General features: G+C 63.8%; 48 protein-coding genes. 33 read left to right on the top strand and 15 right to left on the bottom strand.

The features are described 5' to 3' along the window. Positions 1-443: outer membrane protein (locus tag AC0L20_RS36330; protein ID WP_473295169.1), on the bottom strand; the 443-nt coding region annotated here is incomplete at its 3' end. Positions 444-809: 366 nt separating this feature from the next. Between AC0L20_RS36330 and AC0L20_RS36335 the strand changes: the two genes are divergently transcribed. Together AC0L20_RS36335 and AC0L20_RS36340 are read left to right on the top strand one after the other, a co-directional pair. Further along, on the top strand, positions 810-1,328 hold the full coding sequence (locus AC0L20_RS36335) for a P-loop nucleotide/nucleoside kinase family protein (protein WP_456767333.1): 519 nt from the start codon (positions 810-812) through the stop codon (positions 1,326-1,328). Positions 1,329-2,173: 845 nt separating this feature from the next. After that, complete coding sequence (locus AC0L20_RS36340) at positions 2,174-2,356, top strand: hypothetical protein (protein ID WP_140479936.1); 183 nt, start codon at positions 2,174-2,176, stop codon at positions 2,354-2,356. A gap of 162 nt (positions 2,357-2,518) precedes the next feature. Here the strand turns inward: AC0L20_RS36340 and AC0L20_RS36345 are convergent, their stop codons facing one another. Then, positions 2,519-2,998 (bottom strand): GNAT family N-acetyltransferase, encoded by a 480-nt coding sequence (locus AC0L20_RS36345; protein ID WP_473295170.1) that lies wholly within the window; start codon positions 2,996-2,998, stop codon positions 2,519-2,521. Between the two features lie 332 nt (positions 2,999-3,330). Here AC0L20_RS36345 and hisN point away from each other — a divergent pair, with 332 nt between their 5' ends. The 3 genes from hisN (at position 3,331) to AC0L20_RS36360 (ending at position 5,646) form a co-directional block, all read left to right on the top strand. Beyond that, positions 3,331-4,119 (top strand): histidinol-phosphatase, encoded by a 789-nt coding sequence (gene hisN / locus AC0L20_RS36350; protein ID WP_473295171.1) that lies wholly within the window; start codon positions 3,331-3,333, stop codon positions 4,117-4,119. Positions 4,120-4,188: 69 nt separating this feature from the next. Next, the gene (locus tag AC0L20_RS36355; RefSeq protein WP_473295172.1) at positions 4,189-4,638 is read left to right on the top strand and encodes a GNAT family N-acetyltransferase; all 450 of its coding nucleotides are present in this window, start codon (positions 4,189-4,191) and stop codon (positions 4,636-4,638) included. 615 nt (positions 4,639-5,253) lie between these two features. Further along, the gene (locus AC0L20_RS36360) at positions 5,254-5,646 is read left to right on the top strand and encodes a hypothetical protein (RefSeq protein ID WP_473295173.1); all 393 of its coding nucleotides are present in this window, start codon (positions 5,254-5,256) and stop codon (positions 5,644-5,646) included. Positions 5,647-6,084: 438 nt separating this feature from the next. On the opposite strand, the gene AC0L20_RS36365 is transcribed toward AC0L20_RS36360, so the two are convergent. Together AC0L20_RS36365 and AC0L20_RS36370 are read right to left on the bottom strand one after the other, a co-directional pair. Beyond that, positions 6,085-6,477 (bottom strand): hypothetical protein, encoded by a 393-nt coding sequence (locus AC0L20_RS36365; RefSeq protein ID WP_473295174.1) that lies wholly within the window; start codon positions 6,475-6,477, stop codon positions 6,085-6,087. 647 nt (positions 6,478-7,124) lie between these two features. Beyond that, positions 7,125-7,295 (bottom strand): RNA polymerase sigma factor region1.1 domain-containing protein, encoded by a 171-nt coding sequence (locus AC0L20_RS36370; RefSeq protein ID WP_473295175.1) that lies wholly within the window; start codon positions 7,293-7,295, stop codon positions 7,125-7,127. Positions 7,296-7,607: 312 nt separating this feature from the next. Here AC0L20_RS36370 and AC0L20_RS36375 point away from each other — a divergent pair, with 312 nt between their 5' ends. Then, a complete protein-coding gene (locus AC0L20_RS36375) occupies positions 7,608-8,840 on the top strand; it encodes an MFS transporter (protein ID WP_473295176.1) in 1,233 nt (410 codons plus the stop codon). 230 nt (positions 8,841-9,070) lie between these two features. On the opposite strand, the gene AC0L20_RS36380 is transcribed toward AC0L20_RS36375, so the two are convergent. Then, positions 9,071-11,092, bottom strand: a complete 2,022-nt coding sequence (locus tag AC0L20_RS36380) for a YgiQ family radical SAM protein (protein ID WP_473295177.1) — start codon at positions 11,090-11,092, stop codon at positions 9,071-9,073. 267 nt (positions 11,093-11,359) lie between these two features. On the opposite strand from AC0L20_RS36380, the gene AC0L20_RS36385 reads away from it, so the two are divergent. Then, positions 11,360-11,524: a hypothetical protein gene (locus AC0L20_RS36385; RefSeq protein ID WP_007597654.1), complete on the top strand. Its 165-nt coding sequence runs from the start codon at positions 11,360-11,362 to the stop codon at positions 11,522-11,524. 6 nt (positions 11,525-11,530) lie between these two features. Here the strand turns inward: AC0L20_RS36385 and AC0L20_RS36390 are convergent, their stop codons facing one another. Both AC0L20_RS36390 and AC0L20_RS36395 read right to left on the bottom strand, forming a co-directional pair. Further along, entirely contained in the window at positions 11,531-12,196 is a 666-nt protein-coding gene (locus AC0L20_RS36390) for a GntR family transcriptional regulator (RefSeq protein WP_473295178.1), read from the bottom strand. 8 nt (positions 12,197-12,204) lie between these two features. Next, a complete protein-coding gene (locus AC0L20_RS36395) occupies positions 12,205-13,617 on the bottom strand; it encodes an FAD-binding oxidoreductase (RefSeq protein ID WP_473295179.1) in 1,413 nt (470 codons plus the stop codon). Positions 13,618-13,735: 118 nt separating this feature from the next. Here AC0L20_RS36395 and AC0L20_RS36400 point away from each other — a divergent pair, with 118 nt between their 5' ends. The 7 genes from AC0L20_RS36400 (at position 13,736) to AC0L20_RS36430 (ending at position 24,547) form a co-directional block, all read left to right on the top strand. Beyond that, positions 13,736-14,620, top strand: a complete 885-nt coding sequence (locus AC0L20_RS36400; protein ID WP_473295180.1) for a dihydrodipicolinate synthase family protein — start codon at positions 13,736-13,738, stop codon at positions 14,618-14,620. A gap of 206 nt (positions 14,621-14,826) precedes the next feature. Next, positions 14,827-17,154: a TonB-dependent siderophore receptor gene (locus AC0L20_RS36405; protein WP_473295181.1), complete on the top strand. Its 2,328-nt coding sequence runs from the start codon at positions 14,827-14,829 to the stop codon at positions 17,152-17,154. A 63-nt stretch (positions 17,155-17,217) separates the two neighbouring features. Further along, a complete protein-coding gene (locus AC0L20_RS36410) occupies positions 17,218-18,411 on the top strand; it encodes a PepSY-associated TM helix domain-containing protein (RefSeq protein ID WP_473295182.1) in 1,194 nt (397 codons plus the stop codon). 138 nt (positions 18,412-18,549) lie between these two features. After that, the gene (locus AC0L20_RS36415; protein ID WP_473295183.1) at positions 18,550-19,839 is read left to right on the top strand and encodes a DUF1963 domain-containing protein; all 1,290 of its coding nucleotides are present in this window, start codon (positions 18,550-18,552) and stop codon (positions 19,837-19,839) included. Between the two features lie 174 nt (positions 19,840-20,013). Then, positions 20,014-21,246 carry a rhodanese-like domain-containing protein gene (locus tag AC0L20_RS36420; RefSeq protein WP_473295184.1) on the top strand — a complete coding sequence of 411 codons (1,233 nt, stop codon included), beginning with the start codon at positions 20,014-20,016 and terminating at the stop codon, positions 21,244-21,246. A 312-nt stretch (positions 21,247-21,558) separates the two neighbouring features. Further along, the gene (gene serA / locus AC0L20_RS36425) at positions 21,559-22,803 is read left to right on the top strand and encodes a phosphoglycerate dehydrogenase (RefSeq protein ID WP_473295185.1); all 1,245 of its coding nucleotides are present in this window, start codon (positions 21,559-21,561) and stop codon (positions 22,801-22,803) included. Positions 22,804-22,885: 82 nt separating this feature from the next. Then, positions 22,886-24,547, top strand: a complete 1,662-nt coding sequence (locus AC0L20_RS36430) for a tannase/feruloyl esterase family alpha/beta hydrolase (protein ID WP_473295186.1) — start codon at positions 22,886-22,888, stop codon at positions 24,545-24,547. A gap of 25 nt (positions 24,548-24,572) precedes the next feature. On the opposite strand, the gene AC0L20_RS36435 is transcribed toward AC0L20_RS36430, so the two are convergent. Continuing rightward, positions 24,573-26,291, bottom strand: a complete 1,719-nt coding sequence (locus AC0L20_RS36435; protein WP_473295212.1) for an ATP-dependent Clp protease adaptor ClpS — start codon at positions 26,289-26,291, stop codon at positions 24,573-24,575. A 166-nt stretch (positions 26,292-26,457) separates the two neighbouring features. Between AC0L20_RS36435 and AC0L20_RS36440 the strand changes: the two genes are divergently transcribed. From AC0L20_RS36440 to AC0L20_RS36455, 4 genes are all read left to right on the top strand, one after another. Continuing rightward, complete coding sequence (locus tag AC0L20_RS36440) at positions 26,458-26,907, top strand: MarR family winged helix-turn-helix transcriptional regulator (RefSeq protein WP_473295187.1); 450 nt, start codon at positions 26,458-26,460, stop codon at positions 26,905-26,907. Then, positions 26,904-27,674 (top strand): enoyl-CoA hydratase, encoded by a 771-nt coding sequence (locus AC0L20_RS36445; protein ID WP_473295188.1) that lies wholly within the window; start codon positions 26,904-26,906, stop codon positions 27,672-27,674. Before AC0L20_RS36440 ends, AC0L20_RS36445 begins: the two co-directional genes overlap by 4 nt. 134 nt (positions 27,675-27,808) lie before the next feature. Next, entirely contained in the window at positions 27,809-29,890 is a 2,082-nt protein-coding gene (locus AC0L20_RS36450) for a methyl-accepting chemotaxis protein (protein WP_473295189.1), read from the top strand. Positions 29,891-30,014: 124 nt separating this feature from the next. Further along, positions 30,015-30,956 carry a dihydrodipicolinate synthase family protein gene (locus tag AC0L20_RS36455; protein WP_473295190.1) on the top strand — a complete coding sequence of 314 codons (942 nt, stop codon included), beginning with the start codon at positions 30,015-30,017 and terminating at the stop codon, positions 30,954-30,956. Positions 30,957-31,110: 154 nt separating this feature from the next. Here AC0L20_RS36455 and AC0L20_RS36460 read toward each other — a convergent pair whose 3' ends face one another. The 3 genes from AC0L20_RS36460 to AC0L20_RS36470 are packed head-to-tail and all read right to left on the bottom strand — an operon-like array spanning position 31,111 to position 33,671. Continuing rightward, on the bottom strand, positions 31,111-31,809 hold the full coding sequence (locus tag AC0L20_RS36460) for a DUF1045 domain-containing protein (RefSeq protein ID WP_473295191.1): 699 nt from the start codon (positions 31,807-31,809) through the stop codon (positions 31,111-31,113). Between the two features lie 18 nt (positions 31,810-31,827). Further along, positions 31,828-33,003 carry an alpha-D-ribose 1-methylphosphonate 5-triphosphate diphosphatase gene (locus AC0L20_RS36465; RefSeq protein ID WP_473295192.1) on the bottom strand — a complete coding sequence of 392 codons (1,176 nt, stop codon included), beginning with the start codon at positions 33,001-33,003 and terminating at the stop codon, positions 31,828-31,830. Beyond that, a complete protein-coding gene (locus tag AC0L20_RS36470; RefSeq protein WP_473295193.1) occupies positions 33,000-33,671 on the bottom strand; it encodes a transferase hexapeptide repeat family protein in 672 nt (223 codons plus the stop codon). Before AC0L20_RS36470 ends, AC0L20_RS36465 begins: the two co-directional genes overlap by 4 nt. A gap of 183 nt (positions 33,672-33,854) precedes the next feature. On the opposite strand from AC0L20_RS36470, the gene phnC reads away from it, so the two are divergent. The 4 genes from phnC (at position 33,855) to phnE (AC0L20_RS36490) (ending at position 37,469) form a co-directional block, all read left to right on the top strand. Further along, positions 33,855-34,664, top strand: a complete 810-nt coding sequence (gene phnC / locus AC0L20_RS36475) for a phosphonate ABC transporter ATP-binding protein (RefSeq protein ID WP_473295194.1) — start codon at positions 33,855-33,857, stop codon at positions 34,662-34,664. A 63-nt stretch (positions 34,665-34,727) separates the two neighbouring features. Beyond that, complete coding sequence (phnD, locus tag AC0L20_RS36480) at positions 34,728-35,663, top strand: phosphonate ABC transporter substrate-binding protein (RefSeq protein WP_473295195.1); 936 nt, start codon at positions 34,728-34,730, stop codon at positions 35,661-35,663. A gap of 76 nt (positions 35,664-35,739) precedes the next feature. After that, positions 35,740-36,624: a phosphonate ABC transporter, permease protein PhnE gene (gene phnE, locus AC0L20_RS36485; RefSeq protein ID WP_473295196.1), complete on the top strand. Its 885-nt coding sequence runs from the start codon at positions 35,740-35,742 to the stop codon at positions 36,622-36,624. Then, on the top strand, positions 36,621-37,469 hold the full coding sequence (gene phnE / locus AC0L20_RS36490; protein ID WP_473295197.1) for a phosphonate ABC transporter, permease protein PhnE: 849 nt from the start codon (positions 36,621-36,623) through the stop codon (positions 37,467-37,469). Before phnE (AC0L20_RS36485) ends, phnE (AC0L20_RS36490) begins: the two co-directional genes overlap by 4 nt. 159 nt (positions 37,470-37,628) lie before the next feature. On the opposite strand, the gene phnF is transcribed toward phnE (AC0L20_RS36490), so the two are convergent. After that, a complete protein-coding gene (gene phnF / locus AC0L20_RS36495) occupies positions 37,629-38,357 on the bottom strand; it encodes a phosphonate metabolism transcriptional regulator PhnF (RefSeq protein ID WP_473295198.1) in 729 nt (242 codons plus the stop codon). A gap of 119 nt (positions 38,358-38,476) precedes the next feature. Here phnF and phnG point away from each other — a divergent pair, with 119 nt between their 5' ends. From phnG to AC0L20_RS36550, 11 genes are all read left to right on the top strand, one after another. Then, positions 38,477-38,941 (top strand): phosphonate C-P lyase system protein PhnG, encoded by a 465-nt coding sequence (gene phnG, locus AC0L20_RS36500; protein WP_473295199.1) that lies wholly within the window; start codon positions 38,477-38,479, stop codon positions 38,939-38,941. Between the two features lie 4 nt (positions 38,942-38,945). Then, positions 38,946-39,554 (top strand): phosphonate C-P lyase system protein PhnH, encoded by a 609-nt coding sequence (gene phnH / locus AC0L20_RS36505; RefSeq protein ID WP_473295200.1) that lies wholly within the window; start codon positions 38,946-38,948, stop codon positions 39,552-39,554. Between the two features lie 2 nt (positions 39,555-39,556). After that, entirely contained in the window at positions 39,557-40,660 is a 1,104-nt protein-coding gene (locus tag AC0L20_RS36510) for a carbon-phosphorus lyase complex subunit (RefSeq protein ID WP_473295201.1), read from the top strand. Continuing rightward, positions 40,657-41,553, top strand: a complete 897-nt coding sequence (locus tag AC0L20_RS36515; protein WP_473295202.1) for an alpha-D-ribose 1-methylphosphonate 5-phosphate C-P-lyase PhnJ — start codon at positions 40,657-40,659, stop codon at positions 41,551-41,553. The genes AC0L20_RS36510 and AC0L20_RS36515 overlap by 4 nt, the downstream gene beginning before the upstream one ends. Then, positions 41,546-42,343 carry a phosphonate C-P lyase system protein PhnK gene (gene phnK / locus AC0L20_RS36520; protein ID WP_473295203.1) on the top strand — a complete coding sequence of 266 codons (798 nt, stop codon included), beginning with the start codon at positions 41,546-41,548 and terminating at the stop codon, positions 42,341-42,343. Before AC0L20_RS36515 ends, phnK begins: the two co-directional genes overlap by 8 nt. Before the next feature lie 22 nt (positions 42,344-42,365). Further along, positions 42,366-43,064 carry a phosphonate C-P lyase system protein PhnL gene (gene phnL / locus AC0L20_RS36525; protein WP_473295204.1) on the top strand — a complete coding sequence of 233 codons (699 nt, stop codon included), beginning with the start codon at positions 42,366-42,368 and terminating at the stop codon, positions 43,062-43,064. An 11-nt stretch (positions 43,065-43,075) separates the two neighbouring features. Next, positions 43,076-44,230, top strand: coding sequence for an alpha-D-ribose 1-methylphosphonate 5-triphosphate diphosphatase (locus AC0L20_RS36530; RefSeq protein ID WP_473295205.1), 1,155 nt, complete (start codon positions 43,076-43,078; stop codon positions 44,228-44,230). After that, positions 44,227-44,823, top strand: coding sequence for a phosphonate metabolism protein/1,5-bisphosphokinase (PRPP-forming) PhnN (gene phnN / locus AC0L20_RS36535; RefSeq protein ID WP_473295206.1), 597 nt, complete (start codon positions 44,227-44,229; stop codon positions 44,821-44,823). Before AC0L20_RS36530 ends, phnN begins: the two co-directional genes overlap by 4 nt. Before the next feature lie 22 nt (positions 44,824-44,845). Further along, the gene (locus AC0L20_RS36540) at positions 44,846-45,457 is read left to right on the top strand and encodes a pyridoxamine 5'-phosphate oxidase family protein (RefSeq protein ID WP_473295207.1); all 612 of its coding nucleotides are present in this window, start codon (positions 44,846-44,848) and stop codon (positions 45,455-45,457) included. Positions 45,458-45,946: 489 nt separating this feature from the next. Then, entirely contained in the window at positions 45,947-46,168 is a 222-nt protein-coding gene (locus AC0L20_RS36545; RefSeq protein ID WP_456767361.1) for a hypothetical protein, read from the top strand. Positions 46,169-46,189: 21 nt separating this feature from the next. Continuing rightward, a complete protein-coding gene (locus AC0L20_RS36550) occupies positions 46,190-47,143 on the top strand; it encodes an aliphatic sulfonate ABC transporter substrate-binding protein (protein WP_473295208.1) in 954 nt (317 codons plus the stop codon). Positions 47,144-47,155: 12 nt separating this feature from the next. Here AC0L20_RS36550 and AC0L20_RS36555 read toward each other — a convergent pair whose 3' ends face one another. The 3 genes from AC0L20_RS36555 to AC0L20_RS36565 all read right to left on the bottom strand — a co-directional run bounded on the left by AC0L20_RS36555 (position 47,156) and on the right by AC0L20_RS36565 (position 49,810). Then, positions 47,156-47,659, bottom strand: a complete 504-nt coding sequence (locus tag AC0L20_RS36555; RefSeq protein WP_473295209.1) for a DUF6496 domain-containing protein — start codon at positions 47,657-47,659, stop codon at positions 47,156-47,158. Between the two features lie 68 nt (positions 47,660-47,727). Beyond that, entirely contained in the window at positions 47,728-48,510 is a 783-nt protein-coding gene (locus tag AC0L20_RS36560; RefSeq protein WP_473295210.1) for an alpha/beta fold hydrolase, read from the bottom strand. A 4-nt stretch (positions 48,511-48,514) separates the two neighbouring features. Next, positions 48,515-49,810, bottom strand: coding sequence for an O-acetylhomoserine aminocarboxypropyltransferase (locus AC0L20_RS36565; RefSeq protein WP_473295211.1), 1,296 nt, complete (start codon positions 49,808-49,810; stop codon positions 48,515-48,517). Between the last annotated feature and the right edge of the window lie 235 nt (positions 49,811-50,045).

Consider the following 50,045-nt stretch of genomic DNA (forward strand, 5'->3'; position numbering starts at 1 on the left):
AAACCGTTCGTAAGGCGGGAGTCAGCCCAGGCATAACCGCCTTTGACGTACAGCAGCGCCGGACCCCAGGTGTAGCCGAGGCGACCGGTGACCGAACCGAGCCCACGGTTGACGAAGGCATTGTCATTGGTGTCGAGGAAGCTGTAGTTCGCTTCAATGCCCAGCACCCAGTTCGGCGAGAACTGATGGTCGTAACCGACCTGCACGCCGCCCATGAACACACCGTCGTTGCTGCTGGTGCCGGTGAAGCCGGGGGCCAGAATGTTGTTGCTGCCACCGAATGCGCCGCCGACGTGACCGCCGATGTAAAAGCCGGTCCAGTTGTAAATCGGCGAGGCCTCGATCGGTGGGGCTTTGGTGTAAGGACGCGCGGCCATATCAGCCGCAGATGCTGTACCCGCCAGGGCGGCGAAAGCGACAGTAGCGAGAAGGAACTTTTTCATTTCGAGTCTCTCAGGTTTAAATAACGTGTGCCAAACGCTAACCCAACTCACTGAATTTGCTGTAGCGCGCCAGACACACGTGGCCGATCTGCTTGAGGAGCGCTCTGGTCATTTGTTAATTGAGGAACCATGTTGCCCCGGAACCGGGCGTCTGAGCTACGAGTTCCGCGGTTCCGCCATCGCGAAGGACTTATCATTGTGCATTCCAAAGCCCCGGCATGATCCAGAACTTGTTGTGCCAGTTCATACTGGAAGCTCATCGCCCCGGGATGTCGCATCTTATCCGCTAGCTGACTTGCCGCACGCAGCCGGTGGGGACCGCTGATGACCCATTGCGGACTTCCGAATGCCGGCCGATGATGTCGCATGACAAGCCGTCCACCTGTGCTGATAGTCTTTGGCGGCCTTCCCGGCACGGGCAAGACAACAGTTTCTCGGGAGCTGACCAGACGTCTCGCGGCCACGTACCTTCGTATCGATGCCGTTGAGCAGACGCTACGAACCGCAGGTCATACTGTCGGCGCAATGGGCTATGTGGTAGCCACCGCACTTGCGGCTGAAAATCTCGAGCTTGGTCGCATCGTTGTTATAGACTGCGTTAATCCAGTCCTGGCAAGCCGTGTCGGATGGCGACAGATCGCCGCTCAGAAGGTGGCATGCGTCGTTGAGATCGAAGTGGTTTGCAGCGACCCGATCTTGCATCGACAACGAGTGGAAACGCGCACCTCAGACATCAGCGGCCTCAAGCTGCCAACGTGGGCTGAGGTAGTGAACCGAGACTATGAACCGTGGGATCGAGAACACCTGGTGCTCGATACGGCCGTTAGCTCGCTCGATCACCTGCTCGAACAGGCGGAGACGTATGTTCGCGCCCAGACTGGTTAGTCCCCTCTTGGCCCATAGCTGACCTGGCGCGAGCAGCCGGTGCAGGACCGCTTGTGACCCTTAGCTGACCTGGACACCTCACCGTCAGCTCCGTTTGGGAATGAGTCTCAGAAGGACCCAGCCAATGAAGCAAGTTCCCGCAAGTGAGCCGGTTAGCACGACACTGAATACACCCGGTTCAGCCTGATAACTCACCCAATGTAGGGGGGGAACTTATCTCCGTAAAACACTCGCTGCGAAAAAACGGCGGACAAGACCTCAGCAAGAAAAAGCAGCCATCCCGCCGCGAGCAGACTCCATGCCGCAACCGACTTGGCATTTCGCATCCTCGCATTGGCCCCGCGAGAGATTCTGACTTTCTGACCTGTCATGGGCCATCTCAGCTGGCAGCGCCTTGTAGCGCCGTGAAATGAATAAAGATGGCCTGTGTAAACGACCTTGGCGGACGAACGACAGTTTTTTGTATCACTGTAAGGTTGAGGAAATTATTTGACGCTAGTGGATCGCGGCAACCTTAGAGGTGGCGGCGATTGCGCCAGGAAACTTGTCGAATGTATTTGCTCACCTCATGTCTGATAGTGTTGGCCTTGACTGCCTTGGTGGCGTCTCGCCGGGCCAGGCGTCTGCCACGGACCCGTCAAGGACGGTTCGCAGCGATCTGGCCTGCTCTTTGCTCGGGAATTTGTGCGCTGGTACTACTCGCAATTTGGCGTTCTCAAGGTATTCAGGACGTCGAGCCCTCTTTATTGACCTGGCTCCTCATGCTGGTTGTCGCCTTCAATGCCGGCTGGTTTATCGGCGTCATGGGTGAGTGGTCGTGGCAGTGACGATAAAGGTCGATCCATATGGACACCCTCTACGTGATCCTGCTGATCACGACCTTCGTTCTCGGGTTCGTCGCGACTGTCCTATGGGGGCCGGACTTCGAATGGATTGGGCACGACGTTGAGGCCGCTTACATCTTCAAGATGGTCGCCATTGGGCTGGTCGTGTTCTTCTTGATCGCGATCACTTTCGGCCTCATCTAAGACCTGACAAGACCCGCACCGGGCGAAGCGAGCGCATGCAAACTTCTGCTTTTGGCCCATCGCTTCCGTTGACGCGGTGCATTGGCAGGTCTGGCATCGAAAGTAGAGCAGACGTCGTCGCCTGCGGTGCAGACCGCCGCCTTTGACCCAAAGCGCACAAAGCTAGCGCCCAGCTTCGTTGCGAGCGGCACGCTCCATGAGCCAGTGTATGTCTGTCTCACCGACAATTGCGAAACCATGTCGCTTGTACAGAGAGCCGACCGGATTCCACTTGAGATATTCCAGCTTGACGGGCAGAGGCGATGCATCGACAAGCTCTAGGCAGTGCCTGAGAATGCGCGTGCCGAGTCCTTGCTGTTGATGCTGCGGAAGGATGTAGAACTCGCCAAACCGGACGAAGCTGTCCTGCTTCACCAACGACAACGTGCCGATCCTCGCTTCGCTATGCTCAATCGCGAAGAAGGGCTTCTCTCGGAAGTGGCCGAGGTGAACGTTGAGCTGATACTCTTCATCCCACGTCCACTTTTGGGCTATGTGAGGGCCCATCGCCGCCTTCTTGACCCCGAACGAAAAAGCAAGGTCGTCCGCCGTATTCGCTAGGCGTTGGAAGCGGAGGTCGGCCGATAAGGTTGGGATATCCATGTTCGCAGACTAGCTATACCGATTGCGAATCTCCAGAGCCGTAGCTCGCCTAAGACATCCGCTTGTGGCCCGAAGGCGAAGGTCAATTGAGCGCGTGTCGTGTCGGCTGTCAGGGGCAAACCGGACGTCGATCCAACTTGACGTCCACCGCTGCTTTTGACCCGTTTGAGACATCGCAGCCAGCCTTGGTGATGTCCCTTCTGGTCTCTGGTTCTGGCGGGGTTCTCGGCGAACACCTTCAAAATCACCACCGGACTGTTCATGCATTTTTATCGGGTGCAATTCGAAGCCCATCCGGATACAACGTGGGCGTGCACGAAGGGAGATATTTGATGCCTCAACTGCCAAGCCCAGATTTCCTTCATCGATTGGCAGATATCGCCGATCGCGAAACCTTGCCACGCTTTCGAACCGACCTTGCCGTCGATTCCAAAACTGGGGAAGGTTACTTCGACCCGGTGACCGAGGCTGACCGGGAAGCTGAGATTGCAATTCGAGCAGCGATCGAAGCCGAATATCCCGACCATGCCATTCTGGGCGAAGAATTCGGTCTGACCGGAAGCGGTTCTTGTCGCTGGGTGTTGGACCCGGTGGATGGGACTCGTCCCTTTATCTTGGGCATTCCTGTCTGGGGCACGCTGATCGGTCTCACCGTCGATGGCCGAGCGGAACAGGGAATGATGAGCCAGCCCTTCACCAGGGAGCGCTTCTGGGCCACCGCGGATGGGGCCTGGTGCGAACATGCAGGCACGCGTCAACGACTGTCCACGCGAGACGTCGGGCCACTGTCGCGGGCCATCCTGCATACGAATTCGCCGGAGCGCTATTATCATGGTGAGCTCAAGCAGGGCTTCGATAGCCTTGCGGCTTCGGTCCGGATGACCCGCTACGGCGGCGAATGCTATGCCACGGCAATGCTAGCTGCTGGCCGTATTGACCTCGCCTTTGAACCTTCGCTCCAGCCCTACGATATTGTCGCATTGATCCCGATCATTGAAAAGGCGGGCGGAGTGGTGACGCGGATTGATGGCGGGCGCGCCGAGGAAGGTGGCCCAATCTTAGCTTCGGCAACTGCCAGTCTTCATGCACAGGCCCTTCACCTCCTCAACAACGGAGGTTAGCGCGCGGGCTTAAAGGCTGACGAAGATTCCACGTCGCTTGGATAGCCCTATGGTCCTGGGATTTATCGAATGAATGAAGCCATTGTCCGGTGTGCCACGCAAGAGGATCTGCGCGAGGTGTTGAGCCTCTACCAACACCTTCATACGCATGAGCCTCAACTGGAAGCGGCCAAAGCTGAGCGCGTTTGGATGACCTTACTTGCGTCCAACTTCGTGACCGTGATCGTGGCGCAAACAGCCGAACGACTTGTATCTTCATGCACTCTCGCGATCGTGCCTAACCTTTCTCGCGGCGGTAGATCATATGGGGTGATCGAGAATGTGGTCACTCACGCGGATTACCGTAAGTTGGGGCTTGGCCGACGGGTTCTTGCCGGTGCACTCGATATTGCCGCGCGGGCCGATTGCTACAAGGTCCATTTGGCGACGGGTTCGAAGCGAGAGACGACGCTGCGCTTCTACGAGGGCGCGGGCTTTCAGCGTGGAGCAAAAACCTACTTCGAGGTGCGCCGCCCATAGTATGCAAGGGCATGTGCCAGCTTCCGCTTGTGGCCCATCTCGGACCTCTCGACCGGTGCCGGTGATGTCCGCTCCCGGTGCTCAAGCGGAAATAGGCAGCCGGGAGCCGGAAGGCCGCTTCTGACCCGTTGCGGAAGTTCACGCCTAGCTAGTTTTCTTCCGCAGGGTGTCTAGGTATCGCAGCAGCCGCTGCACGCCGAGACCGGCAAGAACGGGGAGCGCCACGAAATCTGGTAGCAGACAAAGTGCGCAGAGCCACGGGTTCACTTGCTTGCGCGGTCGGACCGTCAGGCCATTGACGATGAGCGGTACTGAAGCAATTCGATCGTCGGTGAGCGACTTCAGTACGTCCCGCAGCGGTGGTTCAGGGCTGGGCATGACTTCAACTTACCACGAGCCATTCTAACAGCGGTTCACGACTTCACGACCAATGCTGGGATGGCTTCAGAGACGATTAACCAAAAGGCTGACGGCGACTGCCGTTGGCCGTGGCTGACCTTCGCCCAGCGCGCCGCGATGTCCGCTTCCTAGAGGTCAGCTGACCAAGTCGTGCTGGCTACCGAGGGCAGCCTTTGACCCGTTGCGGACCTCGCGGAGAGTTGGCATTGTCGTGCGATGTTCAACGACCTGCCTGCCGACATACGTACATGGTCGCTCTCGTTGGCGATCTATTGCATGACGTGTATCGGCGCGACCGCCTGCGCCATCGTGGTAGCACGAAGCATCATGTTTGAGCAGGTCCCGGCCGACATCGATGCATCCGAGATCATCGAAGCAACCATCCATGATCGCAGGCAGGTCAGCGACGCGCGAGGTTTGCAAGGGGAGCTCTTGAGCGCACGCGTTGACCGCGTCATCAAGGGATCAATCGAAACAGGCACTGTGAAGATACTTTTGCACGAAGGCTGCCCACGCGCGGCCGGAGGCCACGGCATTATTCTCGGCTATATTCAGGACGATCCGTTGCTCGGTCTCGTGCTGATACCGAAGGACCACTTAGTCCGCTGATGGCCCTAAGCAGACCATTGACCGCCGCTCCGGCGACGTCAGCAAATGACCCATAGTTGACGTCGGCCGGTGTCATACATCTAGCCTTGCGCGTTTTGTCTTCGAAGAACGCTAGTTGATCTCACGCATTCGAGCTTTGAAAACTCAATCTCGGTCACTTTCCCGACCGCGTTGCCGAAAGTGAGCCCGGGCGTATTCGAACGCCAAATAGGCAATGAACACCACTATGACCCAGAACCACAGATCGTGCGTTCTGGCCTTAAGGCTGGCGGCCGCAGCGTATAATAATAGCCAAAATGCGCCCAACGCATCTATGTCCAACAGGATAAAGGGCATGTCGCCGACCTTTTTCGCACCCTCGATTCTAGAAGCTGCCCCCAAGCCGCGGGCTACGATTGCAAGTGACCAGAAGCTGACCTTGGTGTTGCAACTGACTCGTCAAGGACGCGTTTTGCGTTCGTTAGCTTGGTCTTTTAGCCTTTGGTGAAAGGCGCGAACTTCGCCGGTGTAGTCATAATAGGCTCCTACTTGCGTCATCTTCAATGCACCATCGGCGGCTTGGTCGGCGTTGTAAGATGGGGGGATAGGATTCAGTATCTGGTGGACGGTTTCTATGAGCTTGGGTCTGACGCTGAGGCGCAAATCTGCGCACGCTTCCTGAACGATAAGCTGAGCGTGCTCCTTGGACGTTGCCTTAGCGACTTCGGCCTTGAGGCATTCCCTGTAAGGCTTGAGCAACTCAGTCATCGCTTTGCCGACCTCAACAGCCTCTTGTTGAGCTAGTGCCGTCCCGCTCAGGCCAGCAAGGAACACGATAGACAAGAGCTTCATATCAGCCTTCTCGTGAAAAAACCCAATCCCTGCCGGACGACGTTTATCGCTCCGGTTCGGCACGGCTAAGTTGTGCAGTACTAAGCCCTAACCTGGGGTAAACCGACTCCACACAAAGTCGCGTGTTGGCCGTCGCTGACCTTCGCTCGGAGAGCCGCAACGTCTGCTTCCGGGTGATGAGCCGAACAAGGTGAAGCAGCGTGCCAAGGGCAGCCTGTGACCCACTTCGGACATCTCCATCTCTAATTCCGTCAGCGACGGCGTTCACTGACCTAGCTTTTTGATGCAAATCGGTTGGCCATTAGGGACAGGGGTGCAATCCCAATCCGGACCGAAGCCGTTGTTCGGCTTAGAAGTTGGAAACCAATAGAAGCTGACAGCGATAAGGCACAGCAGAGCGACGATGAATAGAATACCCATCACATCACCGCGCCTTGGATACGGCAAAGGCCATCTCATGACAGTGTCTCAACCTCCGTCGCGCTTTTCGCATGCAATCTGCGGCGCTACGATAACAACCTTTAGGCGAGGCGCTCTTTCATGTCACTTAAACGCTTAATTCAAATCGTGCTGATTACCGGCGACAGTCGCCTGTTGGCCCGTCGCTTCCGTTGACGTGGTGCCGGTGGCCGCACCCGAGCCAGGTTTCAGTCTTCTTCAATCCAAATCCCCGCTTCGCTCAGAGCGTTGAGAACGCGTTCGATATCTTTGGGCTCAAGTGCTCTGCTGTTACACAGTTCATTCATTTCGCCGAAGGTAATCTTACCGTTTCGTTCACCGATTTCGATGGCTCGTCGAATAATTTCCAGCACGCTCATGTTCTCTCCGTTTCAGCAGCCCCTACTATACGGGGAGAGAGTCCGCTCCTGGCCCGAATGCGAAGTCTAGGCGGCGTACCCCGGTGGTCGGCTCTTGAAGGTAGACCGGAAGCAACCGGCGGCCCTTCCGAATGGCGCTTGTGACCCAGGAGAGACCTTGCCGGTAGTCGCTATAATTTGAATTCTATTCTTCATGCGGGCGAAAGCGTACTTTCGGCGCGAGCCTTCCGATCTCACGCTTCGACCGGAAGCGAACTGCGCGCCGGCAGGTCTGTGCAGAATCCCGTCGCAGAGCTCACGCGGCTGACGACGATGCGAAACGAAACGTTCTATGGATGGCGCGTTGTCGCCGCGGCCTTTGGTCTCGCCGTTTTCGGCCTGGGGTTCGGCTTCTATGGGCCGCCGATCTTCCTGAGCGCCGTTCGCGAAACTCGGGGATGGCCGCTGGCCCTGGTCTCGACGGCCGTCACCGTGCACTTCATGGCGGGCTCGATCGTGACAGCCAATCTGCCGACACTCTATCGGCGCTTCGGCATTCCGGCTGTGACAAAGGCCGGCGCGCTGTCGCTGGCCGTCGGCGTCTTTGGATGGGCGATCGCGGCGACGCCGTGGCAATTGTTCGGTGCGACGCTGTTGAGTGGTGCAGGCTGGGTGACGATGGGCGTGGCCGCGGTCAACGCCATCGTGTCGCCCTGGTTCGTCCGCCGTCGTCCCGCGGCACTCGCGGTCGCCTATAACGGCGCAAATGTCGGCGGAATCATCTTTTCCCCGCTCTGGGCAGCGGCCATTGCCATGCTTGGGTTTGCCGTTGCAGCAGCAGCCATCGGCCTGATCTTGGTCGTGGTGGTGTGGCTACTTGCGAGCACCGTGCTGTCGCGCACGCCGGAGCAGGCTGGATCGATGCCGGACGGCGCCCCGGCCGCGGAGACTGTCTCGGCGCAGACCGCACGGCCGCTCACCGGATCGCTACTCTGGCGGGACCGCAAATTCCTGACGCTCGCGGCCGGCATGGGTCTCGGGCTGTTCGCACAGATCGGCCTGACCGCGCATCTCTTCTCGCTGCTGCTGCCTGCGCTCGGTGCGCAATGGACCGGGCCGGTGGTGGGACTGATCGACGTCATGGCGATCGCCGGCCGGACGCTGCTGGGCTGGCTCATGCCAGAAAGCATCGACCGGCGGCTGGTTGCCTGCGCCAGCTACGCCGTTCAAGTCGCCGGCACGATCACCTTCATCGCCGCAGCCGGAATGAACATTCCGCTGTTGATCCTCGGTGTTGTCTTGTTCGGCCTCGGGTTCGGCAACGGGACGTTCCTTCCGCCGCTGATTGCGCAGGTCGAATTCGCTCCGGATGACGCGCCGCGTGTGGTCGCGCTGATCGTCGCGATGTCGCAAGGCGCCTATTCGTTTGCGCCGGCGGTCTTTGGTTTGATCCGCGAATGGCTTCCGGCCGGCACGGGCGCCACGCCCGGCTTTTATGTTGCCGCGGCGCTGGTGCAGGGATTGGCGATCTGCGCATTTTGGGCGGGGCGCCAGTCGCGCCGCTGAGCTGATGCGCCTTGATCCACCGCGCAATGGCCAATGCGTTCGATGATGGCATCCTGCTCCTGTTTTGCCCGACGGAGCAACGACTTTTTGTCCGGACGGATCAACGTCTCAGCAGCGCGCCTAAGCCATTGATCCCGCTCATGCCGGCTACTGTGCATGGGGTTGTTTTTCGACTTTTTTGTTTTGGAGGTCCGGAAAACGTCAATCGAAGCTGGACATCGTCCGGCCCGCTACTTCATCACCCGCAGATTCTTGGTCGTGAACCGCTGCGTCTTTTCGCCGGGACGAACCGGCCGCCGCGTGCCGGCGGCCTTGCCGGTGCCGGGTGGCTGGTGCGCGGGGACCAGCTGGTCGGGGCGCGAGCCGATCAGATCGGCGCGACCCATCTCTTTCAGGGCCTCGCGCAGCACCGGCCAATTGTCGGGGTCGTGGTAGCGCAGGAACGCCTTGTGCAGCCGGCGCTGCCGCAGGCCCTTGATCGCCTCGACCTTGTCGCTGCCGCCGCGCCGCACGCCGCGCAGCGGGTTGACGCCGGTGTGGTACATCGCGGTCGCGGTCGCCATCGGCGAGGGCAGGAAGGTCTGCACTTGATCCGCGCGGTAGCGGTTCTTCTTCAGCCACAGCGCGAGGTTCATCATGTCCTCGTCGGTCGTGCCCGGATGCGCCGCGATGAAATACGGGATCAGATAATATTTCTTGCCGGCCTGTTCGGCCGCGGCATCGAACATCCGCTTGAACTGGTTGTAGGCGCCGATGCCGGGCTTCATCATCTTGTCGAGCGGCCCGCGCTCGGTATGCTCCGGCGCGATCTTCAGATAGCCGCCGACGTGATGGGTGACGAGCTCCTTGATGTATTCGGGGCTCTCGACCGCGAGGTCGTAGCGCACGCCGGAGGCGACCATCACCTTCTTGATGCCCTTGGTCTCGCGCACCTTGCGATAGAGCCGGATCAGATCGTCATGCGAGGTGTTGAGGTTCGGGCAGATCTCCGGGAAGACGCAGGACGGCCGCCGGCACGCCGCCTCGACCTTCGGGTCCTTGCACGCCATTCGGTACATGTTGGCGGTGGGACCGCCGATGTCCGAGATCACGCCGGTGAAGCCGGGCGTCTTGTCCCGGATCTTCTCGATCTCGCGCAGGATCGAGCCCTCGGAGCGGTTCTGGATGATGCGGCCCTCGTGCTCGGTGATCGAGCAGAAGGTGCAGCCGCCAAAGCAGCCGCGCATGATGGTCACCGAGAATTTGATCATGTCCCACGCCGGGATCTTCGCATCGCCGTAGGACGGATGCGGGGCGCGCGCGTAGGGAAGATCGTAGACCGCGTCCATCTCCTCACTGGTCAGCGGGATCGGCGGCGGGTTGAGCCAGAGATCGCGATCGCCGTGCCGCTGCACCAGCGGCCGCGCATTGCCGGGATTGCTCTCCCGGTGCAGCACGCGTGACGCGCGGGCATAGGCTTCCTTGTCCTGCTCGACCTGCTCCAAAGCGGGCAGCCGGATCACGGTCAAGCCTTTGGTGCGCGAAGCGCCTTCGTCGGCGGAGTCGAGATCGTCGGCGTGCAGCTCGACATAGTCCTCAGGCACGCGGCGGAACAGCGCGACGCCCCTGATGTCGTCGAGCTCGCGCGGCGCCTCGCCGGCGGCAAGACGGTTCGCCACTTCGACGACGGCGCGCTCGGCATTGCCGTAAAGCAAGAGGTCCGCCTTGGCGTCGGCCAGCACCGAGCGGCGCACCTTGTCGGACCAGTAATCGTAATGCGCGATCCGGCGCAGCGAGGCCTCGATGCCGCCGAGCACGACCGGGACGCCCTTGAACGCTTCGCGGCAACGCTGGGCGTAGACGACGGTGCAGCGGTCCGGCCGCTTGCCGCCTTCACCGCCCGCGGTATAGGCATCGTCGCTGCGTATGCGGCGGTCCGCGGTGTAGCGGTTCACCATCGAATCCATGTTGCCGCCGGTGACGCCGAAGAACACCTTGGGCTTGCCCAACGCCTTGAACGGCTCGGCCGAATGCCAGTCCGGCTGCGAGATGATGCCGACGCGAAAACCCTGCGCCTCCAGCAGGCGGCCGATGATGGCCATGCCGAAGCTGGGATGGTCGACATAGGCATCGCCCGTCACCAGGACGATGTCGCAGGCGTCCCAGCCGAGCGCATCCATCTCGGCGCGGCTCATCGGGAGGAATGGCGCCGGCTTGTGCGGGCGTGCCTGCGCCATCAGGGGCTTTTCGGCGGCGATGATCTGGATGTCCATGGCGCATACGCATAGGACCCCGGGGCGGCGAATACAACCGACGGGCACGTGAAAGATCCGGTTCCGCGGCCGGCAGCCCGGGCGAGCGACCGCGTTAACCGTTCGCGGGCGCCGCCATCAGCTGTGTGCACCTTCTCGGGTCACGCGCAGGAACCAACTGCCCTCGCGAACATTCTGATGCAGGGTTTGCGCCGGGCCCGGCTGGCGCGCGCTCGCTTCCGGGGTCTAATATTGCCTCGATGTTCGCCTTGGGCGGATGGGGGAGCCGTGAGTACAGTCATAGAGAACTTGCTGCTTCGAAAGCAGAAGCTGGTTGAGCAGCTCGAGAAGGCGCCCACGGTCGAGGACCGCGACAAAATCGAACACCAGCTCGAACAGATCAACACCGCGCTGGATTTTCTGGACAGGCCCGGCACGAAAGGCGCGCGGTAGCAGCGCTCAATCCACCTGCAGCGCTTTTGCGTAGACCACGCCCGAATTGGTGACGTGCGTGGTCATCAGCGTCGCGAAGGCGGCGAACTCGCCGCGGGCGAACAGATCGAGCAGCTTGCGATGCTCGTCGAAGGACGTGCGCGTGCGCACGTCGATCGGCGAAGTCAAATTGGTGCGCAGTGCTGCGACGCGGCTGGATGCGAGCTGATAGGATTCGGCGAGATAGCGGTTGCCGCAATGGGCGAACAGCGCCTCGTGGAAAGCAGCATCGGCGCGCCCGTAGGCGATATTGTCTCTGGCCGCAATCGCCGGCTCCATTGCCGCGATCGCCTCGCTCATCGTCGCGGTCGCACCGGCGCGATCATGGTGGAAGGCGAGCTCGGCGGCCTTAGGCTCCAGCGCGATTCGGAATGTGCAGAGCGCGGTGATGTCTTCGGCACTTGGCGTAAAGACAAAACTGCCGACCTGCGGGCGGATCACCACGAGGCCCTGCGCCTGCAACTGGCCCATCGCCTCGCGCACCGGGGTGCGGCTGACGCCGAAGGAATTTGCCACCATCTCCTCCGAGATGGCTGCACCCAGCGCGAATTCGCCGTCGATGATGGCCTGGCGCAGCCGCTGCATCACCCGCTGCGACAGCGATTTCGGTGCATCGAGCTTCAGCGATCGCATCGGCTCTCTCAGATCACCTTGCCGGGGTTGAGCAGATGATCGGGATCGAGCGCGGCCTTCAGCGTCCGCATCAGCGCGATCTCGGCCTCGCTGCGGGCATGACCCAGCCACTTCTTCTTCAGCGTGCCGATGCCGTGCTCGGCCGAGACGCTGCCGCCCATCTCGCGCACGAGGCCGTAGATGATCGCGTCCATCTCTTCCTTCGGCTGCCGCTCGACGGCAAGGCCGGTCACCCAGGAGACGAGATGCAGATTGCCGTCGCCGATATGGCCGTAATAGACGCTCTCGCAGCCATCGATGCCGTTAGCCAGCGCCGCCTTGCAGCGCGTGACGAACTCGTCCATCCGCGCCACGGCGAGGCCGATGTCGTAGGAGATGTGCGGCCCCAGCACCTGACCGAACTCGGCGCAGATGTCGCGCACGCGCCAGAAGCTTTGCGTCTGCGCCAGCGATTGCGCCACGGCAGCGTCGGCGAGCAGCCCGCGCTCCATCAGCTCTTCGAGCCAGCTTTGGAAGCGCGGCGCGTCGAGGCTCTCGTCGGTGCCTTGCGCTTCCACCAGCACGTAGAGGCCGTGGCCCGCGGCGACCGGCGGCTTGACGCCGGCGCGAGTCGTGATGACGTCCCAGTAATCCGGCCACATCACCTCGAATGCCGACAGCAGCGGGCCGAGCCCGCTTCGCGCGGCGCCGAGCAGCGCAATCACCGCGGCATAGTCCTCGAGCGCGCAGAGCGCGGCCATGGTCGAGCGCGGCTTTGGAAACAGCCGCAGCACCACGCGGGTGATGATGCCGAGCGTGCCTTCCGAGCCGATGAACAGATGCTTCAGATCATAGCCGGCATTGTTCTTCATCAGCTTGTTGAGGCTGGTGATGATGGTGCCGTCGGGCAGCACGACTTCGAGCCCGAGCACCAGCTCGCGCGTCATGCCGTAGCGGATCACGCGGTTGCCGCCGGCATTGGTCGAGAGGTTGCCGCCGATCGCGCAGGAGCCGCGCGAGCCGAGATCGAGCGGAAAGAAGAGGCCGGCTTCGTCGGCGGCCTGCTGGATCGTCTGAAGCGGCGTGCCTGCTTTCACCGTCATCGTCATCGAGGCATGATCGATCTCCTCAATGCCGCTCATGCGCTCCAGCGAGATCGCGACCCAGCCTGCTTCAGGCGATGCGCCGCGGCACAGCCCGGTCAATCCGCCCTGCGGCACGAACGGCAGATGTGCCTGCCGGCAAGTCGTGATCGCATCTGCCACGCCTTGCGCGTCGACCGGGCGGATCACCGCCAGCGGCGTTTGCGGCAGGCTCGCGCTCCAGTCGTTGCAATTGCGCGCGGGCACGTCGGTGCCGACAAGCACGGCAGCCGCGCCGAGCCTGTCGCGCAGGGCGCCGAGCAGTTGGTCGGGCCGCTCGATGGGGGTCACCATGTTCATGCGAGACCTCCTCTGAATCTGGCTGCGTGTTATGTCCGCCATGACGGCGGAAAGGGTTTGCGCGTTTGTTGTATGTAAGGTACAAGGCGGAAAGTAAAGCAAAAACAAGGCTAGTGTGATGACCGAGGCAATTCGCGGGTTCTGGGTGGCGTCGGCGACGCCGCTGGCGACGGACAGCAGCGTGGACTCCGCAAAGCTCGCCGCCCACGCCAAGCAACTCTTCGATAAGGGCGTCGACGGTGTCGTGCTGTTCGGCACCACCGGCGAGGGCACCTCGTTTAATGTCGCCGAACGGGTCGCGACCATCGAAGCCGTGCTCAAGGCCGGCGTCGCGCCGGACCGCATTGGAATCGGCGGCGGCTTCCCCGCAATCAGCGACAGCATCGCGCTGACGCGCGCCGTGCTCGGTCTCGGCCTGCGTCACGTGCTCTATCTGCCGCCTTACTTCGACCGCAGCGTCACCCCTGAGGGTATCGAGGATGCCTTTGCGGCGATCCTTGACGGCGTCGCCGACGATCGCCTGCGCGCCTACCTCTATCATATCCCGCAGATCTCGGGTGTTGCGATCCCGACCGCCGTCGCCGCGAATTTGCGCAAGCGCTACGGCAAGGTCGTTGCAGGCCTGAAAGACTCCAGCGGCGACTTCAAGCAGTTCCAGGCGTTCCGCGCCGCGGCCCCCGAGCTCGCCATCACCGTCGGCAACGAGGTTGACATCAGCCGCGCGATCGCCGCCGGCGGTGCCGGCACCATCTGCGGCATGGCCAACATCGCGCCGGAGCTGGTCAAGGCGATGATCGACGGCAAGGATGTCGAAGCACGCATGCAGGCTGCCGTGGACATCGTGGTGAAATCACCATCCTTCCTCACGACGCTGAAAGCCATCCTCGCGGCACAGACGGGCGATGCGAGCTGGCTGCGCGTGCGGCCGCCGCTCCGGGCCTTGTCCGACGGCACCGCGCTTAAGCGGAAGCTCGACGAGCTGACGGCTCCCGCCATCGCGTGAGATCGCGGAGAATCGCGACAGGTTGCCGCGAACTCGCGCGCTGCGTGTCGCGCTCGCTGCGCAATCAATCGAGGATTGCCGAATAGCGCGATCGGAATCTAGAACCATTCAACACTAGAGCGATTCAAGTCCGCTTGCGGTTCTCTTCACGAACAGCTGCTGTTAGACGCGCCAGCTTCTGCGTCTGACTTGGAAGTGAATCGAAAGTGCGTGTCTACCTGGACGGCCAGCGCGTCAGCGGTCGTCGAACGCCTGCCGGCGACAGCCGCGCGGCTCTTCTCATCGGAGCGGCCGTGCTGCTCGCTGAATGTCCCTCCAGCACGACGAGCGCGCAGGCGCAATCGGCGCTGCCGCCGGTGACGGTGGAGGCGCCGGCGCCGCGGCCGAAAACGGCGCGCGCATCGGAAACATCTCAACGCCGGACGCAAGCGGCCGCGCGTCAGCGCAGCCGCAATGCCACCACCCCCGCGGCTCCGACGCCATCGGAACGCGCCGCGGCTGATGCCGCCGCGCAACAAGCCGCAAAGCTCGGCTACCGCGCGATGCCGAGCGCGACGACGCTGCGCAGCGGGGCCTCTCCGCTCGACACCTCGCAATCCGTCAATGTCGTGCCTGCGCAGGTTCTGAAGGACCAACTGCCGCGCAATATCGACGACGCGCTGGTCAACATCAGCGGGATCACCCAGACCAACACGCTCGCCGGCACCCAGGATGCCGTGATCCGTCGTGGCTTCGGCGACAACCGCGACGGCTCGATCATGCGTAACGGCATGCCGCTGGTGCAGGGGCGCAGCCTGAACGCCGCGATCGAAAGCGTTGAGGTGCTGAAGGGGCCGGCCTCGTTGCTCTACGGCATCATGGATCCCGGCGGCATCGTCAACACCATCAGCAAGCGTCCGGAGCTCTACCAGCACGGTTCGGTCACGCTGCTCGGCTCGACCTTCGCGAACAATCGCAACGGCGCCGACGGCACGCTCGACATCACCGGCCCGATCGGCGACCAGGGACTTGCCTATCGCTTCGTCGGTTATGGTGTCAGCGAGGACTATTGGCGCAATTTTGGCCGTCACAGGGAAATGCTGGTGAACCCGTCGCTGGCCTGGTACGGCGACACCACGACGGTCCAGCTCACCTACGAGCACCGCGAATTCATCACTCCGTTCGACCGCGGCACCGCGTTCGTCAACGGCGCTCCGCTGGCGATCCCGAAGACGCGCCGGCTCGACGAGCCCTTCAACAACATGTGGGGCACCTCTGACCTGGTGCAGGCCTCGGTCGAGCAGAAGCTCGACGACAATTGGAAGGTCACCGCGGCCTACAGCTACAACACCGAGACCTATAGCGCCAACCAGCTCCGCATCACCAGCGTCGACGCTAAAACCGGCGTCGAGAAACGCAGCAACGATGGCACCCAGAACTCGCTAAGCAACGCCAGTTACGGCACCTCCTATCTCCAGGGTGATGTCTGGGTGGGCGGCTTCCGCAACGAGATCCTGTTCGGCGGCGAAGCGCTGTATCGCACCATCGATCGTCGCGACCTGATCCGCCAGGCGACCGCCAACTTCAATTTCTACAATCCGGTCTACGGACTGATCTCGCCGGGCACGGCTGTTTCGCCAACGGACAGCGAACAGACCGACAAGCTCGGCACCCGCGGCTTCTTCGCTCAGGACACCTTCCATCTGACCAACTGGCTGTCCGTGGTCGGGGGCGTGCGCTGGATGGAATACGAGCAGCTCGCCGGAAAAGGCCGGCCCGTCTTCGTCACGAACACCAATTTGTCAGGCGACAAGGTGCTGCCGCTCGGCGGCGTCGTCGTCAAGCTGAACGAGCAGCTCTCCTACTACGTGAGCTATACGCAGTCGTTGAAGCCGACATCGGTCATCGCAGCGTTCACCTCCGGCTTTGTCGTCGACTCCACCATCGCGCCCGAAGAAGGAACGCAATGGGAGACCGGTCTGAAGTTCGATGTCAACAAGCGGCTGTCGGGCACCCTGGCCGTCTACGACATCCAGAAGAAGAATGTCCTGGTGCTGGATGACATCGGTGGAGGCAAGTCGGCGGCGCGCGCCTCCGGCGCGGCCAAGTCGCGCGGCGTCGAATTGGACGTGACCGGCAAACTGACTGATCAATGGAGCCTGATCGGAAGTTATGGGTATACCGATGCCCGGCTGATCAATGATCCCGCTGTCGGTAACGCCAAGCTCCTGAACGCCGCCATGAACACGGCTTCGCTCTATCTCGTCTACGATTTCGGCGATGCGCTGCCCGGACGTCTGCGGCTCGGTGGCGGCGCGCACTATGTCGGTGACCGACCGGGCGACTCCGCCAACAACTTCTTCCTGCCGGCCTACACCGTCGCAGACGTCTTTGCGACCTACGACACCAAGGTCGACAATTTGCCGGTGACCTATCAGCTCAACGTCAAGAACCTCTTCGACAAGGTCTATTATACGTCCACCACCGGAAACGCTCTGAACGTCGCCATCGGCGACGCGCGCCGGGTGTCCCTGTCGGCAACGGTGAAGTTCTAGCGATGGCGGTACGGCGCGCGGAAGCCGATTTGCAGGTCGTGCGGACCGAAAAGGTTGGCGCCGATGCGTGAGTCCTGGCGCGCGATCAAGGCGATCCTGCTTCAGGTCCATTCCATCGCGGGCCTCGTGCTCGCGCTGCTGCTCGCTGTGATCGCGCTGACCGGTGCGATCATGAGTTTCGAGGACGAGATCGTCGATCAAATGAATGCCGGCATCATTCGGATCACGCCGCGTCCGGCTCCCGCGCTGACGCCGGACGGACTGATCGCGCGCCTGAAGGCGACCCAGGATGTTGGTCACGTTTCCGCCGTCACGCTGTCGAGCGACCCGTCTGCGGCGGTGCGCCTCCGCTTCGCTCGCGACGAGCAGGGCGCGCGAGCGTCCTCGCTCTATGTCGACCCCTATGACGCGCGCGTGCTGGGCTCGCCGAGCGGCGAGGAGTTTTTCGCGACCGTGCGCCGGCTGCACCGCTGGCTGCTCATCCCCGGCGATGCCAAGGGCTGGGGGCGCCAGATCACCGGCGTGGCCGCGGTCGGCTTGATCGTGATGCTCATCTCGGGCCTCGTGCTGCGCTGGCCGCGGCGTGCAGGCAGCGTGAAGATGTGGCTGAAACCAAATCTCGGGCTGAGTGGACGCGGGCTGCATCGCTCGCTGCATGGGGTGATCGGCACCTGGGTTTTGCCGATCTATCTGGTGATGACGCTCACCGGGCTCTGGTACTCGTTCGACTGGTACAAGGACGGAGTCGTCTGGTTGCTGTCGCGGCCGCAAGTCGCCGCCGTTAAGATGCAGCCCAAGATGCCCACAAAGACGTCCCGTGCAGCCGGCGTCAGCGAGACGGCACAGCCGATCGGCTTTGATCGCGCGTGGACCGCCTTCCTGCACGAAGAGGGCGGCCGTTTCTCCAGGGCGTTGCTGACGCTGCCGGCCGGTTCGGGGACGGCGATCCGGATCCGCTCATGGGGGAAAGACTCGACCCTCGACACCACCCGTGACGAATTCCGCGTCGATGCCGCCACAGGCCAATTCGTTTCTGCGGACCGTTACGCCGACAAGACGTTCGGCGAGAAGATCATCGCGACCGTGCTCGACATCCACCGCGGCGCGATTCTGGGTTGGCCCGGCAAGCTCGCGTTCATGGTCGCGGCTGCGCTGATGCCGCTGTTCGCGGTCACGGGCATTTCGCTCTACCTGTCGCGCCGCAGGCTGCGGCGCCCGGCGCAGCCGCAGCTCGGACGGCTCGTGCCCGGCGAGTGATCGCGTCGACTGCCGTTCGGCGAGCGCCGAATAGCAGCGACAACGAATCACATTGGGCGCCGCGGGTAAGAAGCACTTGTCGGAGCTTTCGCAAAATGGTTCGATTGGCGAGGTGCATCCTAGAGTGGTGGTTATCTGATGGCGTTGTCTGAACGCGACGAGATCGAAGAGACGGCGCTGCCTGCCGTACTGGTGAGACGCAGTGACCTGCCCGTGCCGCTCACGCATAGGGCGCGAAGTTTCTTCGGCGGACTTCCCAGGCTGCCCCCAGAATTGGAGTGGCCGACGGCGGAAGTCAGGGCGAACAAAACCTTGGAGACCGTCGCGCTCACCTTCGTCGCTCAGATCGACCTGGCCGAAGTCCCGGGCTCCGGTTGGTCGCCGCTGCCGAAACGAGGCACTCTCTATTTCTTCTGCAGCTCCGTGTTCGTGGGCGAAGGACGTCCGCCTTGCCGCATTCTCTACGGTACTGCTGCGGGTGACGCATATCCCGACCGCGCGCCACCGTCCGATCTAATGCCGCTGGCGGGAACCGGTGGTGACGCCCAGGTCAAATGGCTCGATCCGGCGCTCGATTTTCATTCCAAGATCGAATTCAAGTATCCACTTTCTTTCCAGGTATTCCGGGACTTCTATTTCCACGAGGACGCCGTCGGAGGCGAACTCATGATCGCAGAATTATGCAAGGCATTGGGTCGCGGTGAGCCGCAAGGACCTGATTTTCTGCAATTCAGAATGGCGTCCGAATACGAGAAGGACGATCATTGGCCTTTCAATTGGCTCCTGATCAATCACGTGGTTCGGTCTGTGCTGTCGCACGTCGTTCGCGACCTGACACCCGGATACTCCTACAAGCCGCTCTCCGACGAGGGAGTCGCGGAATTGAAGCGCCTTCGGGCTGGCGCAATCGGATGGCTCGAGCGCTGTCGGGCACTGACGCCGATGGATAACGTGGATGCGGACACAAGAGCGATCTTTCGGGCTTGGTGGATCGACGTCGTGCGCACCTACGAGAGTATCCGACAATACGTCTATACGTATTCGTCCACAATCGCGTCGGACCTCGGCAATGCCATCAATCATACGATCCGATGCATGGCGGAGCAGAACGTCGAAGTGTCCGACGAAGTTCCTCTCAGCTATTTGAAGAATTTCGCGCGTCGAAATCATTGGAAGACCCCGACCCTAAGAGACGGTCAATATCGCCACTTCAACACCGCCCTGCATCAGATGCTGGGATATGGCAGCGGCCCGCAAGATGCGACGGAGCAGCACTTGGAGGATATATTATTGCTCCAGATGCAAGGTGATCTCGCGTTTCTTGACTGGCACGCCAACATCGGATGCACGCTTCATTTCTGGATCGACCGCGATGCTCTCGATCGGCTCGACTTCGCGAAGGTGGTCGCTACATACGAATGTGATTGAGGTGACGCCGACGTGATGAACTCGCGACCGGGTCGAGAGGCGTTCGCGCGCAGGATCTTCCTCCTCGACCATGATGTGTCTGACAAGGGCTGCCGAACTGGATTGTTCGCGGATGGCTAGCCAATGCCGCAACAATGGTTCAAAAGCTCATGGCCACTTCTCAGAGTTCAAGCCATGAAGCTCCCGACCGTCACCCCCACCGACATCCGCCGTGCGCTGCTGCTCCGCGAGGAGATCGCGCTGCTCGATCTCAGGCACGAGGCTGGTTTTGCGACGGGACATCCGCTCTTCGCGGCGAACATGGCCGCGGACCGGATCGCGATCGAAGCCGAGGTCAGGCTGCCGCGCAAGAATGTGCCGATCGTGCTCTATGACGATGGCGAGGGCCTCGCCACTGCCGGCGCCGAGCGGCTGGCCGCGCTCGGCTATACCAACCTCCGCGCGCTCGATGGCGGGCTGAAGGCCTGGCGCGACGCCGGCTATCAAATCTTCGAGGACGTCAACTCCTACTCCAAAGCCTTTGGCGAGCTGGTCGAGTCGCGCCGGCACACGCCGTCGTTCAGTGCCGACGAGGTGGCAAAACTCATCGCGGACAAGGCTAACATCGCCATCCTCGACGTTCGCCGCTTCGACGAATATGCCACCATGAACATCCCGGGCTCAGTCAGCGTGCCCGGCGCGGAGCTGGTGCTGCGCGCAGGGCAGGCGGCACCCGATGCCGACACCACCATCATCGTGAATTGCGCCGGCCGCACCCGCTCGATCATCGGCACCCAATCGCTGATCAATGCCGGCGTGCCGAACAAGGTCCGGGCGCTGCGCAACGGCACCATCGGCTGGACGCTGGCGCGGCATACGCTCGACCATGGTGCTAACAGGCGTGGCGCGATCGGATCGTTTAACGGCGGCCCGGCTAATGCGCGCGACGTCGCCTATCGCGCCGGTGTGCGCCACATCGACGCGAGCGAGATGTCTGCGCTTGTCGCGCAGATCGATCGCACGCTCTATCGCTTCGACGTGCGTGACGCCGAGGAATATGCCGCCGGCCATCTCACCGGCTTTCGCCACTATCCCGGCGGCCAGCTCGTGCAGGAGACGGACATGGCGGCGCCGGTGCGCGGCGCGCGCATGGTGCTGACCGACGACAAGGGCGTCCGCGCCGACATGACGGCGTCCTGGCTCGCGCAGATGGGCTGGGAGGTCTATGTGCAGGAAGGTGGCTATGACGGCGCGCTCGAAATCGGTCCGCCGCACGTCCTGCCCAAGCCCGACCCGGCCCACCGGTACCGCCGCCCCTATGAAGGCACCGGCGTCGACGAGCGCGCGATGCAGGCCTATCTCGACTGGGAGTATGGTCTGGTCGAGCAGCTCCGTCGCGACGGCACGCACGGGTTCTATGTGATTTGATGCCGTCACTGGGCATTGCCTCTGCGACATGCGGCAAGATCCCTCCGTCGTCCTGGACAAGCGAGCGTAGCGAGCGCTGATCCAGGACCCATTACCCCTGGGGGGAGTTTAGCGAAGACTGGCAACCACCAGCTCGCACCACAACTACTCCCTGGGGTAATGGGTCCTGGCTTTCGCCAGGACGACATCGGAGTTGGCAGCTCTGTTCCCCGGCTTCCGCCCCGCCATCTTCTCCCCGCATCCGAACCCTATTGTGCTGCGCATCCCCCGCGGTCTATGAGCTGCGGCAAAGCTGTGACCCACGGAGATTTCATGCCAGCCCCCGGCCAAAGCCCTGAGCGGAGCGCGAAGGCGCTGCTGCTCGAAGGCGTCAACGACAGCGCCGTGGACCTGTTCAGAACGGCGGGTTTCACCAATGTCGAGCGCCTGACCAAGGCATTGGACGGCGAGGATTTGCGGCGGGCGCTCAAGGGCGTGTCATTGCTCGGCATCCGCTCGCGCACCCAGATCACCGATCAGGTGCTGGAGGCGGCCGACCAGCTTCTCGCCGTCGGCTGCTTCAGCGTCGGTACCAACCAGGTCGATCTGCTGGCGGCGCGCAAACGCGGCATTCCGGTGTTCAACGCGCCGTTCTCCAACACGCGCAGCGTCGCGGAGCTCGTGATCGGCGAGATCGTGATGCTGCTGCGGCGCATCTTCCCGCGCTCGGTGTCGGCCCATGAGGGCGGCTGGGACAAGTCGGCGACCGGCAGCCGCGAAGTGCGCGGCCGCACCCTCGGCATCATCGGCTACGGCAATATCGGCTCGCAGCTCTCGACCCTAGCCGAGGCGATCGGCATGCGCGTGATCTATTTCGATCGCACCGACAAGCTCCGCCACGGCAACACCGAGCCGGTCGAGAAGCTGGAAGAGCTGCTGGCGCAGAGCGACGTCGTCAGCCTGCACGTGCCCGAGACGCCGGAGACCGCTGGGATGATCGGCGAGAAGGAGTTGCGGGCGATGAAACCCGGCTCCCTCCTGATCAACAACAGCCGCGGCACCGTCGTCGATCTCGATGCGCTGGCGGGAGCTCTGCGCGACGGCCATCTCGCGGGCGCCGCGATCGACGTGTTTCCGGTCGAGCCGTCCTCGAATTCGGACCGCTTCAAGAGCCCGGTGCAGGGCCTCGGCAACGTCATCCTCACGCCGCATATCGGCGGCTCGACCGAGGAGGCGCAGGAGCGCATCGGCGGCGAGGTGGCGCGCAAGCTGGTCGATTTTTTCATCACCGGCTCGACCACGGGGGCGGTGAATTTTCCGGAGGTGCAGCTGCATCTGCGTCCCTCTGGCGCGCGCTTCAGCCACGTCCATCGCAACGTGCCCGGCATGCTGCGCCGGCTCAACGAAGTGTTCCTCCAGCGCGACATCAATATCGCCGCGCAATATCTGGAGACCTCCGGTGACCTCGGTTACGTCGTGCTCGACGCGGACCTCGGCGGCCAGGATTCAGGCGCGCTGCTGCAGCAGATCCGCAGCCTCGACGGCACCGTCGGCGCGCGGCTGGTGTTTGAGCACTAGCGTCATTGACGGCCGGTCGGAAGGCGCCTTGAATACAGCCTCCTGGCGGAACGAACGAGAACAGAAAGTGCAGGGGGAAACGATGGCGCAAGTGCGTGCGAAGCTGTGTGTATTGCTCGTGGGCGCAGTGACTGCACTGAGCGCGAATTCCGCTTTAGCAGTGACATTGCCTGAGGATGCGGACGCCGTCTGCAAGGGCTTGGTCGGCAGCACTGACGCCGTGAAGATCGATTCGGCAACGTTGCTGGTGCCGTCGCAGCTTGCCGTCGCCGAGCGCGGCCCGACTCCGTCGGGGCGCGTCACGCCCGCCAATCCCGGCTTCTGCAGGGTGCTCGGCCATATCGATCCCACCGATCCCAAGGCGCCGCCGATCAGATTTCAGGTCAATCTTCCCGTCGAATGGAACGGCCGTTCGCTGCAATATGGCGGGGGCGGATTCAACGGCGTGCTGATCACGGGCCTGACGCTACCGCCGGCCTATCCCTTCGACAAGCCGTCGCCGCTCGCGCGCGGCTTCGTCACCTACGGCACCGATTCCGGTCATGAGTCCAAGCCGGGCGAGCCGCCGCAGCTGTTCGCGCTCAACGACGAAGCCTTCGAGAATTTCGCCCATCGCGCCTACAAGAAGGTGCGCGATGCCGCCGTCGCGCTGATGCAGCGCGCCTACGGCAAGAGACCTGAGAAGATGTACTTCATGGGTTCGTCCGAAGGCGGCCGCGAAGGCCTCACTATGGCACAGCGCTATCCTGATGATTTCGACGGTATCTTTGCCCGCGTGCCCGTCATCAATTGGGTCGGCCTGCAGCATGCCGGCACGCGCTCGGGGCTCGTGACCATGGGCGATGGCTGGATCAATCCGGCGCAGGTGAAGCTCGTGGGCGATGCCGTGCGGGCGGCTTGCGACAAGGCCGACGGCTCCGATGACGCGCTGGTGCAGGATCCCGTTTCCTGCAAGGCAGCGTTCAAGGCGGAGACGCTGCGTTGCGCCAGCGGCAAGACCGGCGATCAGTGCCTCACCGACGCACAAATTAAGGCGATCGAGACCCTGCATGCGACCTACAAATTCCCGTTCGCGCTCGCCAACGGCCTCGACGATTATCCGGGCTGGGGCGTGTCGGGCGAGGACACGCCGGCGGTTGGCCCGACCGGCGGCTGGGTCGCGTGGTGGCTCGGCACGGCGCCCCCGGCGCAGCCGCCCGCGCCCAATAACGGCATCGCCTGGATCTACGGTGCCGGCGGCATCCAATATGTCTTCGCGCGCGATCCCAAGCTCGACGTGACGACGTATAAGCCCGAACAGCACAAGGCGCGGCTGCTCGAGGTCTCCAGCCTGATGGATTCCACCGACCCCGATCTCAGCCGCTTCCGCGCTCGCGGCGGCCGGCTGATCATGCTCGAGCACATGGCGGACTACGCGCAGAGCCCCTATGCCGGCATCCGCTATTTCGAGAGCGTCGAACGCAAGCTCGGCAAGGCCGAGACGGCTGAATTCGCGCGGCTCTACACCGCGCCCGGGGTCGACCATGTCGGCTCCGGCGCGCCGGCCAATGTCGACATGCTGAGCGTGCTGGTCGACTGGGTCGAAAAGGGCAAGGCGCCCGGCGATCTGGAAGTTACCGAGCAGAAGGTCGAAGCGCCGTCGTTTGCGACGCTTCGCGCGCTGCCGCTGTGCCGCTGGCCGGCGTGGCCGCACTACAAGAGCGGCCCGCTGACAGAGGCGTCGAGCTTCACCTGCGCGCCGTAACAGGCGCACCACGTCGGAGGAAGCGTCACCCGGTGGCCATGGCCTGCGCGCCGCCGAGCAGCTGCGCGTTGAGCCGGCCGCCGGAGAACAGCATGTCGTCAAGGGCTTCGTCGATATCGGCGGAGATCACGGTGTTGCCGCCGTCACGTGCGATGCTTCCTTGCGCCAGCCGCCGCATCAGCTCCTTGATGAAGGCGCAACTGGTGCCCTCGCTGCGTCGGGCAGCCTCCGCGATCACCGCCCCCTCGAGTGGCAATCCCTTGCCGTAGAGCCGGACCAGCTTGCCGCGGCCGGTCTCGTCGGGCAGCGGCACTTCGATGGCTTGATCGATGCGGCCGGGGCGCCCCGCGAGAGCTCCTTCGAGGTCCTCCGGCCGGTTGGTGGTCAGGACGAACAGGATGTCGGCATCTTCCTTCAGCCCGTCCATCTCGTTGAGCAGCTTGTTCAGCATGGATTCCTCACACGGCCCCATGTCATCGCGGTCGCGGGCGATGAGATCGACATCCTCGATCACCACCATCGACGGCTGAAGCAGCCGTGCCAGGCTCATATAGGCGCCGAGCAGACCGATCTGCTCGGCCGTGATGATCAGCGTCGTATGCCCGGGCAAATGCGTTGCGAGATAGCGGATCGTGTGGGTCTTGCCGGTGCCCGGCGGCCCGTACAGCAAGATGCCTTTGCGTGTCGATTGACCCAGCCGGCGCAATTGGTCTCGGGTGTTGACGAAGGTCAGAACGTTGCGATCGAGCAGCCGCAGGGTCTGCTCCGGCAGAATCACCTCGTCGCGCGCGACCTGCGGCAAGCGATGCACCGTGATGCCGCGCGAGCGACCGCGATAGTCGGAGTCGGCATCGAGCGACAGGATCTTGCCGCGATAGGTCCGCGCAGCCTGTACGGCTTCTTCCAATTCGCTGAAGCATTGCTGGACCAGAGCCGCGCCCGCCGAACCTGAAGGCACCAGGATCTCGATCCGAATTCCGGGCTCGCGACTGTATTCGCGGTGTGCGCAGAGCAAAACCGCGTAGCGGAGATGATCCTGCTCACACAGCCATAGTCCGTTATCCAGACACTTGACCGGGCTCTTCTCGCCGACATCGACGTCGGAATATTGTAGCGGGGCAATCGCGATCGCATAGCGGCCCTCCTTGAGCAGTCGTGGAATCGACAGCGTTTCGTAGCGCTGCTCCTCGTTCAGTCCCACCAGCCGGATGGCCTTGCCGAAGAGCCGGTCGACCGCGGCTTGAAGATCGACCCGCATGTGGCCGGGAAATTGGCGGATCGTGGTCACGAGTTTGCTGCGCGCGGTGCTGGCAAGGTGCCAATCGAGAACGTCGTAAGCAAAGTCGAAATCTTCCTCTTGTTGGTTCGAGGGTTCATCCGCCGCACGCATGCAGTCGCTGCACAGCCAGACCGTTCGGTCGCCGATACGAACGTCGGTCTGTCCCTCAGGCTTGCCACAGAGTTCGCAAGGAGTCTTGACCGCCTCTAGCGTGACCTGCAGTTGGTGGCCGGCCAGGCCGATGGATTGTTGCGCAGATTTGAAAAGGGCTTCGGCAACCGATTGCGGGTAAGGTCCGCAAACCGCTTTTTCCTTCTGCTCGATCTGGGTGATGAGCGCGGTCGCTTCACGGTCTGATTTGCCGAAAACCTGCCGAAGCAGATCCATCACGAATTGGTCCGGCGTATCATCGTCATTATGAATTACGAGCTGGGTCGGCTGGTTCTCGCCACGCATACTGTTCATCACGAAAGGTCTCCGGGACAATCTATGATTGAATAGAACGAATAGGGAACATAAAAAGGAACGGCCGTCAAGCGGGACGGACGCGATAAATTGCGATCGACGGGCAGGGTCATCGGCCTCGCCGCCGTCCTTTGACAATCTGATCCGCTTCAATTATCTATTTCGTATGCGAAATAAAAAAGCCGGCGCGGGGCATCATCGGCTGATCTACCTGTTGAGCGTGGCCCAACGGCGCGTGCAGCGCTGGATGGCGGCGCAGCCTTCGAGCGAGGTCACGCCGGCGCAAGCGGGCCTGCTGTTCATCCTCGGCAAGCAGGACGGCGTCCTGATGGGCGAGGCCGGCGCGGCGCTCGACATGGGGCCGGCCGGCATCTCGGGGCTGGTCGACCGTACGGCGGCGGCTAAACTGGTCGAGCGGCGCGCGGATCACGAGGATGGTCGCGCCTGGCGCGTCTGGCTGACGCCGAAGGGGCGAACGGCGCTGGCGCAGGCGAAGGCCAGCGCAGGAAAGGTCAATGCGGCATTGACGGAAGGATTTACCGGCGCGGAGATCGACATCGTCGCGCGCTGGCTGACGAGCATTCAGGATAAATTCCCAAGAGGAGCGAACGAATGACTGACCAAGTCCGGATCGAGAACAACGGCGGAATTCTCACGCTCACGCTGGCGCGCCCCGACAAGAAGAACGCGCTGACGGATGCGATGTACGGCAAGCTCGCCGATGCCATCGAATCCGCCGGGTCCGATGCGTCGGCCCGCGTGATCCTGATCCGCGGCGAGGGCGACATGTTCACCGCCGGCAACGACGTCGGCGAATTCGCCGCGGTCGCAGCGGGCAAGTCGGAAGGAAGCCGCAACGTCGTGCGCTTCATCCAGTCGCTGGCGCGCTGCACCCGGCCCTTGGTTGCGGCGGTGCAGGGCCGCGCCGTCGGCGTCGGCACCACGATGCTGCTGCATTGCGACCTCGTCGTGCTCGCCGACAACGCGCAATTGTCGACGCCCTTCGTCAGCCTTGCGCTGGTGCCGGAAGCTGCCTCCAGCCTGCTGATGCCGGCGCGCATCGGCCACGCGCGGGCCTACGAGATGTTCGCGCTGGGCGAGACGGTGCCGGCCAAGTCCGCCCTGGAGTGGGGGCTCGCCAACCGCGTGGTGCCGCTCGACAAGCTCGATGCCGAAGCGCTTGCGCTGGCGCAGCGTCTTGCCCGTCAGCCGGCCGGCGCGCTCACCGCCACCAAGAAACTGATGCGCAACGGCGAGGCGCTGGTCGCGCAGATGAATGCCGAAGGCGAGCAGTTCGGACTGCGCCTGCGCACCGCCGAGGCGCGCGAGGCCTTCACGGCGTTCGCGGAGCGCCGCCCGCCGGATTTCACCAAGGTTGCGTGAGATCCGGGGCTGCAGGAAGGTTTGCCGGGCCGGGAAACTCACGGCAATTCGATTAAAACCTTAACGGAACATTGGCATGTCGCGGGCAAGGTGGCGCTCGAAAGAATAGGCCCCCGACCCAGGCCCCCGACACCATGGCAATGTTTAAGAAATCGGTAAGTTCGCTTCTCCTGACCTTGATGGCCCTGCTGGCCGCGGGTGCGCTGGCCTCCACGGCGATCCAGATGGTCGGGGCGTTCGGCCGCTATAGCGACAGCCTCGAGACCGCGCGGCTTGCCGCCGCCGACAAGGCGATCTTCCATGGCGTGCTGGCGCTGCGCAACAATCGCGGCGATGCGCAGAGCGCGATCCTCGGCGAGGACGACCCGCGGGCAAAACTCGAGGCGGCGGAGAAGGCCGAGCAGGGCGGCTATGACGCGATCGGCGCAGCGCTCGCCACCGTCGATTTCGCCCGCCGCGACGAACTCGCTGGCACATTGAAGCAGGGCTGGAGCGCCGCCTCGCCGCAATTCCAGCTGTTCTACGACGAAGCCAAGCGCCCGCGCGCGGAGCGCAAGATCGAGCGGACCAATTCCTGGTACGATGCCGTCACCAAGGTGATCGAAACGGCCAACCTCGCGTCCACCGCGGTGTCGAACCGTGCCTGGATGAACGACCCCTTCATCGCCCGCATGATCCAGGTCCGGCGCTTCGCCTGGCAGGTGCGCGATCGCTATGGAATCCATTGTTCGTCCCTTCGCTCCAACGTCAACGGCAGCAAGCCGCTCGACGACGCTCAGAAGCGGTCAGTGGCGCAATGGGATGGCACCATCACCTCCGGCTGGGCGGGCATGTCCGAGTTGCTGGCTGCGCCGGACGTGGCGGCGGAGCTCGTGACGGCGGCAACGGACGCGAAGGCCAAGACCGACGGTGCCCTCAAGCAGATCGGCGACCTCACCAAGAATTTCGACGGCAGCGGCAAGCCCGCGATGCCCGCCTCGGAATGGAATACGCTGTGTCAGGCACCTTTCGCGTCCATTGTCGCGGTGGCGAACAAGGCGCTCGACCAGTCGATCGCGCGGGCGGAGACCGTGCAGGCCAAGGCGCTCACCAATCTCGTCGTGCAGTCGCTCGCGTTCCTGCTCGCGCTGGCCGTGACCCTGGCCGGCGTGTACGTGGTCCGCAACCGCCTCATGCGCCCGGTGCGTGCCATTCTGGACGCCATCGCCAAGATCAGCGCCCGCGACTACGCGACGCCCGTTCCGCAATCCAGGTATCCCGACGAGTTCGGCACCATGGCGGCCGCACTCGAAAGCCTTCGCGAGAGCGCGGCGACCGCGGAACGCCTGGGCCAAGAGCGCGAATCGCAGCAGGCGCTCCAGCTCGCCCGCTCCGGTACCGTCGATGCAGCCTGCCGCAGTTTCGACGACACCGTGCAGGCCGTCATTCACAGCGTTGCGGCGTCGACGAAGGAGCTCGACGCCACCGCGACCGACGTCCGCTCACTGGTTTCGGAATCGAGCAGCCAGACCGCAGCGGTCTCCTCCTCCGCCGAGCAGGCCACCAATAATCTCGAGACCATCGCGGCCGCGACCGAAGAACTCTCGGCGTCCGTCGGCGAGATCTCCGCGCAGGTGCAGGCCAGCGCACGCGAGGCCCGTGAAGCCGTGTCGCAGGCAGCGCAGACCAATGCGACGGTCGAGATCCTCGATCAGACCGCTGGCCGCATTGGCGAGGTCGTGAAGATGATCAACGCCATCGCAGGACAGACCAATCTGCTGGCGTTGAACGCCACCATCGAAGCCGCGCGCGCGGGCGAGGCCGGCCGCGGCTTCGCCGTGGTCGCCGGCGAGGTCAAGAGCCTCGCCTCGCAGACGGCGACGGCGACGGAAGAGATCTCCCGCCAGGTCGCGGAGATCCAGGGCGCCACCGGCCAGGCCGTCAGTGCCATCCGCGCGATCGGCGGAGCGATCAGCGGCATCGACGAGAAGATGACGGCGATCGCGGCCGCGGTCGAACAGCAGCGCGCGGCCACCACCGAGATCTCCCGCAATTTCCAGCAGGCCGCGCAGGGAACCCGCGAGGTCACCGACACCATCGGCAGCGTCGCCAGGCTCAACCAGGAGACGGGCAATGCCGGTTCGGTGCTGTCGGTGTCCGTGTCGAAAATGTCCGCCGACGCCGATCGTCTCCGCGTGGCGGTCGAGGGCTTTTTGGGCGCGGTGAGGACCGCGTAGCTTCGACAATCTTCCGTCCCACCGTCGCGCGATCGGCATTGCCGCCGATGCACGCGGCGGGTACATCTGTGAGGCTGCGCGAGCGTCGCGGCAGATGTAAGAGATATCAGGGATGGAGAGTTCGATGCCGGTCACGCCCCAACACAAGGCCCAGCGCCCCTATCGCGGCGTGTTCCCGGTCGCACCCACCATCTTCGACGCGCGCGGCGAGCTCGACCTCGAGGGACAGCGCCGCTGCATCGATTTCATGATCGACGCAGGCTCGAACGGTCTGTGCATTCTCGCGAATTTTTCCGAGCAGTTCGTGCTCACCGATGCCGAGCGCAAGACCGTGATGCATGCGGTGCTGGAGCATGTCGCGGGCCGCGTTCCCGTGATCGTCACGACCACTCATTTCAGCTCCGCCGTCTGCGCCGCGCGCAGCCAGCAGGCCGAGGCGGCCGGTGCCGCCATGGTCATGGTCATGCCGCCCTATCACGGCGCAACCTTCCGCGTGCCCGAGAAAGGCGTGGTCGAGTTCTTCAAGGTGCTGTCGGCCGCGATCAAACTTCCGATCATGATCCAGGATGCGCCTGTCGCCGGCACCCCGCTGTCGGTCGAACTGCTCGCGCGGCTGGCGCGCGACTTCGCCAACATCCGCTATTTCAAGATCGAGGTGCCGGGCGCGGCTGCAAAGCTGCGCAGCCTGATCGAGGCGGGCGGCAGTGATATCGAGGGTCCCTGGGACGGCGAGGAAGCGATCACGCTGCTCGCCGATCTCGATGCAGGCGCCACCGGCGCGATGACCGGCGGCGGCTATCCCGACGGCATCCGCCAGATCGTCGATCCCTATTTCGCCGGCAAGCGTGAGGAGGCGAAAGCCGCCTATGAACGCTGGCTGCCGCTGATCAATTACGAAAACCGCCAATGCGGCCTGATCGCCTGCAAGGCGATGATGCAGGCCGGCGGCGTGATCAAGTCGGACACGGTGCGGCATCCGTTGCAACCGCTGCATCCGGCGACGCGTGCAGGGCTGCTGGAGCTCGCCAAGGAGCGCGATGCGCTGGCGCTGCGGTGGGGGAAGTAACCCCTCCGTCGTCCCGGCGAAGGCCGGGACCCATAACCGCGAAATAGAGTTTGACGACGACTCGGAGTTACCAGCCCGCCCCATAACCCCTCCCTGGGGTTATGGGTCCCGGCCTTCGCCGGGACGACATTGAATATGACGCGCGAGCGTTCGCCTATCTCGCCAGCATCGACTCGCCGACAATGCGAAACCGTGCGTTGACCTCGTCCTGCCTGAACAGCGCGATGCGATCGATTGCCAGCCTGTCGAGACGGAGCGTCGCGAACTTGGTCCGCAGCATCTCCAGAATCGGCCCGCGACGCTCAGCGTCCAGCCGCCCCGTCAGCGTCATGTGGAAGCGGAATTCCTCCATCACGTACGGGTAGCCCCAGCGATCGAGATAGACGCGCTGCCGCTCGCTGAGCTTCTCGGGCCTGCGACGCGCGCGATCTTCCGCCGTCAGGGCGGTGCGAAAGCCGTCGAACGCGCGGACGCAATCGGCGGCGAGCTCCTGGAGCGCATCGACCGGCTCGGCCGGAATGACCGCGATGAAGCCGCTGATGGCATCGACGACCGGGCGGATCACCGGGATCGTCCGCGCCTCGCCGGCGAAGGCCGCGCAGGCCGCCAAGAGCTCCGCCTCTGTCCTGCCAGGCGCGAGCGCCATCGGCGCCTTCAGTGTGCCGTGAAAACCGTATTTGCGGGGATCGGCGGTGATGTCGCGCCAGTCCGGCGCGAGACGCGCTGCCTCGGCGGGAAAGGGTAGCTCGTTGCCGGTATAGGCATCGTAGCCGAGCAACTCCGCGCCGAAGCGGGAGAGGGCGCTGTCGCTGCCTGCAGCAAAATAGATCGCGTAACGGGGGAAACTTGTCATCGTCCGAGCATAGCGGGTTTATGCCGCGACGACAGCTTCGCGCGGGGTAGCTGCCATGCCAAGCAACCGCGTCGCGTCGGTGAGATGCACGAGCTTGCCGCCCGATATCACGGCGATCAGCCGCGGCCGCAGCGGCACGTTGTCGTCGACCAGCAGAATGTCCGCGCGCCGGCCTTCCGCGAGCACGCCGCGATCGGCAAGACCGGTCGCGCGCGCGGGCGCGGCGGAGACCAGGTTCCAGGCCTGCGTCAGCGGCAGCACGCCATCGGCGGCGAGGCGGAACGCAGCGAGCAGCTGCGCGGGATAGTAGTAGTCCGAGGCCAGCACCGAGCAGAGCCCCTTGGCGATCATGTCGGATGCCTTGGTCCAGCCGGTGTGGCTGCCGCCGCGCACGACGTTCGGCGCGCCGTAGACGATGGCGTCACCATGGCTTGCCGCCGCCCGCGCCGTCTCCTCGTTGATCGGAAACTCTGCGATCGCCACGCCCATGGCGCGAAAGCCCTCGCGCATCACCGGCGTCGCATCGTCGTGCGAGAGCATCCGCACGTCGGCGGCGCGGGCCGTCGCGGCCAGCCGCGACACCGAAGCCGGCACTTCACCGGCGCGGGAGAGCACACGCCCGACCAGCCGGTCGAAATCTTCGCTCGACAGGCCGGTGCGCTTGCGGGGCTTGGCCATGTCCCCCACCGTGCCGTCCATGTGGTCGTTGAAGGCGAACAGGTCGACGCGGCCCTCAGCGAGCCACTGGCTGATCTCGGTTTCGGCATCGAGATTGTAGGTCTCGTGGCGCAGATGAAAGCGGGTGTCGGCCGCGAATTGCGGGCGCAGCCGTTCGATCGCCTCCATCAGGCCGCGCGCATTGTCGGCGCTGCGCAGGCCCGGCTCCCACGAACAGGTCGTGGCGTGAAACACAGTCGTGATGCCGTTGCTGATGGCCTGGCGGTCGCTATCGGCGAGCGCCACGTCGATCGGAAAATCGACTCCGGCGCGCGGCATCATCTGCCGCTCAAAGGCATCGCCATGCAGATCGACGATGCCCGGCAGGACCAGCAGGTTGCGCGCGTCGATCGCAAGCCGCGTCCGGCCGCGAGACGCATCGATCTCTGCGATGTCCGTTCCGGACAGGGCAAGAGAAGTTTCGACGAGCTCGGAGCCGATCAGGGTCCGGCCGCCCTCAAGGAAAATGTCTGTCACGCGACCGCGCTTGATTTGCTGCCATGAGGACTGTTGAGAGAACTTCCTCGTGCTTCATACGTCGAGAGAAAATCTTCAATCCCGAGCTTGCGGAAATCGGGCAATGCTGCACGCAATTTGTCGTGATCCCAATCCCACCAGGCGAGGCTGGCGAGCCGTCCGGCGACGTCTTCCGAGAACCGCCGCCGCACGATGCGCGCCGGATTGCCGGCGACGATGGTGTAGGCCGGCACGTCCTTGGTGACGATGGCGCCGGCCGCGATCACCGCGCCGGTGCCGATGTTGCGACCCGGCAGCACGATGGCGCCATGGCCGATCCAGACGTCATGGCCGATATGGACGTGATGCTGGCGCCGCCAGTCGAAGAATTCCGTGTCGTCGCTCTCGCCTTCGAAGTAGGCGCTCGAGCGATAGGTGAAGTGCGCCTGCGTGGCGCGGTGCATCGGGTGATTGCCCGGATTGATCCGTGTCATCGCCGCGATCGAGCAGAATTTTCCGATCGTGGTGTAGGTGATCTGGGCGTCGTTCACGACATAGGAGTAATCGCCCATCGTCACCTCGTGCAGCATCGTGCGGGCGCCGACCTCCGTGTAGGCCCCAAGCCTGGTGTCGTGCAGCTTCGCCGAGGGATCGATGGTCGGCTGGACCGAAAGAGTCTTGGCGGCCATGTTGCATCCGAACGAGAGGGCGGGCGTTTCTCTTCGAGTGGCTTGATGACAATGTCATGACGACACGATGACAGGGGATGAACTGGGGATGACGTGTGTAGGATCGCCGCACCGCAACGTCCGTGTCACACAAGTGTCAAGCGCCGGCGTTAGCGGTGGGTCCCAGCTACTCTGGAGCCCTGCATGCTGGTGGTTGATGGTCTGACGTGTCGCTTCGGCGTGAAAGCCGCGGTGGACGATGCCTCGTTTCAAGTCTCTCCCGGCGGCTTCGTCGGCGTGATCGGACGGTCCGGAGCCGGCAAGTCGACCCTGCTGCGGACCATCAACCGTCTCGCGACCCCTTCGCAGGGCCGCATCCTGTTCGACGGCCTCGACGTCACCGCGCTGCGCGGCAAGGAGCTGCGGCAGTGGCGGGCGCGCTCGGCGATGATCTTTCAGCAGTTCAATCTGGTCGGCCGGCTCGATGTTCTCACCAACGTTCTGATGGGACGGCTCGCGACGATGCCGGCCTGGCGCTCGTTGTCGCAGACCTGGCCCGAGCAGGACAAGGCGCTGGCGATGTCCGCGCTCGAACAGTTCGATATCGCCCCGCTCGCAGCCCAGCGCGCCGATCAGCTCTCCGGCGGCCAGCAGCAGCGCGTCGCGATCGCCCGCGCGCTGGTGCAGCAGCCCGACATCATCCTCGCCGACGAGCCGATCGCCTCGCTCGATCCCCGCAACACCAAGATCGTGATGGATGCGCTTTTGCGCATCAACAAGCATTTCGGCATCACCGTGCTCTGCAATCTGCATTCGCTCGACCTGGCGCGCAGCTATTGCGACCGCCTGATCGGTATGGCGCAGGGGCGCGTGGTGTTCGACGGCGCGCCGGCCGAGTTGACCGAGCACGTTGCGCGCGAGCTCTACGATCTCGAAGCCGCCGATGTCATGGGCGGCACGCCTGCACCGGTGCGACAAGGCATTCCGGCGCTTGGAACGGCGGCCGCCGCCTGAGCGGCGCCGCATCAGGACTCACCAGTTTTGCGTCAACCGACCTCAACCAATGAAGAGGCTATCATGATTACTCGCAGATTGATTCTTGCCGGCGCCGCCGCGCTCGCGTTCACGGCTTCAGCTTCCGCCGAGGACTGGAAAGCCAAATATCCCGAACTGACCTTCGCGGTCATTCCGGCGGAAAACGCCTCGGGCGTCACCGAGCGCTGGGCGCCGTTCATGAACTATCTCTCCAAGGAATTGGGCGTGAAGGTCACGCTGCGCATCGCCAACGACTACGCGGCCGTGATCGAAGGCCAGCGTGCCGGCAACATTCATATCGCGAGCTATGGTTCGGCCTCGTTCGCCCGCGCCCGCCTGACCGGCGTCAAGACCGACGCCTTCGCCAACGACATCAACTCCGACGGCTCCACCGGTTACTACTCCGTGTTCTTCGTCAAGGCGAACAGCGCCTACAAGAGCATCGACCAGCTCAAGGGCAAGAACCTCGGCCTAGTCGACCCGAACTCCACCTCCGGCAACAACGTGCCGCGCTTCGAGCTCGACAAGATGGGCATCACGGATGCCGACTCCTATTTCAGCAAGGTCGTCTTCACCGGCAGCCATGAGAACGCAATCCTGGCGCTGGCGCAGGGCACGGTCGACGTCGCCGCCAACCAGTGGACCAGCGACGACGATTCAACCCTGGCGCAGATGCTGACCAAGGGCATGCTGAAGAATGCCGACGGCTCGGCGATGAAGAAGGACGATTTCCGCATCATCCACAAGTCGGCGCCGATCATCAACGGCCCCTACGCGTACAATTCCGATCTGCCGGAAGAGGCCAAGGCCGCGATCGCGAAGGCGTTCTTCGACGCGCCGGCCAAGGACAAGGCTGCGTTCGATCGCCTCCAGGACGGCCAGAAGAAGGGTTTTCATCCCGCGACCACCAAGGATTGGGATGGCACGATCGAGCTGATCAAGTTCGTCGATGCGCTGCGTAAGAAGAAGGCGTCCTGAGTTTCGGGACGATGCCACTGGAGCCGGGTCGATGGACCCGGCTCTTTCTCTTTGATCGACCACCTTTCCTGATCAGATGACCGTCGCGGTTTCGATCCTCCCCGAGCAGCAGCTCGCCGTGCTCAACGCCGCCTATCGCCAGGCGGTCGCGCGCAAGCGGCTCCGACTCCTGTTTGGAGCCGTGGTGTTCGCCGCTGCACTGCTCCTCGCCGCCATCGGCGCCGAAGTGAATCTGCGCACGCTGTTCACCCATTACGGCAACTTCATCAGCTATTTCGACCGCATCCTCACACTCGACAGCGGACAGCGGGTCTGGACCGATGCCGGCGAGTGGCTCTGGGGCTGGCGCAAATGGCTGAAGATGCTGGGCGAGACCCTGCTGATCTCCTATGTCGGCACGCTGATTGGCGCGACTTTTGCATTCTGCCTGAACTTCCTCGCGGCTGAAAACACCTCGCCCGCGCCCTGGCTGCGCTTCGTGGTGCGGCGTCTGCTCGAATTCGCCCGCACGGTGCCCGGCATCGTGTTTGCGCTGATCTTCGTGATCGCCTTCGGACTCGGACCGATGGCGGGCGTGCTGGCCATTGCGATTCACTCCACCGGCGCGCTCGGAAAGCTGTTCTCCGAGATCGTCGAGAACGCCGACATGAAGCCGGTCGAAGGCGTCCGCTCGACCGGCGCGAGCTGGCTCTCCTGCATGCGCTTCGCCATCCTGCCGCAGGTCACCGCAGGTTATGCCAGCTACGCGCTGCTGCGTTTCGAGATCAACGTTCGCGAGGCCTCCGTGATGGGCTTCGTCGGGGCCGGCGGCATCGGCCAGGAGCTCGTCGTCGCCATCCGCAAGTTCTATTACTCCGACGTCAGCGCGATCCTGCTCACCATCATCGTCACGGTCTTCATCATCGACATCAGCACCGGCTGGCTGCGCGGCCGTCTGTTCGGCAAGGAGGCGCGGACGTGACGGGGCCGCAGGAGATCGACACCGCCGCGCTTCGCACGCGCTACCCTGATGTGTTCGACCGGCCGGCCTCGGCGCGGCTCGCCATGCCGGCGATGATCGTCGCGGCGCTCGCGATCCTGATTTATGGCCTGGTCGATCTCGATTTCTCGCCCTCGCGGTTCGTCGCCGGCCTCAGCCAGCTCGGCTGGATCAGCCTGATGATGATCCCGCCGGATCCCGGCTCGTCGCTGCCGATCTATCTGAAGGCGCTGGGCGAGACGCTGTCGATCGCGCTACTTGGCACGACGCTGGCTGCACTGTTCGCGCTGCCGGTCAGTCTTCTTGCCGCGCGTAACGTCGTGCCGTCGAAGCTCCTGCGCTTTCCGATCCGCCGCTTTCTGGATTCGATCCGCGGCGTCGACACGCTGATCTGGGCGCTGGTGTGGATCAACGTGGTCGGGCTTGGCCCGTTTGCCGGCGTGCTCGCCATTGCCGTGTCCGATTTCGGCGCGTTTGGAAAACTGTTCTCGGAGGCGATCGAGGGCGCCGACCAGAAGCAAGTCGAAGGCATCCGCGCCTCCGGCGGCAGTGCGCTGCACGAGATTCGCTTCGGCCTGCTGCCGCAGGTCCTGCCCGTGATCGCCGGGCAGGTGCTCTATTTCATCGAGTCGAATACGCGCTCGGCCACCATCATCGGCATCGTCGGCGCCGGCGGCATCGGCCTCCAGCTTGCCGAGCAGATCCGCGTGCTGGAATGGCAGAAGGTATCGTTCCTGATCCTGATGATCCTGGTCGCGGTCGCCGCGATCGATTTCGTCTCGGGAAAACTCCGCTTCGCCATCATCGGCCGAAGGGCAGTGGCGTAGGTCTTCGCCTCTCCCCGCTTGCGGGAGAGCCCGACGCGCGCAGCGCGGCGGGTGAGGGGGACTCTCCGCGAGTCCGTCTCTTACGGTGATTGTGGAGGCAGCCCCTCACCCCAACCCTCTCCCCGCAAGAACGGGGCGAGGGAGAACAAGCAGCCCACCCTACGACTCCACCAGAAATTCCACCCGCTCTGCGGCAAATCGCGAATGCTTGGTGACCAGCGGCTTGCCGTCGAGGTCGTGGTCGGTGGCATCGACCACCAGGATCGGCCGTCCCAGCGCCAGATCGAGCCGTGCGGCGTCGGTGGCGTCGACGATGCCGGCGGTGATCCGGGTCGCGCCGCGGCGATAGTCGCGGACGCCGTAATGCTCGAGCAGTTTCGTCATCGAGCGGGTCGCGGCAAAGACGTCGCCCGCGCCCGGGAACAGCTGCGCCGACAGCCACGTCGTGGAGACGCAGATCGGCGTGCGGTCGGCGAGGCGCATCGCCTCGATCCGGACCAATGGTGCGCCGGCCTTGAGACCGAGCTCCCGCGCGAGTTCGCGGGTCGCGACATCATCGGACGCTTCGATCAAGCGGCCATGCGGTTCGCGGCCGTCCGCGCCGACGATCTCGGAGAAACGGGTCCGCGAGCGCAGTGGATAAGCGAGCTTCTGCGCCTCGACATAGGTTCCGCTGCCGCGTTCGGCCCGCACGATGCCGCGCTCGGCAAGCGCGGCCAGCGCGCGTCGTACGGTATGGCGGTTCACGCGATAGGTTTCGGCGATCTCCACCTCGCCCGGCAGCTTGTCGCCCGCCGCAAAGCGGCCGTCGGCGATGCCGCGCTCGATGCCGTCGGCAACGAGGCGCCACAACGCGACGCCGGAAGAGGCTGTGTCCTGCATGCTCATGTGGCCGGGAAGCTACTCCAGAAATCACGCCTTTGTCACGAAACAGTCATGGCGCTCCGGTATCAAGTTGTCTAGTATCATAGACAACTTGGATTCGGCAAGTTCTGCAGAAAGTTTCGGTGGATGTGGTGACCCAGCACAACAATCAGCAAGCCCAGCGCAAGGCCGCAATGGCCGTGCTGGCGCACGCGGAGGCGGGCGAGATCGCCGCTCGCCTCCGCGCACTCGCTTTGCCGGCGCATCAGGATCTGCGCGCGCCGGAAAACGGCCTCGTCATGCTGCGCGGCCGGGTCGGCGGCGACGGCGCGCCGTTCAATCTCGGCGAAGCGACGGTGTCGCGCGCCGCGGTGCGGCTTGCGAGCGGCGAGGTCGGTTTCGGTTACACGCTTGGTCGCGACGGCGAGAAGGCGCGGCTGATCGCGCTGTGCGATGCGCTGGTGCAGTCCAGCGATTTCGGCGCCGCGGTGGAGCGGGACATTATCGCACCGTTGCGTGAGCAGCTGATGATCAAGCGCAAACAGGTGGCGGCCGAGACCGCCGCGACGAAGGTTGATTTCTACACCATGGTGCGCGGTGAAGGGTGAGATCATGACCACGATTGCGGAACTGCCGCCGGGGTTCGCCGACAAGGTGCTGTCGGCGCAATCGACCTTTCGTTCGGTGATGGACGCGATGGCGCGGCCGGGATCGGTCCAGCGCATCGTGCCGACATCAGGCGCGCCTCACACGATGATGCGCGGCACGGCCGCGATCGCGCTGACGCTGTTCGACCACGACACACCGCTCTGGCTCGATGCGCGCATGTCGGAAAGCGCCGAAGTGACAAAATGGTTGAAATTCCACACCGGCGCGCCGGTGGTGCAGGATTCTTCCATCGCAAGCTTCGCCCTGATCAGCGACGGCGGAGCGCTGCCTTCGCTCGAGCGCTTCGCGCTCGGCACCAGCGAATATCCGGATCGGTCCACCACATTGATCCTTCAAGTCGAGAGCCTGGACGGAGGACGCGGCTTCGAGCTGCGCGGTCCCGGCATCGACGGTGTCGCGACGCTCAAGGCCTCGATCAAGCCGTTCGACCTGTTCAATCGCCTGCGCGTCAACGAAACGCTGTTTCCGCGCGGCATCGATGTGGTGCTGGTCGCCGATGACGCCGTGGTTGCGATCCCGCGCACCACGCGTGTCGTGAGCAAGGGAAGCTAGCTATGTATGTCGCAGTCAAGGGCGGCGAACGCGCCATCGAGAACGCCCATCGCCTGCTCGCCAGTGCGCGGCGCGGCGACCAAAGCGTGCCGGAAATCACGCTCGATCAAATCTCCGAGCAGCTCGGCCTCGCCGTGGACCGCGTCATGAGCGAAGGATCGCTCTATGACCGCGAGCTCGCGGCGCTGGCCATCAAGCAGGCGCGCGGCGATCTGATCGAGGCGATCTTTCTGGTCCGCGCCTTCCGCGCCACGCTGCCGCGCTTCGGCGCGAGCGAGCCGGTCGAGACCGGCGCGATGCGGGTGCGGCGGCGGGTGTCCTCGACCTTCAAGGACATTCCCGGCGGCCAGATTCTCGGCCCGACCTTCGACTATACCCACCGCCTGCTCGATCCCTCCCTCGCCGAAGGCTTTGTGCCGGAAGCGCCAGCGACGGCCGAAGCCTCCACGGTGCCAACGCCGCGCGTGACCGATATCCTCGGCCGCGACGGCCTGATCGAGCTCTCGCCGCAAGCGGAAGAGGGCGCGAGCGTCGGCGATCTCACCCGCGAGCCGCTGAATTTTCCGGCGGACCGCGATCTGCGTCTGCAGAACCTCGCGCGTGGTGACGAAGGTTTTCTGCTGGCGATGGGCTATTCCACCCAGCGCGGCTATGGCCGCAACCATCCGTTCGCCGGCGAAATCCGCTTCGGCGAGATCGAGGTCGAATTTTCGGCCGAAGACGTCGGCTTCGCCGTGCCGCTCGGCTCGATCGAACTCACCGAGTGTCAGATGGTCAACCAGTTCAAGGGCTCCGCGACCGAAGCGCCGTGCTTCACGCGCGGTTATGGTCTCGCCTTCGGCCAGAGCGAGCGCAAGACCATGTCGATGGCGCTGGTCGACCGCGCGTTGCGTGCGCGCGAGCTCGGCGAAGAGGCACTCGCCCCTGCGCAAGACGAAGAATTCGTGATGTCGCATTCGGACAACGTCCAGGCGACCGGCTTCGTCGAGCATCTGAAGCTGCCGCACTATGTCGACTTCCAGTCCGAGCTCGGCTTGTTGCGCAAGCTGCGCAAGGAATTCGCTGACGCCAATGCGCCCGACGCCATGAAGGAGGCCGCGGAATGAACGCGCCCGCCTACAATTTCGCCTATCTCGACGAACAGACCAAACGGATGATCCGCCGCGCGATCCTCAAGGCGATCGCGATCCCCGGCTATCAGGTGCCGTTCGCCAGCCGCGAGATGCCGATGCCCTATGGTTGGGGCACCGGCGGCGTCCAGGTCACCGCCGCGATCCTCGGGCCCGAGGACGTGCTGAAGGTGATCGACCAGGGCTCCGACGACACCACCAACGCGATCTCGATCCGCAAATTCTTTGCCAAGACCGCCGGCGTCGCCACGACGACCGCGACTGAAGATGCGACCGTGATCCAGACCCGTCACCGCATTCCCGAGACGTCGCTGCACGAAAATCAGGTGCTGGTCTATCAGGTGCCGATCCCCGAGCCGCTGCGCTTCCTCGAGCCGCGCGAGACCGAGACGCGGCGCATGCACGCACTCGCCGAATACGGGCTGATGCATGTGAAGCTGTACGAGGACATCGCCCGCTTCGGCCACATCGCGACGGCTTACGCCTATCCGGTGAAGGTCAATGCGCGCTATGTGATGGACCCGTCACCGACGCCGAAATTCGACAATCCCAAGATGGACAATTGCCCGGCGCTGCAATTGTTCGGCGCCGGCCGCGAGAAGCGGATCTATGCGATCCCGCCCTATACGCAAGTCGTGTCGCTCGACTTCGAGGACCACCCCTTCGAGCCCTATCGCTTCAACGCGCCTTGCGCGCTATGCGCCGCGGAAAATTCCTATCTCGACGAAATCGTCACCGACGACAAGGGCGGTCGCATGTTCGTCTGCTCCGACACCGATTATTGCGAGGGACGCCAGGCCGCCGGCCATCACGGCAGCCTCAGCGCCGCGCCGTACAAGGACAAGGCGCAGGAGGCATCGAATGGCTGATCAAGACATGATCGAGAACGACGAGCCGCTGTTGGTCGCAAAGTCCCTCAGCAAATCCTATGGCCGTATCGAGGCGTGCCGCGATGTGTCCTTTGCGCTCTATCCCGGAGAAGTGCTGGCAATCGTCGGCGAATCCGGCTCGGGCAAGTCGACGCTGCTGCAGCTGCTGTCGGGTCAGCTTGCGGCCAGCGGCGGCCAAGTGTCATATCGGATGCGCGACGGCGTCGCTCGCGATCTCGCCACGCTGGGCGAGGCCGAGCGGCGCTTCCTGTTTCGTACCGATTGGGGCTTCGTTCATCAGGATCCCGCCCAGGGGCTGCGCATGGCCGTCTCGGCCGGCGCCAATGTCGGCGAGCGGCTGATGGCGGTGGGGTGGAATCATTACGGCCGCATCCGCGATACCGCGTCGGACTGGCTGACCCGCGTCGAGATCGACATCGCACGCATCGACGATGCGCCGCGGACCTATTCCGGCGGCATGCGCCAGCGGCTCCAGATCGCCCGCAACCTCGTCACCGAGCCGCGACTGGTGTTCATGGACGAGCCGACCGGCGGCCTCGATGTTTCCGTTCAGGCCCGCCTGCTCGACCTCGTGCGCAGCCTCGTCGCCGAGCTGCATCTCGCGGTCATCATCGTCACCCACGATCTCGCGGTCGCGCGCCTGCTGTCGCACCGGGTGATGGTGATGAAGGGCGGCCGCGTCATCGAGACCGGCCTCACCGACCAGGTGCTCGACGATCCCCGCGAGCCCTACACCCAGCTCCTCGTCTCCTCGATTCTGCCGCCATGAGCCTTCCAGGAAGAGTTTTCCAATGACCGCCATGATCGACGTCGCCGACGCCAACAAGACCTTCACGATGCACCTGCAAGGTGGCATCGAATTGCCCGTCGTCAGCGGTGTGACCTTCCACGTCAACCCGGGCGAATGCGTCGTGCTGTCGGGGCCATCAGGCGCCGGAAAATCGTCGATCCTGAAGATGATCTTCGGCAATTATCGCTGCGACTCGGGCCGCATCGGCATTCGCCATCGCGGCGCGCTGGTTGATCTTGCCACTGCCGAGCCGCGGCAGGTCCTCAACATCCGCCGCGCGTCTATCGGCTATGTCAGCCAATTCCTGCGCGCGGTGCCGCGCGTGGCCACCGTCGACGTGGTCGCCGAGCCCCTGATCGTCAACGGCCTGGCGCGCGCGGAGGCACAAGCCCGTGCCGGCGAATTGCTGCATCGGCTCAACATCCCCGAGCGGCTCTGGCAGCTGCCGCCCGCGACCTTCTCCGGCGGCGAGCAGCAGCGCGTCAACATCGCGCGCGGCTTCATCTCGGATCTGCCGATCCTGCTGCTCGACGAGCCCACCGCCTCGCTGGACGCCGCCAACCGCGCCGTCGTGGTCGAGCTGGTCGCCGAAAAGAAGCGCCAGGGCGTCGCCATGGTGGCCATTGTCCATGACGACGAAATCCGTCATCAGATTGCCGACCGCATCGTCGATGTCACTAGCTTCGCCGCCGCGGCCTGAAGGAAATGGACATGAACGCCAAGAAGGACATCGTGATCGCCAACGCCAGGATCGTGCTGGCGGAGCGGGTGATCGAGCAGGGCTGGCTTGCTCTCGCCGATGGACGTATTGCCGAGATCGGTGAGGGCAGGGCGCCTGCGGGGGCAGAGGATGCCGGCGGCGATCTGATCATGCCCGGCTTGATCGAGCTCCACACCGATCACCTCGAGGCGCATTACGTGCCGCGGCCAAAAGTGTTCTGGAATCCGGTCGCTGCCGTCGTCTCCTATGACGGCCAGCTCGCGACCTCAGGCATCACCACGGTGTTCGACTCGCTCCGGGTCTGGCGCGAGGACGGCGCCGAGGAAGTCGACGGCCGCGCCGGCACGCTCGCCGCCGCGATCACGACCGCGCGCGACGCCAATTTGCTGCGTGCCGATCACTTCCTGCATCTGCGCTGTGAAATCCCGATGCCGAGCGTGGTCGAGGAGGCCAGGGAGCTGATCGATCGTCCCGACGTGCGGCTGATGTCGCTGATGGACCACACCCCCGGCCAGCGCCAGTTCCGCGACGAAGGCAAGCTGCGCGACTATTATCGCGGCAAGGGCGGCGGCAAGACCGATGCCGAGCTCGACCAGCTGTTCGCGAAGCGCTTCGAATATCAGAAGGCCTACGCCGCGACCAACATGCGCGAGATCGTGGCGCTGGCACATAAGTACAAGATCCCGCTGGCGAGCCATGACGATACCACCGAGGAGAACGTCGTGGACGCCGTGCGCGATGGCGTTTCGGTCGCGGAATTCCCGACCACGCTGGAGGCCGCGCGCGGCCTGCACGAGGCCGGCATCGACATCCTGATGGGCGCGCCCAACGTCGTGCGCGGCGGCTCGCATTCCGGCAACATCGCCGCCGTCGATCTCGCCCGCGAAGGCCTGCTCGATATCCTGTCGTCGGATTACATTCCCTCGAGCCTTTTGATGGCTGCATTGCATTTGCCGGAGCATGTGCCCGCCATCAGTCTTGCGGCGGCGATCCGCACCGTGACGAAAGCGCCCGCCGAGGCGGTCGGCCTGTCCGACCGGGGTGAAATTGCCGTCGGCAAGCGTGCCGATCTGATCCGCGTGCATGTTGCGGGCAGCGTCCCCGCCGTCCGCAGCGTCTGGCGCGAAGGAAGCCGTGTCGCATGAGCGAGACCGTCACCTCGGCGGGACAGACGGCGGGCGCGATCGGGCCCGGGCGGCTCGTGCTCGTGGTCGGTCCCAGCGGTGCCGGCAAGGACACGCTGCTGCGGCTGGCGCGGGCAGCATGCATCGAGGACCACGACATCGTCTTTCCGCGCCGTGTCGTGACCCGCGAATCCTCCGCCGACGAAGACAATGTCGCGGTGAGCCCTGACGAATTCCGTCGCGCGCGCGAGCATGGCGAATTCGCCGTGCATTGGGAGGCGCATGGGCATTCCTACGCGCTGCCGCGCGACCTCAACGACGATATTCGTGCCGGACGCGCCGTCGTGGCCAATGTTTCGCGCACGGTGATCGGCGCGCTACGTCAGACCTATGCAAACGTCGTGGTGGTCGTGATCACTGCGCCGCCGGATGTGCTGGCGCAGCGGCTTGCCGCCCGCGCCCGGGACAGCGACGGCAATATCGCGGACCGGCTGACGCGCAGCGTCGAGAACGCATCGGCACAGGCGGATGTCACCATTCTCAACGCGGGCAGCGCGGAGTATCACGGCCGCCAGCTTCTGCGCGTGATCAGGAATCAAGGCTGGCACGAATAGCCGGCGCAAGAAGGAGACTGGAATGTCGGTGATCGAAACCGTCGAGCAGCTGGAGGCCATCTACGGCGTCACCAATGACGCCTCGACCGTGAAAGTCGCCGACCACGTCACCCCGCTCTATCGCGTCTTCATCGAAAAGGCGCCGTTCGCCGCGCTCGCCACCATCGGACCCGAGGGGATCGACTGCTCGCCGCGTGGCGATGTCTCCGGTTTCGTCCGCATTCACGACCCGAAGACGCTGATGCTGCCGGACCGCCGCGGCAACAACCGGGTCGATTCCTTGCGCAACATCGTGCGCGATCCCAGGGTGTCGCTGATGTTCCTGATCCCCGGCTCCGGCAATGCGGTCCGAGCCAACGGCCGGGCCCATCTTTCCATCGATCCCGAGCTGCTGGCCTCATTCAAGGTCGAAGGCAAGGCGCCGCGCAGTGTGATGGTGATGACGGTCGACGAAATCTACTTCCAGTGCGCCCGCGCGATCGTCCGCTCCGATCTCTGGAATCCCGACAAGCGCGTGGACCCCAAGTCGCTGCCGACGCCCGGCCAGATCCTCGCCGAGATGAGCGAGAACAAGGTCGGCGGCGCGGAGTATGACCGCGCCTGGCCGGAGCGCGCCGCCGCGACGATGTGGTAGCTCTCTCTTACCCTCTCCCCTTGTGGGAGAGGGTGGCTCGCCGCAACAGCGGCGAGACGGGTGAGGGGTCTCTCTCCGCACGCGACTCTCTTGCTTCAGGATTCGCCGAGGCAACCCCTCATCCGGCGCTTCGCGCCACCTTCTCCCACAAGGGGAGAAGGGAAGAACTTGCCGCCAGTTGAATCCGTCTGCCGTCGCTTCCCTCCGGAGACGTGCCGATGCGCGCCACTGGCAATTATGGATAGCCATTTCATTGACCGATCGCGCTAAACGCTCGATATTCGACGCATCGAAACTGCTCCTCGAGTCAAAGCCGCGATATGAGAACCGATCACCAGCGCAACGGGAACGACATGCTTGCGTGCATGACGTGGCGCTGTTTCTCGGCGGCCACCGGCGCCTGTTGTTGTTGCTGACCGCCGCCTCCTAGCAGCACCTCACCCAGCAATCCCGAGACAGGAACGCCGAGATCCCGGCGAACGAGCAGTCATGTCCCGAATTCAATCGAATGCCTACATCATCGAAATCCATGACCGCGCCGCCGGCATCGTCACGAAGGATACGCGCGGCTTCCGCTTCTTCTCCTCCGAGCGTCTGTTCGACAGCCTCGAAGGTCGCCAGTTCCGCTCGGCGCGCGAGGCGGAGCGCGCCGCCCGCGCCGTATTCTCCGAGCGGAGCCGGCGCGCGAATTCTCCACTGCTTGCCAACTGATTCCACCGAAAGGACCACGTCATGATCAATCGTCGACACATTCTCGCAATGACGGTGCTGCTCGCGACCGCCTTAGCCGCACCGGCGCGCGCGGAGGACAAGCCGGTGGAAATCCGCATCGGTACGCAGAAGGGCGGCTTCTTCCCGGCGGTTCGCCAGCGTCAAACGCTCGAGAGCGCCTTTAAGCCGCTCGGCATCGAGATCAAATGGATCGACTTCCAGTTCGGTCCGCCGTTGCTGGAGGCGATCAATGTCGGCAGTGTCGATTTCGGCTTCGTCGGTGATACGCCGCCGATCTTCGCCCAAGCCGGCGGCGCCAGGATCCGCTACGTCGCAGCGGTGAAGTCGGAAGGCGACACTCAGGCGATCATCGTTCCGAAGGATTCGCCGATCAAATCGCTCGCGGACCTCAAGGGCAAGCGCGTTGCGTTTGCCAAGGGATCGAGTGCGCACAACCTCCTCGTCGCGTCGCTCGAGAAGGCCGGTCTCTCCTGGTCCGACATTACGCCGGCTCCGCTCGCCCCGGCCGATGCGACGGCCGCGTTTGTAAAGGGTTCGGTCGATGCCTGGTCAATCTGGGATCCGTATCTGGCGCTCGCTGAGTTGAAGGAGAGCGCCCGCGTCATCGTCTTCGACAAGGAGGTCCACAAGCCGAACGCTTTCTACATCGCCGGCACGGACTTCGTGGAGAAGTATCCTTCACTGGTGGCAAAACTCAACGCGAGCTTCGCCTCCGAAGGCGTGTGGGCGGAATCTCACCATCAGGAGGTAGCGAAGGCCCAGGCCGAGGCAACCGGCGTCGACATCGAAGCTGTCAGGCGCTTCGTCAACCGCTCCACCTATCGCGTGGTGCCGCTGGATGCAGAGGTGACCAAGAGCCAGCAGGCGGTCGCCGATCATTTTGCAAAACTGGGCCTGATCCCGAAGCCGGTCAACGTGTCCGACATCGTCTGGAAGTGGACGCCGGGTTCCTAAGCAGGACGAGACTCAACTGCGGCGGCGCGCCCTGGTGCGTGCCGCTTTCTTTGCGGCGGTGGAGCGGGCCTTGGCGCCCTTGGTGCGGCTCGCCTTGCGCGCGGTGGCTGAACGCGACGCGGCTGATCGCTGGCTCGCGGCACGCTTGCCCTGTTTCGACAGTGCGCTACGCGACGCGGTCGAACGCGGCTCCTTCTTCAAAACCTTTTCGACCGCCCGCGACACGCGCGGCCGGCGTTTCGCGGTGCGCTTGCCCTGACCGACTTCATAGGCATATTTGGCGCTGCGACGCGTCGCCTTCTTGACGCGTCCCTTGCGCGGCGGCGGCAGATCGACGCCGGCGCGGCGCGCCTCCGAGAGGCCGATGGCGATGGCCTGTTTCGTCGAGCGCGCGCCATGCTTGCCCTTGCGGATCTTGTCGATCTGGTCCTTGACGAATTCGCCGGCCTGCGTGCTTGCCGATTTGCCGGCACGCTTGTCTCGCTTGGCTTTGCGAATGACTTCCTGTCTTGGCATGGGTCCAGTTCCCTCTGGAATTCACAGGGATATCTGACCGCAACGCGCAAGATGGACGATTGATCCTGTCAGTTCCGTAGCGCAGCGAGCAGTTCATCCGGGCGTTCGGCCATGATCATGTGGCCGGCGCCCGGCACCACGACGGTCTTCGCATGCGGGATCGCCGCCGCGAGTGCCTTGCCGGCCTTCACCGGCGTCATCATGTCTCGCTCGCCGAGGATAAGCGTCGTGGGCACCTTCACGCTCCCGGCGGCGGCAAGCGCATTCGCGTAAGCATTGCAGGCGGACAAATCCCGGAACAGCACGCCCGGCTCGCAGTGTTTCAAGACGGCCTGCGCCCCGCCATGCATCCACAGGCCCGGTGCGAGGCTGCCGCCGAACTCGGCGTTGAAGCCGAGGCCCCAGATCGAGACCATGTCGTTCGCATCCTGCGAATTGGCTTCTGCCGCTTTCAGCAGATCCGGGCCGACTGTCATGGTCGCGGCGGTGCCGATCAGGCTGAGCGCGGACACCTTGTCGGGATGACGTGCGGCCGTCTCCAGCGAGATCAGCGATCCCATGGAATGACCGATCAGATGCGCTTTCGTCGCTCCGGCCGCATCGAGCAGGGCGGCCGTCCAGTCGGCCATCTCGGCGATGCCGCCGAGCGACGGTCCGGGCGAGCGGCCGTGGCCAGGCAGATCAGGCGCCAGCACGCCAAAGCCGTGATGGGCGAACCAGCGCGTGTGCAGTGCCCAGGTCGAATGATCGAAGCCGGCGCCATGGAGGAAGACGACCGTGGGCAGGGATCTGTCGAAGTCGCAGCCGCCGGTTGCGACCAGCACCTCGGCGCCGTTGACGGAGAGCTTCATGGTGTCAGACCTTTTGCGAGATGCGCAGCGCCTGCGCGAGATCGTCGATGATGTCGCTGGCGGTCTCGATGCCGACCGAGAGCCGCACCAGCTCCTCGCCGATGCCGGAGGCCTTGAGCTGCTCGGCGTCCATCTGCTGGTGCGTGGTTGACGCCGGATGGATCACCAGCGTCTTGGCGTCGCCGACATTGGCGAGATGGCTAATCATGCGCAGCGATTCGATGAACTTGCGGCCAGCAGGCCGCCCGCCCTTGATGCCGAAGGAGACAATCGAGCCGGCGCCGCGCGGCAGCAATGTCTTTGCCAGCTGGTAGTCCGTGTGGTCCTCCAGCGAGGGATGCAGCACCCAATCTACCGCCTTGTTGGCTTTCAGCGCTTCCAGCACGAGATGCGTGTTCTGGATGTGGCGGTCCATGCGTACGCCGAGCGTCTCGACGCCCTGCAACAACTGGAACGCATTGGTTGGCGACAGGCAGGCGCCGAAATCGCGCAGGCCTTCGGTGCGCGCGCGCATGATGAAGGCGGCGGTGCCGAACTGCTCCTCGAAGACGATGCCGTGATAGCCGCCATAGGGCTCGGTCAGCACGCCGAATTTTCCGGATGAACGCCAGTCGAAACGGCCGCCGTCGACGATGGCGCCGCCGATCGCGATGCCGTGGCCGCCGATCCATTTGGTGGCCGAATGCATGACGATGTCGGCGCCGAGCTCGATCGGACGGCTGAGATAGGGCGTGGCAAAGGTATTGTCGATCAGCAGCGGAATCTTCGCGTCATGCGCGATCGAAGCGACTTTTGGAATGTCCAGCACCTCCAGCCCGGGATTGCCGATGGTCTCGCCGATCACCAGCTTCGTGTTCGGCCTGATCGCCGCGCGGAACGCGTCGAGATCGCGCGGTTTCACGAACGTTGTGGTGATGCCGAAGCGCGGCAGCGTGTGCGCCAGCAAATTGATGGTGCCGCCATAGAGCGAGCTCGACGCGACGATATGGTCGCCGGCGCTCAGAAGCGTCGCGATGGCGAGATGCAGCGCGGCCATGCCGCTCGCGGTGCAGATCGCGCCGACGCCGCCTTCCAGCGCCGCGAGCCGTTCCTCGAGCACGCCAGTGGTCGGATTGGAGATGCGCGTATAGATGTGACCGGCGCGCTCGAGATTGAACAGTGCGGCAGCGTGATCGGAATCCTGGAACACATAGGACGTGGTCTGGTAGATCGGCACCGCGCGGGCGCCGGTCGCGGGATCCGGATGCTGGCCCGCATGCAGGCTCAGGGTCTCGAAGGCGGGCGGTTTTGGCGCGGGCATGCGTGGCCTCGTTGCTCGGTCGGCGGAGGCGGCTCTTGTGCCACAAAACGGAGTGCCACGTCAGCCCATTGACAGCGCCGTGTCGTCGGTGCGCTCCCTCGCCCCGTTCTTACGGGGAGAGGGTTGGGGTGAGGGGCCTCTCTCCGCACGCGAGATGGTCGAGAGACCTGTATCCCCTCACCCGGATCGCAAGAGCGATCCGACCTCTCCCCGCAAGCGGGGAGAGGTGAAGCGG

The organism is Bradyrhizobium sp. Kon58, from assembly GCF_055807455.1.

Coding starts and splice junctions, on each gene's coding strand:
- AC0L20_RS36410 (WP_473295182.1), top strand. CDS start 17,218: ATGCGTGAGTCCTGGCGCGCGATCAAGGCGATCCTGCTTCAGGTCCAT.
- phnD (WP_473295195.1), top strand. CDS start 34,728: ATGATTACTCGCAGATTGATTCTTGCCGGCGCCGCCGCGCTCGCGTTC.
- AC0L20_RS36345 (WP_473295170.1), bottom strand. CDS start 2,998: ATGGATATCCCAACCTTATCGGCCGACCTCCGCTTCCAACGCCTAGCG.
- AC0L20_RS36440 (WP_473295187.1), top strand. CDS start 26,458: ATGCGAAATAAAAAAGCCGGCGCGGGGCATCATCGGCTGATCTACCTG.
- AC0L20_RS36450 (WP_473295189.1), top strand. CDS start 27,809: ATGGCAATGTTTAAGAAATCGGTAAGTTCGCTTCTCCTGACCTTGATG.
- AC0L20_RS36420 (WP_473295184.1), top strand. CDS start 20,014: ATGAAGCTCCCGACCGTCACCCCCACCGACATCCGCCGTGCGCTGCTG.
- AC0L20_RS36565 (WP_473295211.1), bottom strand. CDS start 49,810: ATGCCCGCGCCAAAACCGCCCGCCTTCGAGACCCTGAGCCTGCATGCG.
- phnF (WP_473295198.1), bottom strand. CDS start 38,357: ATGAGCATGCAGGACACAGCCTCTTCCGGCGTCGCGTTGTGGCGCCTC.
- AC0L20_RS36400 (WP_473295180.1), top strand. CDS start 13,736: ATGACCGAGGCAATTCGCGGGTTCTGGGTGGCGTCGGCGACGCCGCTG.
- phnC (WP_473295194.1), top strand. CDS start 33,855: ATGCTGGTGGTTGATGGTCTGACGTGTCGCTTCGGCGTGAAAGCCGCG.
- AC0L20_RS36545 (WP_456767361.1), top strand. CDS start 45,947: ATGTCCCGAATTCAATCGAATGCCTACATCATCGAAATCCATGACCGC.
- serA (WP_473295185.1), top strand. CDS start 21,559: ATGCCAGCCCCCGGCCAAAGCCCTGAGCGGAGCGCGAAGGCGCTGCTG.
- phnK (WP_473295203.1), top strand. CDS start 41,546: ATGGCTGATCAAGACATGATCGAGAACGACGAGCCGCTGTTGGTCGCA.
- AC0L20_RS36375 (WP_473295176.1), top strand. CDS start 7,608: ATGCGAAACGAAACGTTCTATGGATGGCGCGTTGTCGCCGCGGCCTTT.
- AC0L20_RS36390 (WP_473295178.1), bottom strand. CDS start 12,196: ATGCGATCGCTGAAGCTCGATGCACCGAAATCGCTGTCGCAGCGGGTG.
- AC0L20_RS36470 (WP_473295193.1), bottom strand. CDS start 33,671: ATGGCCGCCAAGACTCTTTCGGTCCAGCCGACCATCGATCCCTCGGCG.
- AC0L20_RS36540 (WP_473295207.1), top strand. CDS start 44,846: ATGTCGGTGATCGAAACCGTCGAGCAGCTGGAGGCCATCTACGGCGTC.
- AC0L20_RS36455 (WP_473295190.1), top strand. CDS start 30,015: ATGCCGGTCACGCCCCAACACAAGGCCCAGCGCCCCTATCGCGGCGTG.
- AC0L20_RS36360 (WP_473295173.1), top strand. CDS start 5,254: ATGTTCAACGACCTGCCTGCCGACATACGTACATGGTCGCTCTCGTTG.
- AC0L20_RS36560 (WP_473295210.1), bottom strand. CDS start 48,510: ATGAAGCTCTCCGTCAACGGCGCCGAGGTGCTGGTCGCAACCGGCGGC.
- AC0L20_RS36415 (WP_473295183.1), top strand. CDS start 18,550: ATGGCGTTGTCTGAACGCGACGAGATCGAAGAGACGGCGCTGCCTGCC.
- phnH (WP_473295200.1), top strand. CDS start 38,946: ATGACCACGATTGCGGAACTGCCGCCGGGGTTCGCCGACAAGGTGCTG.
- AC0L20_RS36460 (WP_473295191.1), bottom strand. CDS start 31,809: ATGACAAGTTTCCCCCGTTACGCGATCTATTTTGCTGCAGGCAGCGAC.
- AC0L20_RS36530 (WP_473295205.1), top strand. CDS start 43,076: ATGAACGCCAAGAAGGACATCGTGATCGCCAACGCCAGGATCGTGCTG.
- hisN (WP_473295171.1), top strand. CDS start 3,331: ATGCCTCAACTGCCAAGCCCAGATTTCCTTCATCGATTGGCAGATATC.
- AC0L20_RS36365 (WP_473295174.1), bottom strand. CDS start 6,477: ATGAAGCTCTTGTCTATCGTGTTCCTTGCTGGCCTGAGCGGGACGGCA.
- AC0L20_RS36430 (WP_473295186.1), top strand. CDS start 22,886: ATGGCGCAAGTGCGTGCGAAGCTGTGTGTATTGCTCGTGGGCGCAGTG.
- AC0L20_RS36510 (WP_473295201.1), top strand. CDS start 39,557: ATGTATGTCGCAGTCAAGGGCGGCGAACGCGCCATCGAGAACGCCCAT.
- AC0L20_RS36515 (WP_473295202.1), top strand. CDS start 40,657: ATGAACGCGCCCGCCTACAATTTCGCCTATCTCGACGAACAGACCAAA.
- AC0L20_RS36370 (WP_473295175.1), bottom strand. CDS start 7,295: ATGAGCGTGCTGGAAATTATTCGACGAGCCATCGAAATCGGTGAACGA.
- AC0L20_RS36435 (WP_473295212.1), bottom strand. CDS start 26,291: ATGAACAGTATGCGTGGCGAGAACCAGCCGACCCAGCTCGTAATTCAT.
- AC0L20_RS36395 (WP_473295179.1), bottom strand. CDS start 13,617: ATGAACATGGTGACCCCCATCGAGCGGCCCGACCAACTGCTCGGCGCC.
- AC0L20_RS36445 (WP_473295188.1), top strand. CDS start 26,904: ATGACTGACCAAGTCCGGATCGAGAACAACGGCGGAATTCTCACGCTC.
- AC0L20_RS36355 (WP_473295172.1), top strand. CDS start 4,189: ATGAATGAAGCCATTGTCCGGTGTGCCACGCAAGAGGATCTGCGCGAG.
- phnE (WP_473295196.1), top strand. CDS start 35,740: ATGACCGTCGCGGTTTCGATCCTCCCCGAGCAGCAGCTCGCCGTGCTC.
- phnL (WP_473295204.1), top strand. CDS start 42,366: ATGACCGCCATGATCGACGTCGCCGACGCCAACAAGACCTTCACGATG.
- AC0L20_RS36335 (WP_456767333.1), top strand. CDS start 810: ATGACAAGCCGTCCACCTGTGCTGATAGTCTTTGGCGGCCTTCCCGGC.
- AC0L20_RS36550 (WP_473295208.1), top strand. CDS start 46,190: ATGATCAATCGTCGACACATTCTCGCAATGACGGTGCTGCTCGCGACC.
- phnN (WP_473295206.1), top strand. CDS start 44,227: ATGAGCGAGACCGTCACCTCGGCGGGACAGACGGCGGGCGCGATCGGG.
- AC0L20_RS36555 (WP_473295209.1), bottom strand. CDS start 47,659: ATGCCAAGACAGGAAGTCATTCGCAAAGCCAAGCGAGACAAGCGTGCC.
- AC0L20_RS36340 (WP_140479936.1), top strand. CDS start 2,174: ATGGACACCCTCTACGTGATCCTGCTGATCACGACCTTCGTTCTCGGG.
- AC0L20_RS36380 (WP_473295177.1), bottom strand. CDS start 11,092: ATGGACATCCAGATCATCGCCGCCGAAAAGCCCCTGATGGCGCAGGCA.